General features: G+C 58.2%; 51 protein-coding genes (2 of these 51 only partly in view). 31 read left to right on the top strand and 20 right to left on the bottom strand.

What is annotated here, in order from left to right:
• The 9 genes from ACCC84_RS04935 to ACCC84_RS04895 form a co-directional block, all read right to left on the bottom strand.
• Nucleotides 1-1820, bottom strand: partial view of a glucose/quinate/shikimate family membrane-bound PQQ-dependent dehydrogenase gene (locus ACCC84_RS04935; protein WP_198773082.1) — the 5' portion only. 616 nt of this gene lie to the left of the window's left edge; only the first 1820 of its 2436 coding nucleotides appear in the window; the start codon lies at nt 1818-1820; its stop codon lies off the left edge, out of view.
• Between the two features lie 188 nt (nt 1821-2008).
• The gene (gene pqqF / locus ACCC84_RS04930; protein ID WP_371901608.1) at nt 2009-4336 is read right to left on the bottom strand and encodes a pyrroloquinoline quinone biosynthesis protein PqqF; all 2328 of its coding nucleotides are present in this window, start codon (nt 4334-4336) and stop codon (nt 2009-2011) included.
• Between the two features lies 1 nt (nt 4337).
• A complete protein-coding gene (pqqE, locus tag ACCC84_RS04925) occupies nt 4338-5477 on the bottom strand; it encodes a pyrroloquinoline quinone biosynthesis protein PqqE (protein WP_371901607.1) in 1140 nt (379 codons plus the stop codon).
• Entirely contained in the window at nt 5470-5748 is a 279-nt protein-coding gene (gene pqqD, locus ACCC84_RS04920) for a pyrroloquinoline quinone biosynthesis peptide chaperone PqqD (RefSeq protein ID WP_004962951.1), read from the bottom strand. The genes pqqE and pqqD overlap by 8 nt, the downstream gene beginning before the upstream one ends.
• On the bottom strand, nt 5748-6503 hold the full coding sequence (gene pqqC, locus ACCC84_RS04915) for a pyrroloquinoline-quinone synthase PqqC (RefSeq protein WP_004962955.1): 756 nt from the start codon (nt 6501-6503) through the stop codon (nt 5748-5750). The genes pqqD and pqqC overlap by 1 nt, the downstream gene beginning before the upstream one ends.
• Nucleotides 6504-6512: 9 nt before the next feature.
• The gene (gene pqqB, locus ACCC84_RS04910; RefSeq protein ID WP_004962958.1) at nt 6513-7424 is read right to left on the bottom strand and encodes a pyrroloquinoline quinone biosynthesis protein PqqB; all 912 of its coding nucleotides are present in this window, start codon (nt 7422-7424) and stop codon (nt 6513-6515) included.
• Nucleotides 7425-7563: 139 nt separating this feature from the next.
• Nucleotides 7564-7641 carry a pyrroloquinoline quinone precursor peptide PqqA gene (gene pqqA, locus ACCC84_RS04905; protein ID WP_004937827.1) on the bottom strand — a complete coding sequence of 26 codons (78 nt, stop codon included), beginning with the start codon at nt 7639-7641 and terminating at the stop codon, nt 7564-7566.
• Between the two features lie 115 nt (nt 7642-7756).
• Nucleotides 7757-8806: a dipeptidase gene (locus ACCC84_RS04900; protein ID WP_273868232.1), complete on the bottom strand. Its 1050-nt coding sequence runs from the start codon at nt 8804-8806 to the stop codon at nt 7757-7759.
• Nucleotides 8807-8876: 70 nt separating this feature from the next.
• On the bottom strand, nt 8877-11264 hold the full coding sequence (locus ACCC84_RS04895) for a glucose/quinate/shikimate family membrane-bound PQQ-dependent dehydrogenase (RefSeq protein WP_039992106.1): 2388 nt from the start codon (nt 11262-11264) through the stop codon (nt 8877-8879).
• 539 nt (nt 11265-11803) lie between these two features.
• On the opposite strand from ACCC84_RS04895, the gene ACCC84_RS04890 reads away from it, so the two are divergent.
• From ACCC84_RS04890 to ACCC84_RS04855, 8 genes are all read left to right on the top strand, one after another.
• Nucleotides 11804-12244: a DUF2231 domain-containing protein gene (locus tag ACCC84_RS04890; RefSeq protein ID WP_039992107.1), complete on the top strand. Its 441-nt coding sequence runs from the start codon at nt 11804-11806 to the stop codon at nt 12242-12244.
• Nucleotides 12241-13542 carry a PQQ-dependent sugar dehydrogenase gene (locus ACCC84_RS04885; RefSeq protein WP_371901606.1) on the top strand — a complete coding sequence of 434 codons (1302 nt, stop codon included), beginning with the start codon at nt 12241-12243 and terminating at the stop codon, nt 13540-13542. Before ACCC84_RS04890 ends, ACCC84_RS04885 begins: the two co-directional genes overlap by 4 nt.
• 368 nt (nt 13543-13910) lie before the next feature.
• On the top strand, nt 13911-15065 hold the full coding sequence (locus ACCC84_RS04880; RefSeq protein WP_039992728.1) for a mandelate racemase family protein: 1155 nt from the start codon (nt 13911-13913) through the stop codon (nt 15063-15065).
• Nucleotides 15066-15098: 33 nt separating this feature from the next.
• A complete protein-coding gene (locus tag ACCC84_RS04875; RefSeq protein ID WP_004962976.1) occupies nt 15099-16730 on the top strand; it encodes an ABC transporter substrate-binding protein in 1632 nt (543 codons plus the stop codon).
• Nucleotides 16727-17764, top strand: coding sequence for an ABC transporter permease (locus tag ACCC84_RS04870; RefSeq protein ID WP_004962979.1), 1038 nt, complete (start codon nt 16727-16729; stop codon nt 17762-17764). Before ACCC84_RS04875 ends, ACCC84_RS04870 begins: the two co-directional genes overlap by 4 nt.
• Entirely contained in the window at nt 17761-18666 is a 906-nt protein-coding gene (locus ACCC84_RS04865; protein ID WP_004962981.1) for an ABC transporter permease, read from the top strand. The genes ACCC84_RS04870 and ACCC84_RS04865 overlap by 4 nt, the downstream gene beginning before the upstream one ends.
• The gene (locus ACCC84_RS04860) at nt 18638-19501 is read left to right on the top strand and encodes an ABC transporter ATP-binding protein (protein ID WP_004962984.1); all 864 of its coding nucleotides are present in this window, start codon (nt 18638-18640) and stop codon (nt 19499-19501) included. The genes ACCC84_RS04865 and ACCC84_RS04860 overlap by 29 nt, the downstream gene beginning before the upstream one ends.
• An 18-nt stretch (nt 19502-19519) precedes the next feature.
• The gene (locus ACCC84_RS04855) at nt 19520-20293 is read left to right on the top strand and encodes an ABC transporter ATP-binding protein (protein WP_371901664.1); all 774 of its coding nucleotides are present in this window, start codon (nt 19520-19522) and stop codon (nt 20291-20293) included.
• A gap of 34 nt (nt 20294-20327) precedes the next feature.
• Here ACCC84_RS04855 and ACCC84_RS04850 read toward each other — a convergent pair whose 3' ends face one another.
• From ACCC84_RS04850 to ACCC84_RS04830, 5 genes are all read right to left on the bottom strand, one after another.
• Nucleotides 20328-22061 carry an ABC-F family ATP-binding cassette domain-containing protein gene (locus ACCC84_RS04850; protein WP_198773088.1) on the bottom strand — a complete coding sequence of 578 codons (1734 nt, stop codon included), beginning with the start codon at nt 22059-22061 and terminating at the stop codon, nt 20328-20330.
• 547 nt (nt 22062-22608) lie between these two features.
• Nucleotides 22609-22938 carry a hypothetical protein gene (locus ACCC84_RS04845; protein WP_371901605.1) on the bottom strand — a complete coding sequence of 110 codons (330 nt, stop codon included), beginning with the start codon at nt 22936-22938 and terminating at the stop codon, nt 22609-22611.
• Nucleotides 22939-23092: 154 nt separating this feature from the next.
• On the bottom strand, nt 23093-23455 hold the full coding sequence (locus tag ACCC84_RS04840; RefSeq protein WP_127913621.1) for a hypothetical protein: 363 nt from the start codon (nt 23453-23455) through the stop codon (nt 23093-23095).
• Nucleotides 23418-23711, bottom strand: a complete 294-nt coding sequence (locus ACCC84_RS04835) for a hypothetical protein (RefSeq protein WP_127913620.1) — start codon at nt 23709-23711, stop codon at nt 23418-23420. The genes ACCC84_RS04840 and ACCC84_RS04835 overlap by 38 nt, the downstream gene beginning before the upstream one ends.
• Before the next feature lie 205 nt (nt 23712-23916).
• Nucleotides 23917-24804, bottom strand: a complete 888-nt coding sequence (locus tag ACCC84_RS04830; protein WP_371901604.1) for a LysR substrate-binding domain-containing protein — start codon at nt 24802-24804, stop codon at nt 23917-23919.
• A 104-nt stretch (nt 24805-24908) separates the two neighbouring features.
• Here ACCC84_RS04830 and ACCC84_RS04825 point away from each other — a divergent pair, with 104 nt between their 5' ends.
• Entirely contained in the window at nt 24909-25505 is a 597-nt protein-coding gene (locus tag ACCC84_RS04825) for a short chain dehydrogenase (protein ID WP_004963005.1), read from the top strand.
• Nucleotides 25506-25606: 101 nt separating this feature from the next.
• Entirely contained in the window at nt 25607-26728 is a 1122-nt protein-coding gene (locus ACCC84_RS04820; protein WP_004963007.1) for an ABC transporter substrate-binding protein, read from the top strand.
• 56 nt (nt 26729-26784) lie between these two features.
• On the opposite strand, the gene ACCC84_RS04815 is transcribed toward ACCC84_RS04820, so the two are convergent.
• Nucleotides 26785-27264, bottom strand: a complete 480-nt coding sequence (locus tag ACCC84_RS04815; protein ID WP_004963009.1) for an Hsp20 family protein — start codon at nt 27262-27264, stop codon at nt 26785-26787.
• A 146-nt stretch (nt 27265-27410) separates the two neighbouring features.
• Here ACCC84_RS04815 and ACCC84_RS04810 point away from each other — a divergent pair, with 146 nt between their 5' ends.
• Complete coding sequence (locus ACCC84_RS04810; RefSeq protein ID WP_371901602.1) at nt 27411-28235, top strand: aminoglycoside adenylyltransferase family protein; 825 nt, start codon at nt 27411-27413, stop codon at nt 28233-28235.
• On the opposite strand, the gene ACCC84_RS04805 is transcribed toward ACCC84_RS04810, so the two are convergent.
• Together ACCC84_RS04805 and ACCC84_RS04800 are read right to left on the bottom strand one after the other, a co-directional pair.
• Nucleotides 28232-28519 carry a DUF1330 domain-containing protein gene (locus ACCC84_RS04805; RefSeq protein WP_004963017.1) on the bottom strand — a complete coding sequence of 96 codons (288 nt, stop codon included), beginning with the start codon at nt 28517-28519 and terminating at the stop codon, nt 28232-28234. The genes ACCC84_RS04810 and ACCC84_RS04805 overlap by 4 nt on opposite strands.
• Nucleotide 28520: 1 nt before the next feature.
• On the bottom strand, nt 28521-29198 hold the full coding sequence (locus ACCC84_RS04800) for a GntR family transcriptional regulator (RefSeq protein ID WP_004963020.1): 678 nt from the start codon (nt 29196-29198) through the stop codon (nt 28521-28523).
• A 482-nt stretch (nt 29199-29680) separates the two neighbouring features.
• Here ACCC84_RS04800 and ACCC84_RS04795 point away from each other — a divergent pair, with 482 nt between their 5' ends.
• The 7 genes from ACCC84_RS04795 (at nt 29681) to ACCC84_RS04765 (ending at nt 37614) form a co-directional block, all read left to right on the top strand.
• On the top strand, nt 29681-30283 hold the full coding sequence (locus ACCC84_RS04795) for an amino acid synthesis family protein (RefSeq protein ID WP_198773094.1): 603 nt from the start codon (nt 29681-29683) through the stop codon (nt 30281-30283).
• Nucleotides 30255-31097, top strand: a complete 843-nt coding sequence (locus ACCC84_RS04790; RefSeq protein ID WP_004963030.1) for an alpha/beta fold hydrolase — start codon at nt 30255-30257, stop codon at nt 31095-31097. Before ACCC84_RS04795 ends, ACCC84_RS04790 begins: the two co-directional genes overlap by 29 nt.
• On the top strand, nt 31084-32013 hold the full coding sequence (locus tag ACCC84_RS04785) for a flavin reductase (RefSeq protein ID WP_088499692.1): 930 nt from the start codon (nt 31084-31086) through the stop codon (nt 32011-32013). The genes ACCC84_RS04790 and ACCC84_RS04785 overlap by 14 nt, the downstream gene beginning before the upstream one ends.
• 19 nt (nt 32014-32032) lie before the next feature.
• A complete protein-coding gene (locus ACCC84_RS04780; protein ID WP_004963040.1) occupies nt 32033-33070 on the top strand; it encodes an LLM class flavin-dependent oxidoreductase in 1038 nt (345 codons plus the stop codon).
• A 9-nt stretch (nt 33071-33079) separates the two neighbouring features.
• Nucleotides 33080-34546 (top strand): aldehyde dehydrogenase, encoded by a 1467-nt coding sequence (locus ACCC84_RS04775; protein ID WP_371901601.1) that lies wholly within the window; start codon nt 33080-33082, stop codon nt 34544-34546.
• Between the two features lie 201 nt (nt 34547-34747).
• The gene (locus ACCC84_RS04770) at nt 34748-36163 is read left to right on the top strand and encodes a purine-cytosine permease family protein (protein WP_004963046.1); all 1416 of its coding nucleotides are present in this window, start codon (nt 34748-34750) and stop codon (nt 36161-36163) included.
• A 359-nt stretch (nt 36164-36522) separates the two neighbouring features.
• Nucleotides 36523-37614 carry a phytoene/squalene synthase family protein gene (locus ACCC84_RS04765; RefSeq protein WP_371901600.1) on the top strand — a complete coding sequence of 364 codons (1092 nt, stop codon included), beginning with the start codon at nt 36523-36525 and terminating at the stop codon, nt 37612-37614.
• Nucleotides 37615-37683: 69 nt separating this feature from the next.
• Here ACCC84_RS04765 and ACCC84_RS04760 read toward each other — a convergent pair whose 3' ends face one another.
• Nucleotides 37684-39129 (bottom strand): MFS transporter, encoded by a 1446-nt coding sequence (locus tag ACCC84_RS04760; protein WP_371901599.1) that lies wholly within the window; start codon nt 39127-39129, stop codon nt 37684-37686.
• Nucleotides 39130-39262: 133 nt separating this feature from the next.
• Between ACCC84_RS04760 and ACCC84_RS04755 the strand changes: the two genes are divergently transcribed.
• On the top strand, nt 39263-40171 hold the full coding sequence (locus tag ACCC84_RS04755) for a LysR family transcriptional regulator (protein WP_371901598.1): 909 nt from the start codon (nt 39263-39265) through the stop codon (nt 40169-40171).
• 179 nt (nt 40172-40350) lie between these two features.
• Here ACCC84_RS04755 and ACCC84_RS04750 read toward each other — a convergent pair whose 3' ends face one another.
• On the bottom strand, nt 40351-41823 hold the full coding sequence (locus ACCC84_RS04750) for a pyridoxal phosphate-dependent decarboxylase family protein (protein WP_371901597.1): 1473 nt from the start codon (nt 41821-41823) through the stop codon (nt 40351-40353).
• Between the two features lie 16 nt (nt 41824-41839).
• On the bottom strand, nt 41840-43222 hold the full coding sequence (locus ACCC84_RS04745) for a diaminobutyrate--2-oxoglutarate transaminase (RefSeq protein ID WP_039992110.1): 1383 nt from the start codon (nt 43220-43222) through the stop codon (nt 41840-41842).
• Between the two features lie 528 nt (nt 43223-43750).
• On the opposite strand from ACCC84_RS04745, the gene ACCC84_RS04740 reads away from it, so the two are divergent.
• The 12 genes from ACCC84_RS04740 to ACCC84_RS04685 all read left to right on the top strand — a co-directional run.
• Nucleotides 43751-45211 carry an NAD-dependent succinate-semialdehyde dehydrogenase gene (locus tag ACCC84_RS04740; RefSeq protein ID WP_004963067.1) on the top strand — a complete coding sequence of 487 codons (1461 nt, stop codon included), beginning with the start codon at nt 43751-43753 and terminating at the stop codon, nt 45209-45211.
• A 369-nt stretch (nt 45212-45580) separates the two neighbouring features.
• Nucleotides 45581-47050: an aldehyde dehydrogenase family protein gene (locus tag ACCC84_RS04735; protein WP_198773097.1), complete on the top strand. Its 1470-nt coding sequence runs from the start codon at nt 45581-45583 to the stop codon at nt 47048-47050.
• 21 nt (nt 47051-47071) lie between these two features.
• Nucleotides 47072-47740, top strand: coding sequence for a haloacid dehalogenase type II (locus ACCC84_RS04730; RefSeq protein ID WP_004963073.1), 669 nt, complete (start codon nt 47072-47074; stop codon nt 47738-47740).
• A 19-nt stretch (nt 47741-47759) separates the two neighbouring features.
• Entirely contained in the window at nt 47760-49037 is a 1278-nt protein-coding gene (locus ACCC84_RS04725) for an NAD(P)/FAD-dependent oxidoreductase (protein ID WP_371901596.1), read from the top strand.
• A gap of 31 nt (nt 49038-49068) precedes the next feature.
• Complete coding sequence (locus ACCC84_RS04720) at nt 49069-50673, top strand: ABC transporter substrate-binding protein (protein ID WP_004963081.1); 1605 nt, start codon at nt 49069-49071, stop codon at nt 50671-50673.
• 21 nt (nt 50674-50694) lie between these two features.
• Nucleotides 50695-51648: an ABC transporter permease gene (locus tag ACCC84_RS04715; RefSeq protein WP_088499691.1), complete on the top strand. Its 954-nt coding sequence runs from the start codon at nt 50695-50697 to the stop codon at nt 51646-51648.
• Nucleotides 51648-52499 carry an ABC transporter permease gene (locus ACCC84_RS04710; RefSeq protein ID WP_004963089.1) on the top strand — a complete coding sequence of 284 codons (852 nt, stop codon included), beginning with the start codon at nt 51648-51650 and terminating at the stop codon, nt 52497-52499. Before ACCC84_RS04715 ends, ACCC84_RS04710 begins: the two co-directional genes overlap by 1 nt.
• Nucleotides 52496-54160 carry an ABC transporter ATP-binding protein gene (locus ACCC84_RS04705; protein WP_088499690.1) on the top strand — a complete coding sequence of 555 codons (1665 nt, stop codon included), beginning with the start codon at nt 52496-52498 and terminating at the stop codon, nt 54158-54160. The genes ACCC84_RS04710 and ACCC84_RS04705 overlap by 4 nt, the downstream gene beginning before the upstream one ends.
• Before the next feature lie 66 nt (nt 54161-54226).
• Entirely contained in the window at nt 54227-55558 is a 1332-nt protein-coding gene (locus ACCC84_RS04700) for an NAD(P)/FAD-dependent oxidoreductase (RefSeq protein ID WP_198773099.1), read from the top strand.
• Nucleotides 55559-55569: 11 nt separating this feature from the next.
• A complete protein-coding gene (locus ACCC84_RS04695) occupies nt 55570-56412 on the top strand; it encodes a GNAT family N-acetyltransferase (RefSeq protein ID WP_004963097.1) in 843 nt (280 codons plus the stop codon).
• Nucleotides 56412-57338 (top strand): 2-hydroxyacid dehydrogenase, encoded by a 927-nt coding sequence (locus tag ACCC84_RS04690; RefSeq protein WP_004963099.1) that lies wholly within the window; start codon nt 56412-56414, stop codon nt 57336-57338. Before ACCC84_RS04695 ends, ACCC84_RS04690 begins: the two co-directional genes overlap by 1 nt.
• On the top strand, nt 57339-57671 hold the 5' end (the start) of the coding sequence (locus ACCC84_RS04685; protein WP_004963102.1) for a M20 aminoacylase family protein. Its footprint extends 801 nt past the window's final position; only the first 333 of its 1134 coding nucleotides appear in the window; its start codon is at nt 57339-57341; its stop codon lies off the right edge, out of view.

Below are 57671 nucleotides of genomic sequence, written 5' to 3'. Positions count from 1 at the left end.
ATGCCGCCCAGCGAACCCGGGAAGCTAAGGGAAACGTCGGTGTCCGGTGCGGTGAACAGACCGTCGTAGCGCATTGATTTGAAACTGATACGACACATTAACTGGTCGAACGGCGTCGCGCCCCACATATCCGATTCACTCAGTTTTTCTGCGCCGATCTGCGGCATGCCAACCGAAAACGGCTGGGTTGCCGAATACTGTTCACCCGGGATGGTACGGGTTTTCACCGGCAGTTCTTTCACTTCGGTCAACGGTTTGCCGGTATGGCGATCCAGCACAAAGATCTGGCCGGTTTTACCGCCAAATACCACCGCCGGTTTGCTACTGCCGTCCTTCATTGGGAAATCGACCAGGCTAGGCTGCATCGGCACATCAAAGTCCCACAGATCGTTATGCACGGTCTGATAGACCCATTTCTCCTTGCCGGTGGTGGCATCCAGCGCCAGAATCGACGCGCCATACTTGTGATCGAGCGCAGTACGGTTGGCGCCCCACAGATCGACCGATGAACTGCCCATTGGCAAGAATACGGTGTTCATCGCCGGATCGTAGGACATTGGCGCCCACGAGTTAGGGGTGCTGCGTACAAAGGTCTGGCCAGGTTTCAGCGTCGAGTTCGGGTTTTCATTGCCCGGATCGAATGCCCAGCGCATTTCACCGGTAATGACGTTAAAGCCGCGCAGTACGCCGCCTGGCATGTCGGTCTGCACGTTGTCGGCAACCCGGCCGCCCACCACCACGGTGCTGCCAGCCAGGGTCGGCGCCGAGGTCAGCTGGTATTTTGGATCGGCGGCATCACCCATGCCGGCTTTCAGATCGACCACGCCATGATGACCGAAGTTGGCACAGAATTCGCCGTTATCGGCGTTAATCGCTACCAGACGTGCGTCGATGGTATTCATCAGAATACGACGCTGGCAGCTGTCGCCGGCGGCCAGTTCGACGGGCGCCGCCGGCGTTGAACCGGGCACCGTAGGCTGCGGCAGTGGTTTAGTGGCGTCAAAGTAGGCCAGTCCACGGCAGCGGTTCCACACCTGGGACTTGGCGTTGATTTCACGCTTCCAGATTTCCTTGCCGCTGTCGGCATCCACCGCAATCACATTGTTGTGCGGCGTACAGAGGAATACGCGGTTGCCGACCTGCAATGGGGTTTGCTGGTCTTCCGCGCCGTTGCCGTCCGGGCTCAGTGGCGTATCGCCAGTGTGGAACGTCCAGGCAACTTTCAGTTCCTTGACGTTATCGCGGGTGATCTGATCGAGCGCCACGAAGCGGCTGCCGCCCGGCGTATTGCCGTAGTTGTCCCAATCTTTCTGTTGTTTGGCCTTATCCACCGGGATCAGCGGCAACTGTGCGCCGCTGAAGGGAACGGTCGGGTGCGGCTGGAACATCTGGATAAAAGTCCCCACCATGCCGACGGCCAATACCGCCGACAGCAGGTATGACGCTTTTGCCAATGGGGTTTTGCCTTCCGCCTTGCGCAGCGACGGCCAGCTAAGCAGCGCCAGCAGCGTCAGGCCGGTTGGCACCATCAGTCGCGAAACCAACGGCCAGAAATCGAGGCCCGCATCGAACAACGACCAGATCAAGGTGCCGACAAACACCAGCAGGAACAGCACAACCGCCGAGGATTTGCCACGGAAGAACTGGATCGCCGCGAGCAGGGTAACCACGCCGGCGATGATAAAGTACCAACTGCCGCCAAGCGCGGCCAATTTACCGCCGGCAATGGTGAAGAACAGGCCGGTAACCGCCAGGATTATCCCCAGCAGATAGCAGCATAATTTACGTTTTATGCCCGTGTGGGCATGCGTTTCAGACATCAGACAGTCTCCGAAGAAATAATATTCATCCTTTTATGCACAACGCCATGCCGGCCTGTTGATGCCGAAACCAACGGCAACAGGCGAGACATTGAACAATGTGATGTGCGGATTGTACCATCTGATACATTTTGTGGTTAACAAAATGTATCTTTTGACCCTAAGGTTGTGAATATTTAGATCGGATGTTACGGCGCGGTGGGCAATAGCCGCCGCTGCCAGTCGAGTAGCGTGGCGCCATCTACCAGCGTCAGTTCGCTGGCCGCTGGGGGATCTTCCAGTAGCATGGCACGCGCACGTTGCAACGGTTGTTCACTGCGGTGCTGCAGAGTCGGCATCAATGCGGCTTTTGCCTGTGCCAGCTGGCTCGGGCTCAACTGCGCCAGCTCTGTTTGCATCTGCAGCAAAAACTGGTCGGTCAATTGCGCCAGTTCGTCAACGCTAAAACGCGGGGATTGCAAGGCAAACAGCAGACCTTCGCGATCGGCGCAACGGTGAAACGCGCATTGCACCACATAGCCAATATTGCGATCGACGCGCAACTGCTGAAAATAACGCGGCGCATAAAACTGTGCCAACAGACGCAGCGCCAACCGTGGCGTTGCGCCGACCGCTGACAGCGGGTAAAACAGCAGCAGGGCGTTCTCATCGCCGCTTTCCGTCAGCATCACGCGACCCTGCTGGTTTGTCTGATAAGGTGCTGCGGCAACAATCGGCGCCGGGAAATCGCTCAGTAAATGCGCCAGCGCATGATGCAATGCCTGGTTACCGCCACTGAGCGTCGCCTGCCAGCAGCGCGGTTGTTCAGCGCTGACAGCATTGGCCAGCGCCGCCGGCAGTTGCGCCAGCAGGCGTCGTATTGCCAGTTCGCCATGCAGGTGCTGCGCTCGCTGCCAACGGCGCAGCGCATCGCGTTCGCTGGCGGCGCTGATGGCATGTAACGCCTGATTCAATGCCTGTACCCCATGGCAGATCAAGGGGGGATCGCCGGCAAGTTGCAACAACCAAACGCCATCGATTCGCTCCAGCGCCAAATGCCCCTGGCGATGCGCCAGCTCGGCAGCCAGCGGACGTAATGCCGACTGTAGCCGGTAGGCGGTCAGATCGTCGAGCGGCGTTTGCGGCGCCGGGCGCAGCAGCAGCACCGGTTCGACATCGCCAGGCTGAATGTGTCGTAACGCAACGCGGCGTGACGGCAACGTTGGGCTGGGTATCGCGAGGTCACCGTTAAAAAAGCCAAAGCGCTCGGTCGACGTAGGGGGCTGCTGTGCCGCCACCGTTGCCAGACGCAACGTAAATCCCTGTACCGAGCAGGTCGGCGCCTCACCGTCTGCAGCAACCGTCAGGCGGCTGAATGGGGCGGCTAACAGTGCGGCGATGCAGTGCGGCCAGTCGTCAACGTCGCTTATCAACGGCAAACCACAGGCGGCGGCACGCAGCTGTTCGAGCGGCGGCTGTTGCAACAACGCCTGATTGGCCAGTTGGCAGTAGTGTTCACGCTGTGCCCGGCGCAACGTCGGCAGCTGTTGCAACCAGGCAAACAGCGCCGCTTCCAGCCGCTCTGCACCCGCTGCGTTATCGGGGTTGATGACAAATGCCAGCGTCAGCAACAGGCAGTCGCTGCCACAGCGTTGATGCAGTAATTGCACATCGTCGCAGTATTCTTGCGCGCGTAACCAGGCCAGCAAACTGCCCGGCGCTTCGTCGGTCAATAGGCATTCCAACAGCCGTAACCACGCACGTCGACTTGCCTGCGGGTGAGTGAGGGCGAAGCTAAAACGCAGCTGTGGCGTTCCCGGCAGGATAAGTCGCCGGTCGCCATCGGCGGTTAATGCCATGCTGGGCAGCGGCGGTGGGACGGTCTGGCCAACCGGGTTGGCACTCAGCCGTTCGGCGATGGCGCGCAACGCTGCCAACGGCTGTGGCCCCTGTAGCCACAACGTCATATTGCCGGCCTGATAATAACGCGTATGGAACTGGCGCAATGCGCGGCGCAGCGCCGCCATATCGTCGCCAAATGCCTCACGATGGCCAACGTGAAAACGGTGCATCGCCTCGATGCCGCTGAACGCGTGCTGCTGCGCCGCCAGGCACAGACTGGCGGCATCCGAGCACAGTAAGCGATACTCGGCGTCGATCACCCCGATCTCCTGCGCCAACGCGTCGATCGCCAGCAGCGGGGCAGACAGCATATCCATCAGTCGCTCGAGCCCGTCCGCCAGGCGGGGGGCATCAATTTCAAAAAAGTAGGCGGTTTGCGTGGCGAGCGTGGTGGCGTTCAGCCGGCCGCCCTGCGCCGGTATCCAGCTCATCAGCCGTTGTCGATCGGGGAAGCGCGCGCTACCGCGAAACAGCATGTGTTCCAGCAGGTGAGCCAGACCGGGCCAGTCCTCCGCGGCGTGGTAACTGCCCGCGTCGATGCGCATCAGCGCTGCGGCACGGCTGTCGCCCGGATCGCTGACCAGGTTGACACGCAGCCCGTTGGCAAGCCGTAGCGAGGCGGTCTGGCGCTGCATGTCAGCCTTTGAAAATCAACTGGGAGTTGGCACGGTTGCGAAAGCGCAGCCCATCGATGCCGATCTGACTGCGGTTGGCTTCTTCGCGCGCAGCCAGGATGGTGCCATGGTGCGCTGACTTGGAACAAACCGGATCGGCGTTGTCGGCGTCGCCGGTCAGCATAAACGCCTGACAGCGGCAGCCACCGTAATCTTGCTCTTTTTCGGGACAGGAGCGGCACGGCTCAGGCATCCAGTCATAGCCGCGATAGCGGTTAAAACCGAAAGAGTGATACCAGATATGCGCCAGATCCTGTTCCAGCACCGACGGGAACTTGACCGGTAACTGCCGGGCGCTGTGACAGGGTAACGCCATGCCTTCCGGGGTAACGCTGAGGAAAATCGCCCCCCAGCCACCCATGCAGCCCTTGGGGCGCTCTTCGTAATAGTCGGGGGTGACGAACAACAGGTTGGCCAGATTGCCGCTGTCGGCCATTTTTTCGCGGTAGTGCTGCACCACCTGTTCCGCCCGGGCGATTTGCTCGCGGGTTGGCAGCAGTCCCTCACGGTTGAGATGCGCCCAGCCATAAAACTGGCAGGTGGCCAGCTCGACGTCGTCAGCCTCCAACTGAATAGCCAGTTCGATAATCCGGTCGATCTGATCGATATTGTGCCGATGCAGCACAAAGTTGAGCACCATCGGATAGCCCAGCGCCTTGACCGCCTTGGCCATCGCCAGTTTCTGCTGGAAGGCCTTGGCTGAGCCTGCCAGCGCGGCGTTCAGCGTTTCATCGCTGGCCTGGAAACTGATTTGGATATGATCCAGGCCGGCGTCGGCAAAGGTTTGCAGCTTCTTCTCGGTCAAACCAATGCCTGAGGTGATCAGGTTGGTGTAAAAACCAAGATCGCGAGCGGCAGCGATCAGCTCAGGCAGATCCTTGCGCACCAGCGGCTCGCCGCCGGAAAAACCGAGCTGAACGCTGCCCATCGCCCGCGCCTGACGAAAAACGTTGATCCACTGTTCGGTGGTCAGCTCTTTTTCCTGCGCGGCGAAGTCGAGCGGGTTGGAGCAATAGGGGCATTGCAGCGGACAGCGGTACGTCAGCTCCGCCAGCAGCCAGAGCGGCGGATTGACCGCCGGTGTGGTGGTGGTATCAGTCACGGAACATCACCCATTTTTGTTCATAGGCGCGTTGGAAGAATTCCAGCACATCGTCCGCCAGTCCCGGTACGCCCGGGAAACGCGCATTCAATTGGTCGATAATCTGATTCAACGTCGATGTACCGTTGACCAGTTGCAGGATCATGGCGGCACTCTCGTTCAGTTTGGCCATACCTTCAGGATAGAGAATAACGTGGCTGTTTTGCACCTCTTCCCATTGCAGGCGGTACCCGCGACGGAAAATCGGCGTTTGCTCTCGGCGTAGACTCATCACACCAGCCTCTGGTTATGCCACACCCGCGCGGCGGTCACGCTATGATAAGGCGGGCGGTGCAGGGTATAGGCCATGCTCATGGCATCGAGCAGGCTCCACAGAATGTCCAGTTTGAACTGCAGGATCTCCAACATGCGCTGCTGCTTTTCGACCGTATCGCAATATTCCAGCGCCAGCGCCAGCCCGTGCTCCACGTCGCGGTTGGCCTGGCCGAGACGGCTGCGGAAGTAGTCATAACCTTCGGCATCGATCCACGGATAATGCTGTGGCCAGCTGTCGAGACGCGATTGGTGGATTTGCGGCGCGAACAGTTCGGTCAGCGAGCTGCATGCCGCCTCCTGCCAGCAGGCGCGACGGGCAAAGTTGACGTAAGCGTCAACCGCGAAGCGCACGCCTGGCAACACCAGCTCTTCGGAAAGCACGGTTTCTCGCGGCAGGCCTACGGCTTCGCCAAGACGCAGCCAGGCTTCGATACCGCCCTCGCTGCCGTTGTAACCGTCATGGTCAAGAATGCGCTGCACCCATTTGCGCCGGGTTTCCGGCTGTGGGCAGTTGGCCATGATCGCCGCGTCCTTGATCGGGATGCTGGTCTGGTAATAGAAACGGTTGGCGACCCAGCCCTGGATCTGTTCGCGCGTCGCCTCGCCGTTATGCATGGCAATGTGATACGGATGATGGATATGGTAATACGCGCCTTTGGCACGCAGCGCCGCTTCAAACTCCTGCGGGGACAGCGGGTGTTGTATTGTCATGGTGTTCGCCTACAGTTCGATGTTCATCCCATCCCAGCTCACTTCAATGCCGGCTTGCGTCAGGCTGTGACGCTCCGCAGAGTCTTCGTCCAGGATAGGATTGGTATTATTGATGTGAATCAGTATCTTGCGCTTTGCCGGCAAGGTGGTGAGCAGCGCGGCCAATCCCTGATCCTCGCCCAGTGCCAGATGCCCCATGTCTTTACCGGTATTGCGGCCGACGCCGGTATTCGCCAGCTCGTTATCGCGCCACAGCGTACCGTCAATCAGCAGGCAGTCCGCCCGTTTCAGCCAGGGCAGTAGCTGCTCGTCCGGCTCGCCGAGACCTGGCGCATACAGCAGGCTGCTGCCGCGTGCGATGTCTTCGATGAACAGCGCCACGTTGTGCCCCGGCAGCGGGCGATGGCGGTAGAGAGAATAGGGTGGCGCATTGCTCAACAGCGGGATGGCGGTAAAGCGCAGCGTCGCGCACACCGCAACCTGAAAGGCCTCCAACGGCTCAATCGGCCGGTGGATCAGGCCGCCGTTCCAATGGGACAGCATCGGGAACACCGGGAAGCCGGTACTCAGATCGTCATGGACTTCGCGGGTGCACCACACCTGATGCGGACACCCTTCACGCAAATTGAGTAAACCCGCGCTGTGGTCGATCTGGCTATCGGTGAGAATGATCGCGCCGATGCCGGTACCACGCAGTACTTCGGGGTTATTCAATTCAGGCGAGGCGCGCAGCTGATGGCAAATGTCCGGCGATGCGTTGCACAGCACCCAATTTTTTCCGTCATCGCTGATGGCAATCGACGATTGGGTACGCGCGGAGGTTTTGATGGTGTTGTTACGCACGCCCTGACAGTTTTTGCAGTTGCAATTCCATTGAGGAAAACCGCCGCCAGCCGCAGAGCCGAGAACTTTTATCTGCATGTGTGAACCAGAAAAGAGAAAACAACAGAGAAAAAGGTTGCTGGCAACGCCGTCCGTGACAGCGAGATAACCGTGGGGCGCTCTCGCTGCCTGGCGTTGTCAGCAAGCCAGGATGCCCGCGGCAAGCGGGCATGAGCGATTAGCGGTTGGAAATGTACAGCGTCACTTCCAGGCCCAGACGCAGATCGACGAACTCGGGTTTAGTCCAGGTAGTCATAGGTAGTTCTCCTCTAGTTATTAAGTGCCAAATAAAAAATCATTCACATTCGGCGGCGACGATGTTGAAGAAATGTGACGGAGATCGCAACCTCAAAAGGGTAAAAGTTTTTTAGCTATGCGCCCCAGGTGGTGGATAACACCGCCAGCCAATTGCGCCATGCCAGCTTTTCCACCTGCGCCGGGGTAAAGCCGGCCTGCGCCAATGCCTGTAGCAATGAAGGCAGTCCGCTCACATCCCCCAGCGACTGTGGGACATTAACGCCGTCAAAATCGGAGCCGAATCCCACGTGATCTTCTCCAAGTTTAGCGACTAAAAATTCAATATGTTTAACAATTTCTGTTAAATCGGTAGTGGCGCTGTCGCGTTTACCGTCGGCACGCAGGAACGCGGTGCCAAAATTCACCCCGACAAAACCGCCGCTGGCGGCGATGGCCGACAGCTGCGCATTGGTCAGGTTGCGCGGCTGCGGGCACAGCGCGTGCGCGTTGGAATGCGTTGCTACCAACGGTGCGCTACTCAACGCCGCAGTTTCCCAGAACGCTTTTTCGTTCATGTGCGAAACGTCAATCATCATGCGGCGACGGTTACAGGCCGCGATCAGCGCCTTGCCGGCCGGCGTCATGCCGGGTCCGCTGTCTGGTGAACCCGGGAAGGCGCCGCGGATGCCTTCACCAAACACGTTTGGCCGATTCCAGAACGGCCCGATACTACGCACACCCAGCGCATAATAGCGATCCAGCTGCGTCAGTTCGGCGTCCAGCGCGCCGGCGCCTTCAATATGCAATACCGCCGCGATCTGCTGATTGCGTCGGCATTGTTCAATGTCCGCCACGCTGCGGCAGATCTTCAGCTGGCCGTTGGACGCCTGCTCCAACTGAAACAGGATGGCGATTTGCGCTTCGGTAATTGCCTGCGGATCGTAACTGGCCAGCACCTCGGCTTCACTCTGGTTACGCATCTGGGCAACATGGCTTACCGGCGGGATGAACACCGCAAACAGCCCGCCGCAGAAACCGCCGCGCTTCATGCGTGCAAAGTCCAGATGACCCTGTTCCACCGAGGAAAAGAACGCCGCGGCGGGGTCATCGGCATGCTTGAGCCACAGCGTGAGCAGCAGGTCGTTGTGGCCGTCAAAAACAGCTAGGGGAGCTAAATCTGTCATACGCTTTCACGATTAAAAATGGCCGCCCTGAGGCGGCCATCGAGTTGAGTGCGACGGTTGATCGCGCGGGTTATTTGGTCGCTTCGTCCGGCAGCGCATAGGCGACGATATAGTCACCCAGCTTGGTACCAAACGAACCGTGGCCACCTGCGGAAATCACCACATACTGTTTGCCGTTGACCTCATAGGTCATTGGCGTTGCCTGGCCACCGGCCGGCAGACGGGCTTCCCACAGTTTGTCACCGTTGCTGACGTTGAACGCGCGCAGGTAGTTGTCGGCGGTAGCACCGATGAAGAAGATGTTACCTGCGGTGGTCACCGGACCGCCGAGCATTGGCATGCCCATTTTGAACGGCAGTGGAATCGGTGAGCTGTCACGTACGGTACCGATGCGTTTTTTCCACACGATCTGATTGGTTTTCAAGTCGACCGCAGAGATGTAGCCCCATGCCGGCTGTTTGCACGGGAAGCCCAACGGTGACAGGAACGGGTTCAACGTCACGCCGTAAGGAATACCGTACTGCGGTTGAATGCCCACTTCCGAACCGCTGCCCTTGGCATTTTCGTCCGGCTCGATCGGGTTGCCCGGACCGCGAGGGATCAGCTTGGAAACGAACGGCAGCGCCATCGGGTTGGCAATTGCCACCTGACGATCGGTATCTACCGCCAGACCGCCCCATTCGAACATCCCCAGGTTACCCGGGAACACCAGCGTGCCCTGCTCGGAAGGCGGGGTAAAGGTGCCTTCATAGCGCAGGCTGTGGAACATCACGCGGCAAACCAGCTGATCGTAGATGGTTGCGCCCCAGGTATCCGCACCGGTCAGTTTCTTTTCTGGACGGAAGGTCAGCTCGGAGAACGGCTGGGTAGGTGACAGGAAATCGCCTTTTGCCGGGCCTTGTGGCACCGGGCGTTCCGGCGCAGGCACCACCAGTTCACCGTTGGTACGGTTCAGTACAAAGATGTTGCCGGTTTTGGTCGGAACGTAAATGACCGGCACTTTTTTGCCATCTTTGTCGGTGATGTCCGCCAGCGTTGGCTGAGCCGGAATGTCCATATCCCACAGGTCATGGTGCACGGTCTGGTAGAACCAGGCCAGCTTACCGGTGCTGGCGTGCAGCGCCAACAGGCCGCTGGCATAACGCTCCATTTCCGGCGTACGGTTGCCGCCCCAGATGTCCGGCGTCGCCACGCCCATTGGCAGATATACCATGTCCAGCTTGGCGTCATACGCTGCCGGTGCCCATGAGTTTGGTGAGTTCGGCACGAAATGGTGTTCGTCGGCCGGGATCTTGTTCGGCTCGGCGCTGCCTGGATCGAACGCCCACAGCAGTTTGCCGCTATTGATGTCAAAACCGCGGATAACGCCAGAAGGCTCACGGTTGGAGTAGTTATCCATTACCGCCCCGGCAATCACGATCACGCTGTCGGTAATCACTGGCGGCGAAGTCGGCTCGTAGTGGCCCGGAGTAGGGTAAGGCATGTTGCTTTGCAGATTCAGTTCGCCGTTGTTGGCAAAGTCTGCACAGCGCTTGCCGGTTTCCGCATCCACCGCGAACAGGCGACCATCGTTCACCGGCAGGATAATGCGACGTGCGCACTGGGCCGGTGGGGTACCTGCGGCATCGGCTTGCGCCGCTGCTGGGGTTTCATGGTAAGACACGCCACGGCAGGTGATGTGCTGGAACGACGAGTCGGACTTCAGCTCGGGATCAAACTGCCACTTCTCTTTGCCGGTCGCGGCATCCAGTGCAAACAGTTTCTGGTGCGCGGTGCACAGATACAGCGTATCGCGGATTTTGATCGGCGTGACTTCGTTAGTGATTTCCGCCGGATCGTTGGCGGTTTTCACGTCGCCGGTGCGGAAGGTCCAGGCTTCTTTCAACTGCGAAACGTTCTTGTCGTTGATCTGCTTCAACGGCGAATAACGGGTGCCTTCCTGTGTACGACCGTAGGCCGGCCAGTCTGCGCCATCAGCCGCCTGATCGACCACCGCCTGGGTTTGCGCGGCGTCGAGCGTGCCGTGGATTTCCTGCGGATCGTTAAACACCGAATACGCCAGTACCGCTACGGTAAACACCAGCACTGCACTGAGTGCGCCATACGCCAGCTTGCCGTTGGCAACCAGCTTGCGGTAAATGAACGGCAGCACCAGCCATAGGCCGAAGAAGAAAGTGACGTCGAGACGCGGCGTCAGTGCCCAGAAGTCGGTGCCGACTTCCCACAGCGCCCAGATGACGGTCGCCAACAGGAATACGGCATACAGCAATAAGGCGGTTGCACGACGACGATAAAGCAACCACGCGGTAATCAGCATCACCAGACCGGCTACGATGTAGTAAATCGAACCGCCCAGTTTTGCCAACCAAATCCCCCCCACTAACAGATATAAGCCGCTCACTACGGCAAATAGCGCTGTTATAAGGATGAGGAACGATGAAGTTCTGTTTTTCTGCATAGAATCAATCCACCCTGAATAAAAAACCTTCAATTTTGAGAATAAGCCAAATCCCAAAAAGCACTCTGTTTTTACCAAACTTTTTTCAACCACGGGCTCAGATTGCCGCCCGTGCATCGGCTTTATGAGCCTTGTCGCCCACAAAGGTGCGCAAGTATGAGACTTATTTCACAGTTATGGTAGTGGCTTTAGTGGTATAGGCACCGGCGTTGAAGCGTTGGTGAGGCCGCTTATCTGCCGGCGAGGCCAGTAATACAGGCGTATTTACGCAAATAACCGACCATGAACTTTTAATGCTATTTTTTTTAACAGACGTATCACATGGCTTATTTATCGCCAATTAACGCGCCTGCCATAGGGCTATTCCACCGCCATAACCATGCCGTTATTGCTTATATTCCGTTGGATCGGAAAAACCCAGCTTGCTAATTACTTTCAGCATATTTCTTCATATTTACTAATCTATTACAGGCAGGGCAAACGGCGGGTGCGCAGCATGCCGGCCGCAACCTACTTTTGGATGACTTATGGAGACGGACATGAATACGCACAATACCTCAGGACACTCGACGCTGGCCGTCGGGTTGTATGAGCTGTTGAACCCCATTCCGCTTGGCTTTTTTGTCGCGGCCTGGGTGTTTGACATTATCTATCTCAACAGCTTTGTGCTGATGTGGACCCACGCCGCCAGTTGGCTTATCGCCATCGGTTTGGTGATCGCCATCATCCCACGACTGATAAATTTGGTTCAGGTATGGGTTGGACGCCGCGATCCGCAGGGGGCGCCGGTGAAATTGCATTTCTGGCTGAACCTGTTGGCCATTCTGCTGGCCATCTTTAACGCCTTTATTCATAGCCGTGATGCCTATGCCGTGGTGCCGATGGGCGCGATCCTCTCTACCCTGGTGGTGGTTTTGCTGCTGCTGGCCAACCTGCAACTTGCGCTACGCCAGCGCACCGCCAAGGAGCAGCCACTATGAAATACCGTAACCACACCTTGATTGCCGTTTCGCTCGCCGTGCTGTTGACGGGTTGTGATGATGGCGCCACGCTCGATCCGCAAAAGCAGATTGGCCCAAATCCTGAACTGCCGCAGGCGAAGAACTTTTTGATGCCGCCGATGCAGGTTCCCGAAGGGGTGCCGTGGAAAACAGGGGAAATGCCGAAGGTCGCCGAGGGGCTGAAGATTGAAAAAATCGCCGACGGATTAATGCATCCACGCCAGGTTTATGTGTTGCCGAATAATGATGTTCTGGTGGCGGAAGCCAACGGGCCGGCTAAACCGACCACCCGACCGAAGCAGTTGATCATGGGCATGGTGCAGCAATCTTCCGGCAAGGGAGGACCGGGCGGCAACCGCATCACGCTGCTGCGCAACGTCAACGGCAGCTGGGAAAAGCACCTGTTCATCGAGCATCTGCATTCGCCGTTTGGCATGCAGCTGATCGGCAACACCCTGTGGGTCGCCAATGCCGATAGCCTGGTGAAGTTCCCTTATCAGGAAGGGCAAACCGAAATCCGCACTGCCGGCGAGGTGGTCACCGAACTGCCGGGCGGGCCGCTCAATCACCATTGGACCAAAGCGCTGCTGGCCAGCCCTGATGGCAGCAAACTGTACGTCGGCGTCGGCTCGAACAGCAACATCACCGAAAACGGCATCGGCGCGGAATACCGCCGCGCGGCGGTACTGGAGGTCGACGCCGCCAACGGCGCCAGCCGCATCTACGCCAGCGGCCTGCGCAATCCAACCGGGCTGCAGTGGGAACCGCAAAGCGGCAAGTTATGGGCAATCGTCAACGAACGTGACGAAATCGGCTCCGATCTGGTGCCGGATTACATGACATCGGTGCAGGAAAACGGCTTTTACGGCTGGCCGTACAGCTATTTTGGCCAACACGTGGATGAGCGCGCCAAACCGCCGCGGCCCGATCTGGTGGCAAAGGCCATCAAGCCGGACTATGCGCTCAGTTCGCACGTCGCACCGCTTGGTCTGCTGTTCTACGGCGGCGATAATATGCCGCAGTATCGCGGCGGGGCGTTTGTCAGCGAACACGGCAGTTGGAACCGCAAGCCGCTGAACGGCTATCAGGTGATGTGGGTCAAGTTCGAAAATGGCCAACCGGTCGGTACGCCAAAACCGGTGGTTACCGGCTTCCTGACTGATGACCAGAAACAGGTACGCGGTCTGCCAGTTGGGCTGGCGATGGATAAGCAGGGCGGCGTACTGATTGCCGACGACGCCGGCAACACCATCTGGCGCATCAGCGCGGCGCAATAATCACGCAGTAACCCGGCTCCCTGTTGGTGCGGGGAGCCGATTTCACTGTTGCTGTCATTCGCCATCCTTGATATACCGTGACCGTGAGTTGCCCGCTCACCTTCGTTGTTCCTTTCCTGTCATACCCGCCAAGGTTGCACCCGGTTTGTGAAAACAGTCACAGGCCAATGGGCAGATGCACTAAAAATCACCGACGTTTCGCAGAGTTTGTCTAAGGCCGGAGTGGGTAATTACGCCTACATTAATAAATGAAACGCATTTTTAAAAAAAAGAAAATCGCATTTACCTGTCATGGCGACAGACGCAGCAACGCAGCGATGCAGAGCGCCTCTCAGCGCGCCATGAATTATCCGTTCAAAGGGCCTTTGATGAAAATTGAATCTGTAAACGTCACCGTTTTCCACTATCCCACCCGCCGCGTGGCTGACAGCGCAGGGCATTCGCACCCCGGCGACGAAAGCCTGGCAAAAATGGCGATGCTCACCATCACCGCCGATGACGGCAGCGTCGGCCACGCCTTTGCCCCGCCAGAAGTGGTGCGGCCTTACGTCGTGAACAGCTTTTTCCGTAAGGTGATGGTCGGTCAGGATCCGTTCCATCGGGAACGTATCTGGCAGGCGCTGGCGCAGTGGCAACGCGGCAGCGCCCATCAGTTGACCGAACGCGCGCTGTCGTTTGTCGAACAGGCGTTGTGGGATCTGATCGGCAATGCCTTGCACACCCCGGTCTGGCAACTGCTGGGGGGATATCGCGACAAAGTGCCGGCGTATGGCAGCACCATGTGCGGCGATGAGCTGGCCGGCGGGCTATCGACCCCTGACGAATATGCGCAATTTGCCGAAAAGCTGGTGGCGCGCGGCTATCAGGCCATCAAATTGCACACCTGGATGCCGCCGGTGGCGTTCGCGCCGGATCCGAAGATGGACATCAAAGCCTGTGCCGCGGTGCGTGAAGCGGTGGGGCCAGACATCGCGCTGATGCTGGACGGCTACCATTGGTACAGCCGCAGCGAGGCGCTACTGATCGGCAAGGCATTGGAAAAACTCGATTTTGCCTGGTTTGAAGAACCGATGCAGGAAGAGAGCATGTCTTCCTACGCCTGGTTGGCGCAAAACCTGTCGATCGACGTTATCGGCCCGGAAAGCCTCGGCGGCAAACATCACAGCCGCGCCGACTGGGTAAAGGCCGGCGCCTGCGATATTTTACGCGCCGGTGCCAATGGCGTCGGCGGCATCGCCCCGTGCCTGAAAGTGGCCAATCTGGCGGAGGCCTTCGGCATGGATTGCGAAGTGCATGGCAACGGCGCCGCCAGCCTGGCGGTGGTCGGCGCGATCCGCAACTGCCGCTGGTATGAGCGCGGCCTGTTGCACCCGTTCCTCGACTATGACCAACCGGCGGCCTATCTGAATAGGCTGATCGATCCGATGGACTCGCAGGGCTTTGTGCATTTGCCAAATCGCCCGGGGTTGGGCGAAGACATTAATTTTGCGTATATCGAAGCCAATACCGTCAGCCACGACTGACGCATAATAACGTACCCTACAGGCGATATAGCGATGCAAAGAGTCTCTCTGGCGGGAGCGTACCTGCTTGCGCTCTCTCTCATGCTGGGCAGCGTCACGGCGTGGGCGAAAACCCCCGACGATCAGCTGATCGTCGGCATGAACATGAATAACCTGCTGACGCTCGATCCGGCGGCAATGACCGGTAATGAAGCGCCGGGCATCCTGGTCAATCTTTACGATTCGCTGGTCGAGCTGGATCCACAGCAACTGACCCAGGTGCGGCCGGCACTGGCCAGTTCGTGGGATATCAGCGCCGACGGCCAGGCACTGACGTTTCATCTGCGTGACGGCGTCACTTTTCATTCGGGTAACCCCTTGACCGCGCACGACGTGGTGTGGTCGATGCGCCGCCTGCTGCACCTCAATCTGGCGCAGGCTTCGGTGTGGAAATCCTACGGCTTTAGCCGGCAGAACATCGACCGCCTGGTCAGCGCACCCGACGATCGTACCGTGCATATCAGGTTGCCCAAGGCCAACGATCCTCTGCTGGTGATCTATTCGTTGGCGGCATTGGGCAATCTGGGGGTGCTGGACAGCAAGCTGGTGCAGCAGCATGCACGGCAGGGTGACTGGGGCAATCGCTGGTTGACCACCAACGAAGCCGGCTCGGGCCCGTTTATCCTGGAAACCTGGCAAGCCAAAGATGTACTGCGCATGAAGCGCAACCCGCATTACTGGCGCCCCGAGGCAAAGCTGACGCGCGTGGTGCTGCGGCATTTCCAGGAATCGCAGACCTTGCGCCTGATGCTGGCCAAGGGCGATCTGGATATCGCCAATAATATGGCGGTGGCCGACATCAACGCGCTGCGCAAGGATCCGGCGGTAACCGTCGACTCGGTACAGCGCGGCACCATGTACTACGTGGCGATGAGCATGAAAGAAGGGCATTTCGCTAATGCCAAGGTGCGCGAAGCGGTGCGTTATCTGATTGATTACCAGGGGATCAATAAGGCGCTGATGCCAGGCTACGGTGTACTGCACCAACGGCCGATCAAGGCGGGTATGCCGGCCACGCTACCCGATCCCGGCTATCGCCTGGACGTGGCGCGCGCCAAAAAACTGTTGGCGGAAGCAGGCTATCCAGACGGGTTTTCCACCACGCTACGGGTACTGGCCGATCAACCGTTCCTCAACATCGCCATCGCCGTTCAGTCCACGCTGATGCAAGCGGGCATCAACGCGCGCATCATCACCGGCACCGGCAATCAGATTTACGGCGCAATGCGCGAACGCCGTTTCGACATGCTGGTTGGTCGCGGCGGCAGCGGCATGGAGCCGCATCCACACTCTAGCCTGCGGGCGCTGGTCTATAACCCCGATAATCGCGATGCGGCAAAACTGACCAATTTTCAGGGCTGGCGCACCGGTTTCTATGACCCGCAGTTAAACCAGATGATCGACCAGGCGCTGCTGGAACGCGACGCCCAGCGGCAACAGGCAGCCTACCAGGCCATCCAGCTGCGCTACGACCAGTTGATGCCGGCGCTGATCCCGCTGTCGCAAATGGTGGACTCGGTGGTGGTGCGTAACGAGGTACACGGCTATCAGCCGCATCCTTCCGCCACCACCTTACTGCGTGAAGTTTACAAAACGCCGGCATCCGCCGGAGGAGGCAACGGATGATGCTCACTTTGCTGGCACCGGGTTCGCGCACGCGGCGTTTTTCAAAACGGCTGCTGCAAGTATTGATCACCCTGTTCGGACTGTTGGTGCTGACCTTTTTTATCGGCCGCGTCATGCCGGTCGATCCGGTGCTGGCGATCGTCGGCCCGGACGCCGACCAAGGCACCTATGAGCAGGTCTATCGGCAATTAGGGTTCGATCGCTCGCTGTTGACCCAGTTTGGCGTCTACCTCGGCAATCTGCTGCACGGCGATCTGGGCAATGCGCTGCTGACCGGTAAACCGGTCGCCGACGATATTTTGCGGGTGTTCCCGGCGACGCTGGAATTGGCCACGGTGGCGATCGTCATCGGCGCCGGACTGGGCATTCCACTTGGCGTATTGGCGGCGGCACGCCGCAATCGCCCAGCGGATTACATTGTGCGCGTTATCAGTCTGGCGGGCTATTCCACGCCGATTTTCTGGGTCGGCATGATGGGGCTGCTGCTGTTCTATGCTGCGCTCGGCTGGGTTGGCGGCGCAGGGCGGCTCGATCTGGGGCTGGAAGGCCAGGTGCCGCATCGCACCGGCATGATCACCGTCGATGCACTGCTGGCGGGTAACGGCACGGTGCTGTTCAACGCACTCAACCATCTGGTGCTGCCAGCCAGCCTGCTGGGGTTCCATTCTCTGGCCTACATTAGCCGCATGACCCGCAGCTTTATGCTGGCGCAGCTGTCACAGGAGTTTGTCATCACCGCTCGCGTCAAGGGGTTAAGCGAATGGCAGGTGATTTGGAACCACGCGTTTCGCAATATCCTGGTGCAGTTGCTGACCGTGGTGGCACTGGCCTACGGCTCGCTATTGGAAGGGGCGGTGCTGATTGAAACGGTATTTTCCTGGCCCGGTTTCGGCTCGTATCTCACCGGCAGTTTGCTGTTGGGGGATATGAATGCGGTGATGGGCTGCGTGTTGCTGGTCGGGGTGATTTTTGTCCTGATCAATCTATTGTCCGACATGCTGTATCAACTGTTCGATCCGAGGACCAAATCATGACGATTTCACTGGAATCGCCGCTCGGCGGCGAAGGCCGCGAATCACGCCAACGCCTGAAGCGCCGTCTGCTGCGCTGCGGCGGGTTTATCAGCCAGATGGCGCGCAACCCGCTGACCGCCATCGGCGGCGGTATTGTACTGCTGCTGCTGATCGTCGCACTGTTTGCGCCGTGGATTGCACCGTACCATCCGCTGATACAAAACCTCGACCAGGCCCTCAGTCCCCCCAGCGCCCGTCACTGGTTCGGTACCGACGAGTTCGGCCGCGACATCTTCAGTCGTTTGGTCTACGGATCGAGGATTACGATTTACATTGTGCTGCTGGTGTCGTTAACCGTAGGTCCGCTGGGCCTGCTGCTGGGCGTCAGCGCCGGCTACTTTGGCGGCAAGGTTGACACCGTGTTGATGCGGGTAACCGATATTTTCATCTCCTTTCCCAGTCTGGTGCTGGCGTTGGCCTTCGTCGCCGCGCTAGGGCCAGGGCTGGAACATGTGGTGATCGCCATTACGCTCACCGCCTGGCCGCCGATAGCACGACTGGCGCGAGCGGAAACGCTCTCGCTGCGACAGGCCGATTTTGTCTCCGCGGTACGCCTGCAAGGGGCGTCGCCGCTGCGGGTGCTGTGGCGCCACATCGTACCGCTGTGCCTGCCGTCGGTGATCATCCGCATTACCATGAATATGGCCGGCATCATTCTCACCGCTGCCGGGCTGGGGTTTCTCGGTCTTGGTGCGCAGCCACCGGAACCGGAATGGGGGGCGATGATTTCCAGCGGTCGCAGCTACATGATGGAGTGCTGGTGGGTGGTGACCATTCCGGGGTTGGCGATCCTGATCAACAGCCTGGCATTCAACTTTTTGGGAGACGGCTTACGTGACATCCTCGACCCTCGCAGCGAATAATCTGCCGCTGCTGGACGTGCGCAATCTGCACGTCGATTTTATCAACGGCAGCCTGGTCACCCAGGCGGTACGCGGCGTTTCCTTCCAGCTTGGCCGGGAAAAGCTGGCGATCGTCGGTGAGTCCGGTTCCGGCAAGTCCACCGTGGGCCGCGCGCTGTTACGCCTGCATCCCAGCAAGGCGCGCGTCAGCGCCGACCGAATGCAGTTCGGCGACCTGGATTTACGCCATCTTTCCGAGGCTGGCATGCGCCAGATCCGCGGCAAACGCATGTCGATGATCATGCAGGATCCAAAGTATTCGCTTAACCCGGTTACCTGCGTCGGCGAACAGATTGCCGAAGCCTGGCTGACGCACCACCCTGGCCAACGCGCACAGGCCAGAACCAAGGTGCTGGAAATGCTGGATGTGGTGCGTATTCGCGAGCCGGAGCGGGTCTACCGGCTGTATCCGCATGAAATTTCAGGTGGGCAAGGGCAGCGAATCATGATCGCCATGATGCTGATCACCGAACCCGAACTGGTGATTGCCGACGAACCCACTTCGGCGCTGGACGTATCGGTGCGTTTGCAGGTGCTGGGATTACTCGACGACCTGGTACAGTCTCGCGGGCTGGGGCTGATTTTTATCAGCCATGACATCAATCTGGTACGCAGTTTCTGTGACCGGGTGCTGGTGATGTATGCCGGGCGCATCGTCGAGTCGCTTGCCGCCGCAGAGCTGCACCGTGCACAACACCCCTATACCCAAGGGTTGATCGACGCATTGCCGGACATGCAACGCCGCCGCGCACGGTTGCCGGTATTGCAGCGTCAGGCCGGTTGGCTGGCTGAATAGGAGAGGCCGATGAAACATATGATAGATGTCAGCCAGTTGAACCTGCTGTTTGGCTCCGGCGACCAACAAACCCAGGTCTTGCATGACGTCAGCTTCGGCGTCAGGGCCGGTGAGATATACGGCCTGGTGGGGGAATCCGGTTCGGGGAAAACCACGGTACTCAAATGCCTGGCCGGGCTGTTCACCCACTGGGACGGCGAATTGACCATCGACGGACAACCGCTGACGCGGCGTATCGAAGCGCAACGCTGCCGCCGGGTGCAGATGGTGTTTCAGGATCCTTACGGTTCCCTGCATCCGCGACATACCATCGGCGATATCCTGGAGGAACCGCTACAGATTCACCGCATCGGTCATCGCGATGCCCGCATCAACACGTTGCTGGATAAGGTCGGCTTGAATCGCGCGTTTCGCCATCGTTATCCACACCAGCTGTCCGGCGGACAGCGCCAGCGGGTGGCGATTGCCCGCGCATTGATTCTGCAACCTCAGGTGCTGTTGCTGGATGAGCCTACCTCGGCGCTGGATGTGTCGGTGCAGGCGGAAATCCTCAACCTGCTGGCGGATTTGCAGCGCGAGTCCAACCTGACCTATTTGATGGTAACCCATGACTTGGCGGTGATCGCCCATCTGTGCCATCGGGTGGCGGTGATGCAGCACGGCAAAATCGTTGAAACGCTCACCACCGACGCGCTGGTAGGCGGCGCGGCAACCACCGCCTATGCGCAAATGCTGATCAACGCCAGCCAGAGGTACACGCGCGATATGGCGCGCCAGGTGGCGACCTATTAATCGATGATACGGCCGCCTCCCTGCGGCCGGTCAATCATGCCAATCCCAGCAGCGCAGACAGCCGGGCAATCTGCTGCCGCCATTGGCGTTGCAATGCCGGTTTCTGGTGTTTTGGCCGCCTGGCCAAGTCATCTGCCAGTTTGCTTTCCAGCGCGACAAGTTCGGCCAGTAACCGATCCTGCTGGTCTGGTTCATCCTGCGCTTGCTGTACGTTGAGCGCCGCATGCGCTGGCTGGCAGGGCGGCGGTGTCTCCGCCAAGCGGGCATAGATCGCCGGCAAATCATGCCACTGCTCCAACCGTTGCCGGTCAATCAACCAAAAGCGATTGCAGCTCTGTTCGATCAGGTCGCGATCATGCGACACCATAATCACCGCACCACAGAAGTTCTGCAACGTTTGCGCCAATTGCTCCTTGCCCTCGATATCCAGATGGTTAGTGGGTTCATCCAATAACAGCAGCGAGTAGTTGGCCAGGGTTAAACCGATGAACAGCAGACGCGAACGTTCACCGCCGCTCAGGGTGCCCACCGTCTGCCGATGGCGTAGGTAAGGGAACCCAGCGTCGATCAGCGCTTTTTTACGCTGTTCGTCGCTTAATGGCGCAAACGGTGCCAGCGCGTCGATTAAACTGTCATCATCACGCAACTGTTGCAGGCGCTGGTCATAGTAACCCACCCGCACGCGAGGGTGGAAAATCACCCCCTCAGTGGCCGCTTCTGGCCGCTGATAGATCTGCCAGAGCAGTTGTAACAGCGACGATTTACCCCCGCCGTTGCGGCCAACCAGTGCAATACGATCGCCACTTTTTACCCATAGCCGATCGAGTGAGAACAACACCGGCGCCTGCGCGGCTGGTCGTACCTGCAACGCTGACAGCGCCAGCAGCCTGTCAGCAGGCAACGCTTCGCCGCGCAGCTCAAGCCGCCATTGACTGCCGACGGTCAGCTGTGTTTGGTCTTCCTTTAGCCGCGTAACCTGTTTTTCCATTTGCTTGGCCTTGCGCGCCAGCTTTTCGTTGTCATATACGCTACCCCACAGCGCCAGCCGTTTGGCGCTGCCAGCCAGTCGGTCGATCTCCTTTTGTTCGCTTTGGCGCCGATTGGCATCCGCGCTGTCCCGTTCTGCCAGCGCCTGTCGCGCCAGGCTGCAGGGCAGGCGGATAAAGCTCAGCGTTTTATCGCGCAGCACCCAGGTGCAGTTGGTGACGTTATCCAACAGCCGGCGATCGTGCGATACCAGCACGAAGCTGCCCGGCCAGCGCTGTAAAAAGCGCTCCAGCCATAACAGGGTCGGCAAATCCAGGTGGTTACTGGGTTCATCCAGCAGCAGTAAATCCGGTTCAGCGATCAAGGCGCGCGCCAGCAACAGACGGGTATGCTGGCCGCCGCTCAGCGTACCGGCAGCAAGCGGCCACTGGCGCTCCTCGAACCCGACACTGGCCAGTAACGTTTCCGCTTGCCAGCGCCGAGTTTGCCGTTCGCCAGACGGCAACTGTTCAAGCAGCGCCTCCAACAGCGTGCTGTCGTTCAACTGCGGCGGTAAATGCTGTTCAACCCGCGCCATCAGGCATTGGTTAGCGCGAATGACGCTGCCGCGCGAGGCGGGCAGAACGCCGCCAAGGATGCGCAGCAGGGTGCTTTTGCCACAGCCGTTGTGACCTATCAGGCCAATGCGGTCGCCTTTTTTCAGGCTGAAGGTAATCTCGGTCAGCAGAGGACCGAAGGCGTTATCGTAGCCGACAGATTGGGCGGAAAGTAGTGTGCTCATTGCTTACTCAAGTTTTACGGGCATAAAAATGCCGCTCGTCAAAAAAATCGCTGACGATAACCGGTAAGCCGGAGGGAAGGGCTCAGAGTGTCAGTTAGCTTCGCTCAAGCAGGTTATCGCAGCACGATGCCGCTAACGCTTGAGCAAGAACGATCGCTAAGGACGAGTGAAAGTAAAAACAATTCACAGGTCAGCATAGAAATCCTCCTTAAATAATGTTGGTGAATCAATAGCCGCAGTATAAACAGCCGCTGGCGATTATGCCAGCGGCAGCTCACGTTCCGATGTGATGTTCAGCCGACGTTCCGCTTACGCGACAGTTGCCGCTCTCAACCACCGCTCTAAATGATGTTACTGGTGTTAGCGCGTAAGAGCAGTTGGTTGCAATAGGTGATGCAAATAAAACGTATTTTGATGTCTGCCAGTAGAATCAATCTATTACCGACAAAAACGCACTCTGCCATTCAAAAAATCATGATTTGCATTTCATATACATTAGGGCTTCTCACCACGCTAACTTAGTTATTTTAATTTATAAAGATGTTTTTTACCCGCCAAAATAAACAGTTCCAAATAAACCATGGATCATGAATACAATAATCAATATTAAGGCCAGGCTTATATACAATGAATCGATATTTATCTCTTCCCATCTGTCTAGAAAATGAAAACCGTGCAACGTGATAAAAACAGAAGTAATCATAACAATCCAAGCAGAGGTATACATCTGTTGGTGACTGCATACGCCAGCAACCAGTAATATCAACGCCACAAATAAAATCGTATTTTTACTTAATGATGGGAATATTGCACGACCAATATAGAAGTAATAGCACACCGAAGTAAAAAGCACGGAAAACTCCAATAACCACATCATTTCTTATCTCTTTTATGGCAAGTATCACATGACCCTCTAGATCCACCATTACTGATACTAGTGCTAGCTTTATAGTCACTTGAAAACTTATCACTCGATATGCCATCAAGAAAACCTAATGAAAAGCTTAGAACAACAGGATCATAAATCCAATTTAAAACCCCCTCCTAAAACATAACCATTTACCCCACCATTTTTTTATATTCATTCCGCCAAACAAAATCGTAAAGTCAGACATCCCGTACATCTGATAACTGGCACCGACGCCTACACCGTTAAAATCAAACTTATTATTTGATAAGCTTGTCCTGTCCTCTATCGAAAGCTTGGTGTTTAGCCACTGTCCGTTTAATGTTGTTGAAAAAGAAAGAGCATCCGTTATCCCATACATGACTGATAAATTCGCAGAAACACCATTCGTTTCCCTCCGTGCCGATAAATAAGTACGATCTATAACATATTGACCCGGCCCAACCTCATTAATGTAATAGCCTGTAGCCTGAGCGTCCATTTTCATTAGATTTATTCAATATATTAATACCAGAGCTTAGCGTCCATCTCTCCTTGGCGGGGAGAAAGTCTTCAATTTTCAGAATGGCTTTTGGTGTTTCTATCGATTTTTTTATAGGTTCCGCGTACCCTGGAGCCATCGTCCCTATAAAAATCAATAAAAGGGTAATCTGGTTCATATTAGTCCCTTTTTGGGTAGTTATCTCCATATGCTGCACTTGATAGTGATAATCAGTATCATTTAAAATGGCAACTTGTTCCATATAAAACATCACAAAAAGGAGATGTGGGTCGCAACTTCCCTACCAATAGACGCCTACAACTAGTAATTTACCGTTTTTTTAAAGTCAATAAGTAATAAATAATTATATTTAAATAACTATATTTTTACTCGGACACATACCATCACCACAAATAAACGTCGGGAGGATCGTGTGGTTGTATCCCGCCAGTTCGCGACGCTGGCGATTATGCCAGCGCGGCCGGTGCCTGCTCACGCATCCAGTCGATAAAGCTGCGGTGTTTGGCACTGGCGCGCACGTCTTGTCGCCACAGCAGATGAATCGGCCGTGGCGCAGGCAGGGCGTGCTCCAGCAGGCTGATCAACCGCCCTTGGCGAATGTCGTCGGCCAGCAACAGTTGCGGTTGCAGAATCAGTCCGGCGCCGGCCAATGCGGCACGCCGCAACGCGTGGCCGTCATTACAGCTAAAAACGGTGTTTTCCGGCCACAGCGGCAGAGAGCCACTACGCCAGGCGTTACGCTTGTTCCACAACGTATTGCGCAAACAGCGGTGTGCCGGCAGATCGGCCATACTCTGCGGCGCCGGATGGCTGGACAGGTAGTCCGCCGAGGCGGCAATCACCATTTTATAGTCGCCAAGGCGCTGGGCGACAAACGGGCTATCGTCCGGCAACTGACCGACACGAATGGCAAAGTCGAACCCTTCGGCGATCGGGTCGACAAAACGATCGCTCAATTCCAGTTCGATATATACCTCAGGATAGCGGAGCTGAAACTCGCTGCACAACGATGCCACCACGCAACTGCCCAGCGTGGTAGGGGCGGAAATGCGCAGACTGCCAGCAGGAAATTGCCGCAGGCTTTCGATGCGTCCTTCGGCGCTGCGCAGGGCGGCCATGACGCCAAGGCTGTCCTGATACCACGCTTTGCCGGCTTCCGTCAGATGCTGTCGCCGCGTATTACGCTGCAGCAAACGGGTATCCAGCAATGTTTCAAGCTGGGCGATCATTTTTCCGACCATTACCGACGAGATGTCCAGCCGCTTGGCCGCTTCGCTGAAGTTGCCGCTCTCGACCACCGCGATAAACACTTCCATACAACGTAATTTATTCATTATTGCTAACTTTTAGTTTGGAATGAGTAAATTTTTTAGCCATTTTTCCACCAATTCAACTGTATCACTATGTAATCCTGTTTAACGCTAGTGGAGAATAAAAAATGAAGATATTGGTGATTGGTGCCAGCGGCACGCTCGGCAGTGGCATTGTCAGCGCTTTGCAGCACGAGCATGAAATTATTCGCGTCGGCAAGACGCAGGGGGAGTTGCAGGTTGATTTAACGCAGGAAGAGAGCATCAGAGCAATGTTTGCCCGCAGCGGCAAGGTCGATGCGATCGTGGCGGCGACCGGCAGCGTACATTTTGCACCGCTGGCGGAGATGACCAGCACGCAGTTTGTCTCCGGCCTGCAGGACAAATTGATGGGGCAGGTACAGCTGGTATTGATCGGCAAAGACTATCTTAATCCAGGCGGATCGTTCACGCTGACCAGCGGCATTCTGGCGCAACAGCCGATCCGCACCGGTGTCAATGCTAGCGCGGTCAACGCGGCGCTGGAAGGGTTTGTTCTGGCGGCAGCCTGTGAACTCCCGGGGCTGCGGATCAACGTGGTCAGCCCAACGGTATTGAGCGAATCATTGGAAAAATACGGCGCTTTCTTCCCCGGCTTTGACAGCGTGCCGGTAAGCAGGGTGGCCATGGCGTATCGACGCAGCATCGAAGGCATCGACAGCGGAAAAGTCTATCGCGTCTGGTGACGATCGCATTAATTTTTGTGTCTTTTCAAACGCTGCGAGTTAGGCCATATTATCTGCGCTTTTTGAGAAAAAAAATCATTATCATTTAACGGGTGCAAATAATGAAAAGATGGCAACTATTTCTGGGGATGATTGGTATCAGCCTGCTGTTTTCGGCAACTGCTGCACCAATCGTGGTCACTGACGTCAGCGGCCGGCAGGTGACGCTGCCCGGCGAGGCGCAGCGCATCATTTTAGGCGAAGGGCGGCAGATGTATCTGCTCGCAGCGTTTGACACAGAGGAGCCGTTTAAACGGGTGGTCGGTTGGCGCGACGACTTCCATAAGGCGGATTATGACGGCTATAAAGCCTACGAAGACAAATACCCACAGATCAAGAAATTGCCGACTTTTGGCGGGGCCAAAGACGGTACTTTCAACGTTGAACAGGCGCTGACGCTGAAGCCGGATCTGCTGCTGATGAATCTGGAGTCGAAAGCGGCAACCGACGAAGGCGGTTTGATCGCCAAGCTGGAAAAACTCAATATTCCGGTGGTGTTCATCGATTTTCGTGAAAAACCGTTCGAAAACGCCGAGAAAAGCATTCATATCATGGGACAGGTGCTGGGCAAGCCGCAGCGCGCCGAGGAGATTATTCGCTTCCGCCAGCAGCAGATTGACATCGTTACCTCGCGACTGGCGAACTTCACCGGCCACCGCCCACGGGTGATGATCGACCGCGCCGGGGGCTATGACGACGAATGCTGCATGTCGTTCGGCGATGAGAATTTTGGTCGCATGGTGGAAGTGACCGGCGGGCAGAACATCGCCAAGGGGCTGATCCCCGGCACCTTTGGCACGCTCAATCCCGAACAGATCATTGCCAGCAACCCCGAAGTCGTGATCGTCACCGGCGCGAACTGGAAGAACTACAATACCGTGGGCAAATGGGTCGGCGTGGGGCCGGGGGCCGACGTGGACGAGGCAGAGAAACGCCTGCAGGCGCTGATGATGCGGCCGGCATTTAAAACGCTGCCGGTGGCGCACAACGGTAACGTCCATGCCATCTGGCATCAGTTTTATGACAGCCCATACCAGTTTGTCGCCATCCAGGCGATTGCCAAGTGGCTGCACCCGGAACTGTTCAAGGATCTGGATCCGGACGCCACTTTCCGCGAGTTCCATCAAAAGTTCCTGCCGCTGCCGTATAAACCGGGCTACTGGGTTTCATTGCCGGCACAGTGATCGCCAACCGCACCTCAGCCAATATGCACGGGTCCCAAACGGGGCCCGACAGTGACTTATTGTTGCTTATGCTCCAGGACATTTCCCTCGCTGCCGCTGCTACTGATGGCGATACGCTGCGGTTTTTCCTCTTCGGGAATTTCATACTCCAGATTCAACCGTAGCAAGCCGTTGGACAGATTGGCACTGCCAACCTTAATACGGTTGCTCAGGCTGAAGCTCAGGGTAAAGGCCGATTGCGCAATCCCGCGATGCAACCATTTGATCTGCGCGTCGTCGTCGGATGTCTCACGTTTGCCAGAAATCGTTAACTGGGTATTCTGTACCGCAATATCCAGTTCGCTTTCCTTGAATCCAGGCACGCTGACCGTCAGTTCGTAATGCGTGTCGTCACGTTGAATCAGATTGTAACTTGGCGTATCAGATAACGGGGCATCGCCGGTCAAGCGGCTGAATAAGCGATCCATACGATCAAAGCGATCGGAGAACAGATTGTCAGTGATAGTTGGTATCAGAGAGAAGGGACGATAGGCCATAATATTACCTCCTATATGTCAGGTTTCACTCGATAAAAATGGCGAGTATCATTGCTCACGACGATACTCACTGCTATCAACCCACGATCAATCTGGGGATGTTCGGGAAAATTTCAAGCCCTGTTTCCCCAGCAGAGGAACATCCAATGGATCGGCAGATCCCCATAACGATAACGCGCCAGTTGACGCTCGCCGAGGCGGTGCTGCAACGCCATCTGGGCGACACGCTGTGCGCGATTCATCTTTTTGGCTCGGCGCTCGAAGGCGGGCTGCAAGCGCACAGCGATATTGATCTGCTGGTCACCGTTCACACGCCACCGTCGCCACAGCTGCGTCAGGGGTTGCAGCGCGCGCTGCTGGCGGTTTCGGCTCCGCCGGCGGCAGACAGCGCGCTACGTGCGCTGGAGGTCACGGTCGTCAATCTTGCAGATATCGTGCCATGGCGTTATCCGGCGAAACGCGAACTGCAGTTCGGCGAATGGTTACGGCAGGACATTTTGCACCAGCGATTCGAGCTGCCGATGCAGGATCACGATCTGGCGATTCTGCTGAGCAAAGTCCGACAATGCAGTGTGCCACTGAACGGGCCGGTAGCGCAGGAGCTGTTCGACCCGGTCCCGCAACGGGATTTTTACCAGGCCCTCAGTGACACTGTCACGCAATGGGTTACGCCAGAGGACTGGCAGGGGGACGAGCGCAATATCGTTCTCGCATTAGCTCGCATCTGGTATAGCGCAGCAACCGGGCAGATTGCCCCCAAACAGCAGGCCGCCGCCTGGTTGCTGGAACGCATTGATGCCCGCTATGCGCCGGTATTACGCACCGCGCAGCAGGCCTATCTGGGATTGGGGCCCGACACGCTGGCGGCTCAGGTTGGCGCGACGGCCGAATTCATCAACTTTGCCAAACGCCATATCTGCCGACTGTTGCCGCCAGTGACCCAGGCGAAGCGCACAGATGCAGAGGATTAGGCTACCCCATCGACGATGGTAATCATCGCCTCCGCCACGCCGTCGCGCTGCTGCTTCGCCCGCTGATAGGCGTCGGAGTGGTAGCAGGCCAGCGCGGTGGCATAATCGTCAAATTCAATGACGACATGTTTGACATACGCCGGGCCCTCCAACGAGGTTGCCTGCTCGCCGCGCGCCAGAAAACGTGCGTTATACTGCTGAAAAGCCTGCGGGGCGAGGTGCATGTAATGTTGATAGCGTTGCGGATCTTTTACCGTAACGTGAGCAATCCAATACGCGGGCATCTCAGGACTCCTGTTGCAAGATACGTTTTGCCAGGGCAGAGGCTTCGGTCAAATGTTCCAGCACTTCCTGTCTGGCCAATTGCCCATCACCTTGTTCAATGGCGTGATAAATACGCGTCATCCGTTCAAAACCGGCCAGTTGCCGTTCCGGGCTTTTCAGCGTCAGCGCACGCAGTCGGCTGATGCGGCTGTTCAAACGCTGGACGATTTCCCAAGCGATGGCATGATTGGCAACCTGGAAAATAGTTTCATAAAAGGCCTGCGACGCGGCAACGCGCTTAATATCATCCTGTTCAGCTGACGCCTGATTAATCGCCATTAATTTATCGTGCAGTATTTTCTTATCCTGTTTGCTGGCATTCAGTGCACAGTCGTGAGCGGCACTTTGTTCCAGTAACAAACGAATATTATAAATTTGCTCCGCAACCTCCCAGGTCAAAATAGCCACAATAGGGCCTTTCTTGGGCAAAATTTCAATTAGCCCTTCGGCTTCAAGGTAACGAATCACTTCGCGCACTACGCTGCGGCTGACGCCCAGGCTGTCGCATAAACTGCGTTCCACCAGGCGATCTCCCGCCTGGAAATATCCCGCAATAATCGCCTGCCTGACTTTTTCCAGCGCCAGTTCACGCAACGTTACCGGGGTATTTTCTATTTTCAACGATGCCTGTTGAACCATGATTGTCTCTATTTTTTAGGATTATCAGTTATCTTTATAACAACAATTAATTGCGCCCATTCAGTTTAGTATTAACATCCTTTCCTCCGCCAAATCAACGACGGTTTTCCCTGCGACAAACGTTGTTCCCTGTCCGACAGGGGTAAATTTGCGATGGCTCACAGAATCGTAATCTAGCGAATAAAAAATCATTTGCCTGCCGCAACGCCTTGCCAATCGGCGTTTTTTCACGCTTTGTCACGCCATCTTTCGGCGTTAAAGCAACGCTGACAGCCGGTAACCAATGGCGACTATTCTTACCGCCAATATCCGCTAACTGATTAAAATTCATCATTAAAATCCACTATCACAGGGTGGGCGTGCCAACAAAAACAAGAATACCGTATTATGGTATACCAAACTTTGACATACCAATCGATCGAATGATATACCCTCAACTCGAGACAACTCATTAACATTTGATTTACTTTCGAGGCGTTTGTATGCATCCAGATATTCGTAAGACCTTCGTTATCACCGAAACGACCTACAGCGATGGCGGCAAGGCCGCTGGCACGCCGTTGGTGATGATTGCCGCGGTGGCCGTCGTCAAAAACCCGTGGGCCGGCCAGGGCTACGTACAGGATTTGGCGCCAAAAATCCGTGAAATGGCGCCGGTGTTAGGGGAATTGCTCACCGGGCTTATCATCAATGAAGCCGGTTCAGGCGATCGTATCGAAGCCTTTGGCAAAAGCGCCGTCGTTGGCCTGGATGGCGAATTGGAACATGCGTCTGCGCTGATCCATACCTTGCATTTTGGCAATCATTATCGCTCGGCGGTGAACGGCAAAAGCTACCTGGCATTCAACAATACGCGCGGTCCGGCCAACGCGCCGATTCTGATCCCGATGATGGGTAAAAACGACGAAGGGAGCCGCGAGCATTACCTGACGTTCCAGTTCAACATCAACGACGCGCCTTTCAGCGACGAAATCGTGATTGCTTTGGGCGCGGCGCTGGGGGGCAGACCTCATCATCGTATCGGCAACCGTTATATGGACTTGAAAGAGTTAGGACATGATCAGGAAAACCCAGCAGCTGTTTAACAACATGAAGGTCAGCTACCTGGAGGCGGGCGAAGGCGCGCCACTGGTACTGATCCATGGCGTCGGCATGAACGCCGAGTGCTGGTATCCGCAGCTCGAAGCGTTCAGCCGCGATTACCGGGTCATCGCCGTCGATATGCCGGGCCATGGCCAGAGCGACGGCTTTCGACAGGCGGCAACGCTTGAAGATTACGTCCACTGGCTGGCGGACTTTCTTGCCACCCAGCCCGAGGCTGATTTTGCCGTCGCTGGGCATTCGATGGGGGCGTTGATTACCGCCGGGTTCGCCATTGAATACCCCGAGCGCACCAACCATGCGGTGGTGATCAGCGGCGTGTTCCAGCGTTCACCGCAGGCCAGCCAGGCGGTCTTAGATCGTGCCGAACAACTGTCGCGCGGCCAGGCCCAGTTGGATTCGCCGCTGACGCGCTGGTTCAGCGCCACCCCCGGCGAGCAACGGCTGCGCGAACAGGTGGGCGATTGGCTGCAACAGGTAGATCTGCAGGGCTATGCACGTGCCTATCAGGCGTTCGCCGCCGGCGATCGCGTCTATGCCTCACGCTGGTCATCGCTGCGCTGTCCGGTGCTGGTGATCACCGGCGAATTCGACGCCAACTCCAGTCCGGAGATGGCCAGACAAATGGCACTGGCCGCGCCCAACGGGCGGGCGGTGATTATCGACAACGCTAAACATATGGTCAGTTTGACAGATGCGCAGCGGGTGAATGCCGAAATCCTCGGTTTTTTATCACCCACGGCGCAGCGGCAGACCAGCCAAAACGATATTGAAGGAGTGATCAATGGACGCGGATAAACGCAGACAGCTGCGCGACGCCTTTGGCGCGTTTATGACCGGAGTCACCGTCGTAACCTCGGTGGATAAGCACAATAAGCCGATTGGTTTTACCGCCAACTCGTTTTCATCGGTATCGCTGGATCCGGCGTTGCTGCTGGTGAGCATCGACAAGCGTTCGGCCAATCTGGACAACTTCACGCAATGCAGCCACTTCGCCATCAATATTCTGTCGGAGCAGCAGAAAGAGACCTCCAATATTTTTGCCCAGAGAATTGACGATCGCTTTGCGCTGATTGACTGGCGCTGGAGCGACGCGGGGGTGCCGCTGATTGACCACAGTTCGGCGTGGTTTGACTGCGCGCTGCACCAGGTGGTGGACGCCGGCGATCACGCCATTTTGATCGGCAGGGTCGAACAGTTCGAATCCAATGCCACCGCCGGATTGGGCTATTACCGCGGCGCCTACTTCACGCCATATCAGAATACCGAATCGCTGATCACCAGCCCAACGGTCGTAGTCAGTGCGTTGATTGAGTTTGATGGCCAGGCGGTGATGGTCAAGCAGGCCGACGGCGGCTACGCCTTGCCGAGTTGCGAGGTGGGGGAGCGCAGCGTCAGCGAAACGCTGGATCTGCTGATGAACCAGTTGGAGATCGGTGCCAACCCCGGCTTTGTCTATTCCATCTATGACGATCGTCTACGGCACAAACAGCATATCGTGTTCCTGTGTGCCTTGCCGACCGAGTCCGGCAGCATGACGCTCGCTATGCGCCACGCCGAATGGTTCAAGCTCGACCGCCTGGCGGCAATGCCGATTAAAGACACCGCGTTGCAATCGATGATGAACCGTTTTGTGCGTGAAAACGCAGTGGGTAATTACAGCATTTATTACGGCGATGAGAACCAAGGCGCCATCAAACAATTTGCCAGCTAACCGTAATCGGGAGTGAGTGATGAAACTGTCTTTATTCGTTCATATGGAAAGGACGTTACCCGAAGAATCCCAGCAAAAACTTTATGAGGAGATGCTGCAACTGTGTGAAATTGCCGACCGCGGAGGCATGCATGCCATCTGGACCGGTGAGCACCACGGCATGAATTTTACCATTGCGCCCAATCCTTTCATCAACCTGGTGGATATCGCCCACCGAACCTCGCGAGTGCGGCTGGGCACCGGCACCATCATCGCGCCGTTCAATCACCCGATCCGTCTGGCCGGCGAAGCGGCGATGACCGACATCATCACCGACGGTCGTTTGGAGCTGGGTATTGCCCGCGGAGCCTATTCCTACGAGTATGAGCGCCTGATGCCGGGGCTGACCGCCTGGGATGCCGGCCAGCGCATGCGCGAACTGATCCCGGCGGTCAAGCAACTGTGGCAGGGCGATTATGCCCATCAGGGCGAGTACTGGTCGTTCCCGTCAACCACCTCGTCGCCATTGCCAAAACAGCAGCCGCACCCGCCAATCTGGGTGGCGGCGCGTGACCCAAACAGCCACGAATTTGCGGTTAAAAACGGCTGTAACGTCCAGGTGACGCCGCTGCATCAGGGAGAAGAAGAGATCGTGCGGCTGGTCACCTGTTTCAAAGAAACCTGCCAACGTATCAAACCGGAGCAGCCGCTGAAAATCATGCTGTTGCAGCACGGTTATGTTGCCGAGGACGAGGCCGACGCCCAGCAGGCCGCTGTGGAGTTCAACCGCTTCTACAATTATTTCGGCGCCTGGTTCAAGAATGAGCGCCCGGTTTCGCAGGGCATGCTGCAACCGCTGAGTGATGAAGAGATAGCCGCCAATAGCTACTATTCGCCACAGGCGATGCGCCAGAACCTGGCGATCGGCACCGCCAATGAAGTGATCGCCCGACTGAAGAAATACCAGGATCTGGGCTACGAAGAGTTTGCCCTGTGGATTGACAGCGGCATGAGCTTCGAGCGCAAGAAAGCCTCGCTTGAGCGCTTCATCAACGGCGTGATGCCTGAGTTTCACTAGGGGGACGGCATGGAATTTTTCAAACTCTACATCAACGGTCAGTTTGACGCCGGGGCGGCACGCTTTCCCTCGCTCAACCCGGCGACCAACACGCCGTGGGCCGAGGTTGCGGAAGCGCGCAGCGCCGAGGTAAACCGCGCGGTGGAGGCTGCTCATCAGGCTTTCCACAGTGAGCGCTGGCGCAACATGACCGCCAGCGCACGTGGCAAACTCTTGCTGCGGCTGGCGGATCTGCTGGAACAGCATGCGCCGGAGCTGGCGCGGCTTGAAACCCTGGACACCGGCAAGATCATCCGCGAAACGCAGGCGCAGATTGCCTACGTCGCCGAGTATTACCGCTATTACGCCGGCATTGCCGATAAAATGTCCGGTAGCGTGTTGGCCATCGACAAAGCGGATATGGAAACCTGGGTGCGTCGCGAGCCGATTGGCGTCGTTGCCGCCATCATTCCCTGGAATAGCCAGCTGTTTCTGTCGGCGGTAAAAATTGGTCCGGCGATTGCGGCGGGCTGTACGCTGGTGGTTAAAGCCTCTGAATCCGCGCCGGCGCCGATGCTGGCCTTTGCGCAACTGATCGACCAGGCCGGTTTTCCACCCGGCGTGTGCAATATCATCACCGGCTTTGCCGAACAATGCGGCTCGGTGCTGACCGCGCACCCGTTGGTCGATCATATCGCCTTTACCGGCGGCGCCGACACCGCCAGGCACATTGTTCGTAGCAGCGCCGACAACCTGGCCAGCACCTCGCTGGAACTGGGAGGAAAATCGCCGTTTATGGTATTTGAAGATGCCGATCTGGACAGCGCAGCCAATGCGCAGGTGGCGGCGATCTTCTCCGCCTCCGGGCAGAGCTGCGTCGCCGGATCGCGCTTGCTGGTAGCGGAAAGCATTAAATCGGCGTTCTTGGCCAAGCTGACCGAAAAGGCACGCAGTATCGTTATTGGCGCGCCGCAGCAGCCGGAAACGCAGTTTGGCCCCTTGTGTACGCTACAGCAAAAAACGCGCATTCATGCCATCGTCAGCCGTTCGCTAACGCAGGGGGCAGAATTGGTGACCGGGCATCATGAAATTGACCTGCCGGGGTTTTACTACCCGCCAACCATCATCGATTGCAGCCGAAATCCGCAAGCAGACTGCGTGACACAAGAGTTGTTCGGCCCGGTGTTGTCGGTACTCAGCTTTAAGGATGAGGCCGATGCGCTGCGCCTGGCCAATGCAACGGCGTACGGGCTGGCCGCAGGCATATTTACCCGCAACCTGACGCGCGCCCACCGCGTCACACGCCGATTGCGTGCCGGCGTGGTGTGGCTCAACACCTACCGCGCGGTATCACCGCTGGCGCCGTTCGGCGGTTACGGCCAATCCGGCTTTGGTCGGGAAGGCGGATTCGATGCGGCGTTGGAGTACACCACCAGCAAAACGGTGTGGCTGCGCACCAGTGATGATCCTATCGACGATCCTTTCATCATGCGCTAACCGTTGGCCGTGACGGGCAGTCAAATGCCCGCCATGGCGGGCAATAATCCGCTGTGACACCTGCTCGCGCCGGCGTCAGGAGATACACATTCGGCTAATCAGGCTCTGATAACACGCGCTGTTGTCCGGTTAACTGCGCATTTTTTCCAGCCACAACCCTACAACCGTTAAAAATAATAATTCACTCCACGCGGAGGATATATGCATTCTCAGCCAGACCAGACAACGCTTATTGAAGATAAATCAATTGACTATGTGCCCGCCAACGAACGCCACGGCCACGCCCGCAGTCTGTTTACCCTGTGGTTTTGCACCAACATCGCGCCGCTGGCGGTGGTGACCGGCGCGATTGCCACTCACACTTTCCATCTGAACGTGCTTTCAGCACTGACGGCCATTATTGCCGGCCATCTGTTTGGGGGGATTTTTCTAGCGCTCACCTCTGCCCAGGGACCACAGGTCGGCATCCCGCAGATGGTACAAAGCCGCGCACAGTTCGGCCGCTACGGTTCGCTGCTGGTCATTGTTTTCACCACGGTGATTTATCTCGGCTTTTTCATTTCGAACATCACGCTGTCGGGCAAGGTGATCAACAACGTGATCCCGGCGCTGGAGATCCGTAGCGCAACCATTATCGGCGCGATAGTCGCGACGCTGATTGGCGTGATCGGCTATAACTTCATTCACAAGATCAACAAGGTTGGCGCCTGGATCATGGGCAGTGCCTTGCTGCTCGGACTGTGGCTGATGCTGACGCAACCGTTGCCGGCCGACTTCTGGCAGCGGGGCAGTTTTAGCCTCACCGGCTGGTTCGCCACCTTTTGCATTTGCGCCGTGTGGCAGGTGAGCTTCTCGCCGTATACCTCGGACTACTCGCGTTATCTGCCCAAAAGCGTGGGTATTTTTCAACCCTTTATCTACACCTATCTGGGGGCTTGCTGCGGCACCATTCTGGCATTCGTCTTCGGCATGGTGGCCGTCAATCTGGTGGGGGGGACTGACGATGCCATGGTGGCGGTACGCCAGGCCACCGGCTGGTTAGGGCCGATTTTGATGGTATTGTTTCTGGTCAATATCATCTGTCACAACTCGATGAATCTGTATGGCGCGGTGCTGTCATTGATCACCTCGGTACAGACCTTTATGCCGCAATGGTTGCCCAATGCGCGCATCCGCATTCTGTTTTCACTGCTGGTGCTGGTGAGCTCGGTACTGGTAGCGCTGGTGGCCTCGGCCAATTTTGTCCAGGTGTTCCTCAACCTGATTTTTGCCCTGATTTCGGTGCTGATTCCCTGGTGCATGATCAACCTGATCGACTTCTACCTGATTAACCGGCAACGCTATGATACCGAATCGATTTTTAGCGCCGACGGCGGTCGTTACGGCCTGATCAACCGCCGGGCTCTGCTGGTTTACTTTGGCGGCATCGTGGTGCAATTGCCGTTTGTCGATAACGCCTTTTTTGCCGGTCCGTATGCCAATCTGCTGCCGGGCACCGATATCTCCTGGGTAATCAGCCTGGTAGTTACCGCTATCGCCTATCCGCTACTGTATCGCAAACCGCCTGCATGGACGGCAAAGGGCATGCGAGTAAACGCCAACGGCATCGATCGCTAAACGGCAGGCCAGCCCGCATCGTCGGGCTGGTGGTTAAATCAAGGGGGTGCCTCTGCACGGCAGATCCGATAATAGCTGCGCCATAAAACCTTAACCCATTGAAATAAAAGCGCTACAAAGCTGGCGTTAGTCGGGGTTTTATTCTAGATTTAAATCCCCTTGGCATTAACAGCTGGTTGAGCCTTGAGGTTAAGGGTCGCACATCCGCACTTGCTATCATCAATTGGCAACGGCTCTCTATTCCTGACGTTCACCTTTGGCTGCACGGTACAGACTCTTTTGCTTATGCCGGGGTTAACGCATCAATTTATCTTGAAAGGAGCAGTCGTGTTAAGCAAGTTGGGCCTGGAGACGCTGTTATGAAACGTGCTTTGTTAGCAAGATACGCCACACTTTTCGCGTCCCCCTCATCCGAACCGATGGCATTTCAGAATGGCATGTTACCGCTAGTGTCGCGAACCTTTGCGCTGACCATTCCTCAACTGCCGTCCGAATTACAACCTGTTGTCATCAATGCCTATTTATTATGCCGAATGGCCGATACCATCGAAGATGAACCCACCATTTCTGCTGAAGATAACCACAACATCGGGCTGGCGTTTTTAGATGTAGTGCAAGGGAAAACGCCAATACAGCCTTTCGCAGACAACACCTTTCAGCGGCTATCTGACGCCACGCCAGACGCCGAGAGAAAATTGTTCCTTCATTTTCCAAAAATTCTGCATATCACTGGCAAGTTCAACCAACCTCAACAGGATGCCGTTTTTCGCTGCATCAAGATTATGCTGGCTGGCATGGCACAGTATCACGCCATTGCCCGGGCGGACGGTTTGCCGTCACTGGTATCACTACAGCACTATTGCTACTGCGCGGCAGGCGTCGTCGGCGAAATGCTCACCGATTTATTCCTTGAATATGAGCCAGCTATAGCCTGCGATCGTCACACCCTGTACGCCCAGTCACGTTCGTTTGGTCAAGGGCTACAATTGACCAATATTCTTAAAGATCTGTGGGAAGACCATAACCGCGGGATTTGTTGGCTGCCAAAAGACGTTCTTGCTCGACATGGCGTTGATCGCAGCTCACTGAGTCGAGATCAAAATGATCCTGTATTGGCAGCCGTTATTAATGAGTTGATAGACTTGGCACACGCTTCTTTACTCGACGGGCTTGACTACGCACTCTCATTCACTGGCCCTAAACTGCGAGGCATCCGCCGTTTTTGCCTGTGGACCATTGGCCTTGCGCTACTGACATTGCGCAATATACGTTCTAGTCCCGGTTTTTCCAGCGCCAGCGAGATAAAAACATCGCACACGGCGGTGGCTGGGTTAATCACTTTAGAATGTATGGTGGGCGGGAATGACGCTCTTGTTCGACGCCTGTTTTCTTCATTTCCGGCTGCGCCAGCCGCAAGCGCTGTCGCCAAGCGCCGCAATCACGGCGGATGACGGCGACGTCTGGCGGGACACACTGCTGCGCCGCATACCCAGGCCACGCTATCCCTCTGGGGCCGTGTACTACGCCCGGTTTTGCCGTTGGGCGCCGATTCTGCGCAAACGGCTGACGCTGAACGCGCCCGCCAACAGCGTAGTGGCCACCGCCAGCCACAGGCTCAAACGTACCGCCTGGGCTTCAACCGTGACGATTCCCATGCCCGTGGCGCCTGAATGCGCGGCAACCGACAGCATCACCCCCACCAACGCCGCACCAAGGCACTGGCCGAAAGTGCGCACAATCGCCAGCACGCCGGAAGCATAACCGCTGTTTTCCCGCGACGCGTTTGACAACATTTCGCGATTATTGGGGCTTTGAAAACAGCCAAAACCGATGCCGCACACCAGGCTGCGCATGCCGATATCCCACGCAGAGGCCGCTTCGGGCAACCACGCCAACAGACTCAGACCGACGGCAAACACGCCCAAACCCAGAGTGGAAATCATCGCTGGCGAATGGCGGTCGGCCAGGCGACCGGCGTGAGGCGCGGCCAGCATGATACCCAACGGCCAGGGGGTGAACAGCAGTGCCGAAAACAGCGCGCTATAGCCGTAAACCTGCTGAAATAAAAACGGCAGGGCCACGAAGGTAATACCCTGGCTGACAAACGATGCCAACGAGGTTAATGCGGCTAATGAAAAGCGTGTCGAGGCGAATATCGCCAGTGGCAACAGCGGCTTGGGCGCCCGGCGCTGACGGCGGATAAAGGCCACCCCGGCTATCGACGCAACCAATGCGTAAGCCAGCGCGGAAAGCAGCGAATTGGCGCTAAACGCTGCTGCATCAGAAAAGCTGTTGGCCAACATGATCAACGCCCCCAGGCTCGCGGCGGACAGCAGCGCGCCGGCCACGTCAAACGGCTCTCGCGAGGTCGCGGTACCGGGGATGGCGCGCCAGGCCAGCGTCAGAGCCGCCATCCCCAGTGGAAGATTGAGGGCGAACAGCCACTGCCAGCTCAGGGCCGACAGCAGGGTACCACCGACAATCGGTGCAATGGCGGTAATGCTGGCGATCAGCAGCGCGTTGATGCCCAATATGCGCCCCAGCAGGCGGTTGGGGAAAATCGAGCGCAGGATCGCCGGCGCAATGCTCAAGGTGGCGGCACCGCCAACGCCTTGCAACAGACGCATCGCAATCAGCATCTCCAACGAACTCGACAGGGCGCAGCCCAAAGACGCGAGGGTGAACACGCCAAGACCAAACAGAAACAGGCTGCGAAAACCGATCCGGCTGGCGAGCGCGGCAAAGATTGCCAGCGTCATGGCAGCCGACAGCAAATAACCGTTGGCCACCCACACCGTAGCGGCGGCAGAAACGCCCAGCGCCTGGGCCATTTGCGGCAACGCGATATTAACCATGGTGCCGTCAAAAACCACCATGGTGGTGGTGGTCATGACCGCTAGCATTGCCAGGCCACGTTCGCGCCCCGGCAGTCCTTCATCGTTTGGCTGGTTGGAGAAGAGTTCCATCAGCAGCACTCCGTGGTAGTGATAGTTGGTAGTGCCAAGATAACCCTGTAGGATAAGAGGCGGAAGGCGCAGCATTTGCAGTTATAACCTGCACCAAACGCCTTATCTTGCCACCCACCACGAGCGTCCACCGATGGCTGAACCCGATCTTAATTTGCTGATTGCGCTAAATGCGTTGCTGGCTGAAGGCAGCGTAGCCAGAGCGGCGCAGCGTCTTGGCCTGAGCGCTTCGGCGATGAGTCGAACCTTGGCTCGCCTGCGCAGCGTTACCGGCGATCCGTTACTGGTACGGGCTGGGCGCAATATGGTGCTGACGCCGCACGCCGAACAGATCCGCGACCGTACGCAACATGCCGCCGGCGAGGCGTTGGCACTGCTGCGACCGGCCAGCTCGGCGCTGGATCTGGCGCAACTGGATCGCACCTTCGTCATTCGCGCCAATGACGGCTTTGTCGAGACGCTTGGCCCTGCGTTGATTGCCGCAGCGGCCAAGGCGGCGCCGCGGGTGCGGCTGCGCTTTGCGCCTAAACCGCAAAAAACCGCGCGCTACCTGCGCGAGGGGCTGGTGGACCTGGAAATTGGCGTGCTGGGGAATATGGGGCCGGAAATCCGCATCCAGCGGCTGTTCGACGATCGTTTTGTTGCCGTGGTCAGAAGCGGGCACCCGTTGACGGTGGCTGCAACCCTCAGCGCCAGAGACTACGCCGCATGCGACCATGTGGTCGCCTCGCGACGAGGCCAGCCTTATGGGCCGGTCGACGAGGCATTGGCTGAACAGGGGCTGACGCGCAACATTGCCGCCGTAGTGCCGAGCTTCCCGGCGGCGCTGGCGGTGGCACAGGCCTCCGATCTGGTGGCGCTGGTGCCGGCGTCCTATTTGCGCAACGCAGAGCCAGGCATGGCGCTGCTACAGGCGTTTGAACTGCCGGTAAAAACTCACGGCATAACCGTGTCGCAAATGTGGCACCCGCGTATGGAGATGGAACCTGCCCACCACTGGCTGCGACAGTTGGTATTACACACCTGCAGCCGCCGATGTTGACGGTGACGCCACGGTCGACTTTGCGGTTCATGTGGAAGTGGTCGACGCGAGCCCGTTCGATATCAATGCCAATCATTTCCCCCTGTAACCACGCTGATACCCGTCTAGCTACGCTGAAAACAAAAAGCCACCCGTCAGTTGAACGGGTGGCTTTTTCGTGATGCGGAACAACGGGCAGATTACGCCGCCAGGATTTCCTGAGCGGTGCGTTCAACCAGCGCCAACAGCACTTTGATGTCTTCCAGCGTCACCGTCGGGTTCAACAGCGTCAGCTTCAGGCAGGTTACGCCGGCAAACTCGGTAACGCCGACGTTGGCACGCCCTGACTCCAGCAGCACATCACCAATTTTCTGGTTGTGCAACGCCACCGCCGCATCGCCGGCCGCCGCCAGCTGGGCAGGGCGATAACGGAACAGCACGCTGGCCAACTGCGGCTGCATCACCAGTTCCAGCGCCGGCTGCTCGCTGACATACTGTGCAACCTGTTGTGCCAGGGTCACGCCGTGATCGATGATCGCCGCGTATTGCTTCTGCCCCAGCGCTTCCAGTCCCATCCACAGCTTCAAGGCATCAAAGCGGCGGGTGGTTTGCAACGACTTGGATACCAGATTAGGTACGCCCTGAGCCTCGTCAAACTCGGAGTTCAGATAGGCCGCCTGATAGCGCATCAGTTCATAATGGCGCGCCTCTTTTAACAGGAAGGCGCCACAGCTGATGGTCTGGAAGAACTGCTTGTGGAAATCCAGGGTAATGGAATCCACCAGTTCAATACCGTCCAGATAGTCGCGATACTTTTCCGACAGCAACAGCGCGCCGCCCCAGGCCGCATCAACGTGCAGCCAGATCTGATGCTCGGCCGCCAAGCCGGCAATCGCCCGCAGCGGATCGATGGCGCCAGCGTCGGTGGTACCGGCGGTGGCAACAATCGCCAGCACCTGCTCACCGTTGGCCTGCGCCTGCGCCAGTTTGTCGGCCAGATCGTTGACGTCCATACGGGCAAAGCGATCGGTTTTAACCAGCGTAACGGATTGATAGCCCAGTCCGAGCAACGCCATGTTCTTCTGCACCGAGAAATGGGCGTTTTCGGAGCAGAATACCTTAATCTTGCGCAGGTCGCCGATCAGGCCATCTTGCTGGACAGAATGTCCCTGACGCGCAAAGAACGCGTCACGCGCCAGCATCAACCCCATCAGATTGCTCTGGGTACCGCCGCTGGTGAACACCCCGGCATCGCCAGCCTGATAACCTACCTGGGTGCGCAGCCATTCGATCAGCTTCATCTCGATGATGGTGGCCGACGGGCTTTGATCCCAGGAGTCCATGCTCTGGTTGGTGGCGTTGATCAGCACTTCGGCGGCCTGGCTGACCACCAGGCTCGGGCAGTGCAGGTGCGCAACGCACTGCGGGTGATGCACCGACAGACTGTCTTTTAGAAAGTACTCAATCGCACGCTCAATCGCGGCCTGGTTACCCAGGCCTTGAGGGTTAAAATCAAGCCGGATACGCTCGCGCAGTTCGGCAACGGTTTTGCCCTGATACATCTCGGGCTGTTGCAGCCATTGCACTACCGCCTGGCAGGTCTGCGCGATCGCTTGCTGGTAGGCTTCGGTGCTGTGCGCAGACGCCGCCAGAATCGGGTTTGACTCGGACATTACCAATTTACTCCACTCAAACCGGTCGGACGCCAGCGGACAGCAGGGCGTTCTCGAACTTGTCCAGGAAAATGTTCAGTTCATCGTTAGTGATCAACAGCGAAGGCAGCAGACGCAGCACGCAACCGTTGCGACCGCCGCGCTCCAGGATCAGACCGGCTTCGAAGCATTTTTTCTGCAACAGGGCAGACAGCTCGCCATCGGCAGGGTAGCACCCCATATGATCCTGCGGCTGCTCCGGCTTGACGATCTCGATACCGATCATCAGGCCCAGGCCGCGTACGTGGCCAATCACCGGATAACGTTTTTGCAGCTCGGCCAGTTGGCCTTTCAGCCACTCGCCTTGCTCGGCCACTTTGGCCGCCACCTGGTTTTCCTTCAGGAACTTCAGGGTAGTCAGACCGGTCGCCATCGCCAACTGGTTGCCGCGGAAGGTACCGGTGTGATGGCCAGGCTCCCAGGCGTCGAACTGCTTTTTGATACCCAGCACGGCCAACGGCAGACCGCCGCCAACCGCTTTCGACATGACGATGATGTCTGGCTCGATGCCAGCATGCTCAAAGGCAAACAGCTTGCCGGTACGGGCGAAACCAGCCTGAACTTCATCGATGATCAGCAGAATGCCGTGCTCCTGCGTCACCTTGCGAATGCGTTGCAACCATTCGACCGGCGCCGGGTTAACGCCGCCTTCGCCTTGCACCGCTTCCAGGATCACCGCTGCCGGTTTGCGCACGCCGCTTTCAACGTCGTTGATCAGGTTTTCGAAGTAATAGGTCAGCGCTTTCTCACCGGCTTCACCGCCGATACCCAGCGGGCAGCGGTACTGGTGCGGGTAAGGCATAAACTGGACTTCCGGCATCATGCCGTTGATCGCCGCCTTCGGCGACAGGTTGCCGGTTACCGCCAGCGCGCCATGGGTCATGCCGTGATAGCCGCCGGAGAAGCTGATCACGCCGCTACGGCCGGTATGCTTCTTGGCCAGCTTCAGTGCGGCTTCAACGGCGTCAGCGCCGGAAGGGCCGCAGAATTGCAGGCAATACTCTTCGCCAGCGCCCGGCAATAAAGACAACAGATAATCTGAGAACTGGTCTTTCAACGGCGTAGTCAGATCGAGGGTATGTAACGGCAAGCCGCTAGTAATGACATTTTGGATGCTTTGCAGAACATCAGGGTGGTTATGACCCAGCGCCAGCGTACCGGCACCTGCCAGACAATCAAGATATTGGTTGTTTTCAACATCAGTAATCCAAACGCCTTGTGCTTTGGCAATCGCCAACGGCAACTTACGTGGATAACTCCTAACGTTCGACTCAAATTCAGCTTGTCGCGCCAAATAGGTTTCGTTGTTTCCGTTTAATGTATTCGCACCTAAAGTATCAATACGGACTTTATCCGTCATCATATCTCTCCTACAACCGGGGTTATCAGCACGCCGCAGTTGAATAAACAGGTTAAAAAGTAAATGGGCCATGCATAAAGCGCGGCCAATATATGGCTTTTTAAGGTTGTACTCAATAATTAATTGTATTTAGATTTATTAATTGTTTTCCCCATGTTAATCAACGGGTTATTTGGTTTGAAAATTGCCCTTTTCGCGGAGGTTTTAACCGCTGGCCATGCGTCTGGTGGGGGTGACGGCGTCACCATGAAACATAAATGTAATAAATGACATTCAACTGGACATAATGATGATGCCGCTGCAATAAATCTGGCGGATCATGCCACGCCACCGCCAACAGATTTTACGTAGCGCGATCAAAATGACCCGAGCCTGGCACCGGCCTGACCGGCATTGCGGTGGCCCTCGGCATAAAATGTTGTTCCTTACTGAAAAACCGCTGCACGATTTCACCGCGAGCCGGCATTACGCAGTCATCGTTACCCGTACTTCGCTAGAGTAAAAACTACGCTGAAAAAGGGGGACACTATGCTTGCTCAACGCTTGAACGATCGACAACTGCTGCGCCAACAGGCTTTCTTTGCCGGTAGCTGGTCCAGCGCCGACGGTGGGGAAACGCTGTCGGTAACCAATCCTGCCAACGGCGAGATACTGGCCACGGTGCCGGCACTCGGCGCCGCCGAAACCACCCGCGCCATTGCCTTTGCCGAAGCCGCCCGCCATCACTGGGGGCAAACCAGCAATGCCCAGCGCGCGCAGCTGTTGGAGAACTGGCATCAACTGATCCTCGCCAACGCCGACGATCTGGCCACGCTGATGACCGCTGAGCAGGGCAAACCACTGGCCGAGGCCAAGGGTGAAGTGCTGTACGGCGCCGGCTTCGTTAAATGGTTTGCGGAAGAGGCACGCCGCATCTATGGCGAAACCATCCCCGCCCCGAGTGGCGATCGGCGCATTATGGTGCTGAAACAGCCGGTAGGAGTGGCTGCGGCGATTACGCCGTGGAATTTCCCCATTGCGATGATCACCCGTAAAGTAGCACCGGCGCTAGCGGCCGGCTGCCCAATCGTGGTGAAACCGTCGGAGCTGACGCCGCTCTGCGCGCTGGCACTGATGGAACTGGCCACCCGCGCCGGTTTCCCGCCCGGGGTACTGCAAATCCTCACCGGTCTGCCGCAGGAGATTGGCGCCACCCTGACCGCCAGTCGCACGGTACGCAAAATCTCCTTTACCGGCTCCACCCGCGTGGGGCAACTGCTGATGCAGCAAAGTGCCGACAGCATCAAACGCCTCAGCCTGGAATTGGGCGGCAATGCGCCGCTGATTGTCTTTGACGATGCCGATCTGGAGATCGCCGTTGCCGGCGTGATGACCAGCAAATTCCGCAATGCCGGTCAAACCTGCGTGTGTGCCAACCGCATTCTGGTTCAGCGCGGCATCTATCCGCGTTTTGTCGAGCGGCTGCTGGCTGACGTAGCGAAACTGACCGTTGGCGATGGTTTCAGTGCAGACAGCACCCTCGGCCCGCTGATCAACGCGGCGGCAGTGGCCAAGGTCAATGGGCATATTGATGATGCGCTCAGCCACGGGGCGACGCTGTTGGCCGGCGGTATCATGCAGGGAGAGGGCAATTTTGTGGCGCCCACGGTGTTGGGTGAAGTTACCGCCGCGATGCGCATTGCCCACGAGGAGACGTTCGGCCCGGTAGCGCCGTTATTCGTGTTTGACAACGAACAGCAGGCGATCGCCATGGCCAATGATACGCCTTATGGTCTGGGCGCCTATTTCTTTACCGAAGACCTGCGCCGCGCGTGGCGGGTTGGCGAAGCGCTGGAGTTTGGCATGGTGGGTTACAACACCGGCGCCATCTCGTTGGAAGTCGCGCCCTTTGGTGGCATAAAAATGTCTGGCGTCGGGCGAGAAGGCTCCCATTACGGCATTGATGAATATCTTGAAATTAAAGCGTTTCATTTTGGCAGTCTGTGCTGAAATTAATCGCAGTCATTCATTTAACACGCCCGTGCGGATTAATTCCCACGGGCGTGATGCTATTTACTACCGCCGGCGGTTGGCAGCCGCGCTGACTTATTTGGTGCAGCATTATAACAACTCTGCCCTGCGATGGTGCGCTTATATTGTGATGTAAATCATCTATTTACCATTGCGGTTTATCGATGAAATTTCACCCTGGATTACGGCATAAAATTTTTTTCAGCCCCTTTTTACGCATTTTTATTTTTTCACTGGCTGGCATACTTTCTGCATTAAGTGAATAAGCGCGTGAAAATGTCAGGGCGGATATTTACCCCAGTGCCGTACACGATTATTCCACCAGCCGATAAATTTAAGGATTTAACGATGTTAAGTTTCGATCCCGATAGCGTTGATCTTCCCGCTGGCCACTACATTAACGGCCGGCAACTGAGCGGCAAAGGAAGCGGCTTGGCGGTAAAGCGTCCTTCCGACGGACGCCTGGCCGGTGAACTGGCGCAGGCGGATGCCGCACTGGTCGATGAAGCGGTCAACGTCGCCGATCGGGCGGTAACGGAGAGCGGCTGGTCGCATTGCTCACCGCGCCAGCGCGCGGCGGTACTGATGCGCTGGGCCGAACTGATCCAGCGTGACCAACGCTTGGCGCAGTTGGAAGCCTTGGGTTCGACCCGACCGATCCACGACGTGGTCAACCACGAAATTCCGTTTACCGCCGACGCCATCCGCTTTTATGCCGAGTGCGCGGACAAATACAGCGGTGACGTGTTCCCCACGCAAGATGCCAGTCTTGGCATGCTGGTTCCCGAGCCCTATGGCGTGATTGGTGCCATTACGCCGTGGAACTTCCCACTGTCGATGGCCTCTTGGAAATGCGGCCCGGCGCTGGCTGCCGGCAATGCGGTGGTGCTCAAGCCGTCCGAACTGACGCCTTATTCCACCGTTCGGCTGGCAGAACTGGCGGTGCAGGCTGGGTTGCCCGCGGGAGTGCTCAACATTGTACAAGGCAGCGGCGCGCTGACCGGCAGCGCCCTGGTGGCACATCCGCTGGTGCGCAAAGTGTCGTTTACCGGCTCGACGCAAACCGGCGCGCGCATCATGAGCGACGCGGCGTTCAACGGCATGAAACCGGTGACGCTGGAGCTGGGCGGTAAAAGCCCGCAATTGGTGTTTGACGATGCCGGAGAGGTGAACCGCGTCGCCGAACGCATAGTGCGTGGATTTACCGCCAATGGCGGCCAGGCCTGTGTCGCCGGCACCCGGCTGATTGTGCAGCGTGGCATCGCCGACGCGCTGATTGCCCGCCTGGTAGCGCTGTGTCAGGGTTTCCGCCCCGGCGTGACCTGGGATCAAAACAGCCGTTATGCGCCGATGATCGACGCCCGTCAGGCTGACAAGGTACAGCAGATCGTCAATGCCGCACGTCAGCAAGGTGGGGAGATCCTGGTCGGTGGTCAACGCTTTGATGCTACCGGCGACGGTTATTTTTGGCAGCCGACGCTGATCGCCAACGTCACCACCGACAGCCCGGCGCTACAGGAAGAGATTTTCGGACCGGTGCTGACCGTACAGATTTTCGATGACGAAGCCGAAGGACTGGCGCTGGCCGCTCATCCTACCTACGGGCTGTGCGCCGGCGTGCACACCCTGAGTCTGGAGCGCGCGTTACGCGCCATGCGCGGCATCGCGGCGGGCACGGTGTGGATCAACCGCTACGGCCGTTCCGGCGACTTTATCATTCCTACCGGCGGCTTCCACGGCTCCGGCATTGGCAAGGATCTGGGCCGCCAGGCGTTCGAGGCCTGCCGGCGTTACAAGAGTGTCCTGATCGATTTTTAACTCATCCGAAGAGGAAACGTCATGGCTGTGTTTAAACCGAAATTTATCACCTTTGACTGTTACGGCACCCTGATCAACTTCGATATGGCCGGTGCGGCGGCCAGCGTGTTTGCCGATCGCATCAGCGCGGAAAACCTGCGCGCGTTTACCACCGACTTTGCCCGCTACCGCCTGGATGAAGTGCTGGGAGCCTTCAAGCTTTACCCGCAGGTGGTGAGCAATGCATTGCAGCGCACCTGTGACAAATGGCGCGTGACCTGTACCGCTGAAGATAGCGCGGCCATCATGACCGCCTGCGCCAGTTGGGGACCACATCCGGACGTGCCGGCGGGCCTGGCCAGGGTGGCCGGCGAGTTCCCGCTGGTACTGCTGACCAATTCCACCGACCGGTTGATCGCCCATCACGTGCCACGGCTCGGCGCGCCAATCCATATGACCATCACCGCCGAAGAGGTCGGCGCCTATAAACCGCAGATGAAGGGCTTCGAATACATGCTGGACAAGCTCAACTGCGGCCCGGACGAGATCCTGCACGTCTCATCCAGCCTGCGCTACGACCTGATGACCGCGCACGATCTGGGCATCGTCCACAAGGTATTCGTCAACCGTGGTCACGAACCGGGCACGCCGTACTACGGCTATAGCGAAATCCGCGACATTGGCGGTCTTGCGGCCGTGGTGGGTCTGTAACCCGCACAGGAGCAGGGTGATGAAACTGGAATCTTTCTGGCAGGCAACGGCACCGGCGTTTACCGGTGCGGCGCAAGGTGAGCTGCCCGCTACCGCCGACGTGGTGGTGATCGGCGCTGGGTTTACCGGCATCTCGGCGGCGCTGAATCTGGCTCGCAGCGGGCTGAAGGTGGTGGTGCTGGAAGCCGCCAAGGTGATGAGTCAGGCTTCGGCGCGCAACGGCGGGCACTGCAATACCGGCGTAGCGCAGGATTTTGCCTCGCTGGTCGCCAGCCGTGGAATGGAGCAGGCCAGTCGCTACTACCGGGCGTTCGCCGATGCGGTGGACTATGTGGAACAACTGGTGCAACAGGAAAACATTGATTGTGACTTCCTGCGCACCGGCAAGATCAAGCTGGCCAGCAAGGCGTCTCACTTTCCGGCACTGCAAGCGACGTATCAGGCGCTGCGCAGTAGCGTCGATCGCGAGGTAGAACTGGTGGGCGCCGATCGGATCCGCCACGAAGTTGACTCCGCCGCCTTTCACGGTGGGCTGATCCAGCATCGCGGCGGTCAGATGCACATGGGCAAGTTTGGCGTCGGTCTGGCGCAGGCGGCAGCCAGCAGTGGGGCGGCGATTTACCAAGACACCCCGGTGACCGGCCTGACGCGCCTTACGGGCTATCGCCACCGCGTAGCGACGCCGCAGGGCGAGATTGTCGCCGAAAAGGTGCTGATGGCTACCGGCTGCTCCAATCGGGGGCCATTTCGCTGGTTCCAGCGACGCATCGTACCGGTAGGCAGTTTTATCGTCGTTACCGCACCGCTGCCGGCGGAACGACTGGCGTCGCTGCTACCCAACAACCGTACCTGCGTGACCTCGTTGAACGTTGGCAACTATTTCCGTACTACCGCCGACCACCGCCTGGTGTTTGGCGGGCGGGCACGCTTTGCCATCAGCAACCCGACCTCGGACGCCCGCAGCGGCAGCGTGTTGCAGGCGGGAATGAGCAGGCTGTTCCCGCAACTGGCCACGGCGAAGATCGATTACTGCTGGGGCGGTCTGGTGGATATGACCGCCGATCGCCTGCCGCACGCCGGCGAACAGGACGGGGTGTTCTACTCGCTGGGCTACAGCGGACACGGTACGCAGATGTCGGTGTGGATGGGACGCGTGATGGCCGACCTGCTGGCGGAAAAACCGGCTGATAACCCGTGGCTGCGTGACGGCTGGCCGGCGCTGCCCGGCTATTTTGGCAAACCGTGGTTTTTGCCCGTTGCGGGCTGGTATTACAAGGCTAAGGACCGGCTCTCCTGACTATCTAACGTTTCATTTTGAGGGTGTACAGATGAGTAAATTTCGTAAAGAATTTAGCCGTGTTCCCCCATCGTTAACCCAGGCGATCGCCGACGTGGCGATATCACGCCGCAGCATGATGAAGCTGCTGTCGGCCGGCGCGCTGATGAGCACCGGTCTGGTGGGTTTCCCGTCGCTTGGCATGGCGGCAGAAACGCCGGTCAAAGGCGGCAAGCTGCGCGCTGCCGTGGCCAATGCCTCAGCCACCGATACGCTGGATCCGGCCAAGGGCAATAACAGCGGCGACTATACGCGCCAGTTTATGTTTTACAACGGCCTGACCGAACTGGACGGCAAACTGCTGCCACATCCGGCGTTGGCGGAATCACTCGACAGCAGCGACGGCATCACCTGGCACATCAAACTGCGTCCGGGAGTGGTTTTCCACGACGGCAAATCATTGACCGCACAGGACGTGGTGTTCTCACTCAGCCGTCATCAGGATCCGGCCGTCGCCTCGACCGCCATTTCACAGGCGAAGCAGTTCGCCAGCATCACCGCCGCCAGCCCGACGCAAGTCACGCTGGTGCTGACCCAACCCAACTTCGACATTCCCACCGTGCTGGCGACCAGCCCATTCCTGATCCTGCAGGACGGCACCAAAGACTTCAGTAAAGCCGTCGGCACCGGCCCGTACGTCTGCACGTCGTTTACTCCCGGCGTCAGCACCGTCGGCGTAAAGAACCCCAACTACTGGAAACCGGGTCTGCCGCATCTGGATCGGGTCGAGCTGATGGGGGTCACCGATCAGGCCGCCCGCGTCAATGCGTTGATGTCCGGCGACCTGCATATGGTGGCCACGCTGACCTCCAACGACGTCAAGCGCCTGCGTCAATCCGGGCAGTTTGGCGTGCTGGAAAGCAAATCCGGCATGTACACCAACCTGATCCTGCGCACCGACATGAAACCCGGCAGCAACGAGGATTTCGTGTTGGGCATGAAGTATCTGCAACCCCGCGAGATCATGGTGAAAACGGTGATGCAGGGCTTTGGCCAGGTGGCCAACGATACCCCGGTACCGCCGTGGCATCCGATGTTCAATCAGGACATTCCGCAGCGGCCGCTGGACGTGGAAAAAGCCGGATACCACTTTAAAAAAGCCGGTATGGCGGGCGCCAGCGTGGAGATCATCACGACCCAGAATATTGAGGGCTCGGTGGAAGGTGGCCAGTTGATCCAGCAGTTCGGTCGTGCGGCGGGTATCAAATTCCAGGTGCGGCGCGTGCCGTATGACGGCTACTGGTCAACCCATTGGACCAAGGATCCACTGGGCTACGGTTCGATCAACCCACGGCCGACCCTCGATCTGCTGTTTTCGCAGTTCTATCTGTCCGACGCGCCCAACAACGAGTCCGGCTGGAAAAATCCCCAGTTCGACCAACTGGTGGCTGCGGCACGCGGGGAGCGCGATCAGGCCAGACGCAAGCAGATGTATGGCGATATGCAGCAGCTGATCCATGACCACTGCGGCACCATAATCCCCACCTTTATCAGCTCGCTGGACGGGCACAGCAACAAGGTGAAAGGGGTGGAGGCCTGGCCGTCCGGCATGATGATGGGCTACCGCTTTCATGAATTTGCCTGGTTGGCATCCTGATATTTGATAAGGAGAACGGCGATGAACCGCTACATGCTCCTCCTGATTGCCCGGCGCTGCGGTGCCGGCATCCTGACTCTGCTGATTGTCTCGGCGGTGGTGTTTTTTGTTACCAGCATGCTGCCGGGTGATGCGGCGCAGATGATGCTTGGCCAGAGTGCCACGCCGGAAACGGTGGCGGCGCTGCGCCAGCAGCTCGGGCTTGATCAGCCGCTGATGATTCGCTATCTGGACTGGCTGAGCGGCATGCTGCGCGGCGACTTCGGCACCTCGTTTGCCAGTCATCTGCCAGTATCCCAGCTGGTTGCCCAGCGTATTCCGGCCACCTTCGAACTGGCGGGGATCACCACCCTGGTGTCGGTACCGCTGGCGCTGGTGATTGGGCTGGCGGCGGCGATGAAACGCGGTTCGCTGTTCGATCGCGGACTGATGATGACCACCATGGCGGTGGTTGCCGTGCCGGAGTTTCTGGTGGCTACCGTGGCGGTGATCGTCTTTGCGGTGAAGCTGCACTGGGTGCCGGCCATGTCGCTGGGCGCGCCGGCGCCAGATCTGGTCAGTTATCTGAAAGCCTACGCCTTGCCGGTGCTGACGCTGTGTTGCGTATTGGTGGCGCAGATGGCGCGCATGACCCGCTCGGCGCTGATCAATCAGATGGACAGTCCGTATCTTGAAATGACCCGCCTCAAGGGGGTATCACCGCTGCGCGCCATGCTGCGTCACGCGTTGCCCAACGCGGTCGGGCCGATCGCCAACGCCATCTCGCTGAGCCTGTCCTATCTGTTTGGCGGGGTGATCATCATCGAAAGCATCTTCAGCTATCCAGGGCTGGCCAGCCAGTTGGTGGATGCGGTCAGCAACCGCGATCTGCCGCTGGTACAGCTGTGTGTGATGCTGTTTGCCGTCTGCTATCTGGTGCTGCTGCTGTTGGCGGACATCCTGACCATTGCCTTCAATCCAAAAGGGAGAGGCTAATGAATGTGCTAACGCTACCCTGGCGCTTTTTTCTCTCGCTGACCACCAGCGGGCGAGTCGGCCTGCTGATTACCCTGGTGTGGATCCTGCTGGCTCTGTTTGGCGCATCGCTGGCGCCGCATAGCCTGGACGATATCGGCGTCGGCCCGATGCTCGGCGGCCTGAGCAAAGACTTCTGGCTGGGCACCGATTACCTTGGCCGCGATATGTTCAGCCGCATTCTGTACGGCGCGCGTTATTCTATCGGACTGGCGCTGAGCGCCGCACTGTTGGCCAGTCTGGCCGGCACGCTGCTGGCCCTGCTGGCGGCGGTGGCGGGCCGCTGGCTTGAGGAGATCCTTGGGCGCATCAACGATGCAATGCTGGTACTGCCCGGCAAGATCCTGGCGCTGATGATCGTGGCGGTGTTTGGCTCCTCGCTGCCGATGCTGATCGTCACCGCGGTATTCACCTACTGGCCGGGCGCTTACCGCATCGCCTATGCCATGGCGGCCAACCTGCGCTCGATGGACTATGTTCAGGCGTCGCGGCTGCGCGGCGAGAGCCGTTTTTATATCGCCATCCACGATATTTTGCCCAACATGCTGCATCCGATGCTCACCGATTTCGGTCTGCGCTTCGTGTATATCGTGCTGCTGCTCAGCGGCCTGAGTTTCCTGGGGCTGGGCGTCCAGCCGCCGTACGCCGACTGGGGCACGCTGGTGCGCGAAAATCTGCAGGGGCTGTTTGACGGCTCCCCGGCGGTGCTGATGCCTGCTCTGGCGATTGCCAGTCTGACCATCGGCGCCAATCTGTTTATCGATAGCCTACAGGCGATGCGCCCGCTGAGCCCGGCCAAGGGGGTTGCATGAATATTACCGCACACGGCGCCCGCCCTATGGTGGCGGTGGACAATCTGCGCGTTATTGCCCATGCGGATGACGGCAGCGAAATTCCGCTGGTGTCCGACATCCGTTTTAGCGTCCAGCAGGGCGAAGTGCTGGCGTTGATCGGCGAGTCTGGCTCCGGCAAGACCACCATCGCACTGGCGCTGATGGGCTATGCGCGTCACGGCTGTCGTATTGCCGGCGGCAACATCCACGTTGCCGGTACCGACGTTACCGCGCTGTCGGCCAGGCAACTGTGTCAGTTTCGCGGCAACAAAGTGGCCTATATCGCGCAAAGCGCCGCCGCGTCGTTTAATCCGGCAATGAAAATTATCGATCAGGTGGTAGAGCCGGTGGTGATTCATCATGTGATGAGCCGTGCCGCGGCAGAAAAAAAAGCCGTGGCGCTGTTTCGTGAACTGGCGCTGCCCAATCCGGACACCATCGGCCAGCGTTATCCGCACCAGGTCTCCGGCGGTCAGCTACAGCGTCTGATGACTGCCATGGCGTTAATCAGCGATCCCGAGGTAGTGATCCTGGATGAACCGACCACTGCGCTCGACGTCACCACCCAGGTCGAAGTATTGAAGGCGTTTCGGCGCGTGGTGCGTCAGCGCGGCATGACGGCGATTTACGTCAGTCACGATCTGGCGGTAGTGGCGCAGATGGCCGACCGCATCCTGGTGCTGCTGAAAGGGACGATGGCGGAATATGGCTCCACCGAAGATCTGCTGCGCGCGCCGCAGGCACAATACAGCCACCAGCTGTTGGACGCCGCGCGGCAGAAGGTACGTCCAAGCCCTTGGCACGCCGAGGAAGACAACGCCCAGCCGTTGCTGGAAGTGCGCGATCTGTCGGCCGGCTACGGGCCGCTGGACGCCAGTGGACAGCCGAAGATCCCGATCCTGCATGACATCAATTTTCGGCTGTATCGTGGACAGGCGATCGGTATTATCGGCGAATCCGGGTCGGGGAAAACCACGCTGGCACACGCCATTGCCGGCATCAATACGCCGTCGAAAGGGCATATCCTGTTCAACGGGCATTACATTGCCAACACGATGCAGCAGCGGCCGGAGAACGAACTGCGCCGCATCCAGTATGTGTTCCAGATGGCCGATACCGCGCTGAACCCGGCGCACAGCATAGAAAAAATCCTTACCCGGCCGCTGAGGCTGTTTCACGGCCTGCGTGGTTCGGCGCTGCAACGACGGCTATTCGACCTGCTGGAGCTGGTCAGGCTGCCGCGCAGCGTACTGGATCGCCAGCCGTGGACGCTGTCCGGCGGTCAGAAACAGCGCGTCAACCTGGCGCGGGCGCTGGCCGCAGAACCCGATCTGATACTGTGCGATGAAGTGACCTCCGCCCTGGATACCGTGGTGGCGGCGGCGATCCTCGATCTGATTACCGATCTGCGCCGTGAGCTGGGACTGTCGGTACTGTTTATCAGCCATGATTTGCACGCGGTACGCTCGGTGTGCGATGAAATCATCGTGGTGAAAAATGGCCATAGGGTGACGCAGGTGGCGCGGGCAGACTACGATAAACCGTCCAGCGACCTGTATTATGAGCGTCTCAAGCGTGCCGTGCCGGAATTGCGCCAGGGCTGGCTGGACGAACACGAGGCCAACAACATTGCGCTTTAACGCCGATTGATCGCAGGTTAATCGCCGCTATCCAACAACAATGCCAATAACGAGGTTGAGGACAACATGCCCGCACCGATTCGATACGTACAGGACAGCCGATTCTTCCCCGAGTCGGCGGATGTGGTGGTGATTGGCGCCGGCATTGCCGGAGCCGCCGCCGCCTATGAGCTGGCAAGACAGGGCGTCAGCGTGGTGCTGGTTGAAAAGGGCCTGGTGGGCGGCGAACAGTCAAGCCGCAACTGGGGCTGGTGTCGCCAGCAGAATCGCGACGAGCGGGAACTGCCGCTGATCATCCATGCGCTGCGGCGCTGGGAGGAGCTCGGCAAAGAAACCGGCGAAGAACTCGGCTTTCGTCGTAGCGGCCTGGTATATGCCACCGGCAATCAGGAGGATATCAACGCCTGGGACAACTGGGGAAAAATGGCCCGTGCCTATGGCGTGCGCAGCGACATTCTGACCGCCGAACAGGCCAAGGCGATGACGCCGGGCAGCACCAGTCGATGGCTGGGCGGGGTGTCTTCCCCCACCGACGGGCACGCCGAGCCGAGGCTGGCCGCCGCCGGACTGGCAATTGCGGCACAGCGGCTGGGAGCCGAGGTATTCCAGCAATGCGCGGTGCGCGGATTGGATATTTCCGCTGGCCGGATCAGCGGGGTGGTCACCGAGCGTGGACTGATCAAGACCAGCCGCGTCATCTGCGCCGGCGGTGCCTGGACGTCGATGTTCTGCCGCCGTCACGGTATCGATCTGCCGCTGGGCAATGTGATTGGTACCGCATTTCGCACCGCCCCCATCGAGCAGGCGATTGCCGTACCGCTGTATACGCCGTCGTTCGCCTGCCGCCCACAGCTGGACGGCAGCTACACCGTGTCGGTGTCCGGCCGTGGCCGCCTGTCACCGGGGGTGCAGGGGCTGCGTTACGCCCGCCAGTTCTATCCGACGTTCAAGGCACGCCGCAAGAATCTGACCATTCGACTGGGGTTGGACGCCTTTATCAACGGCCCCGAGTCGCCAGCTCGCTGGCAGTTTGACCGCAGGTCGCCGTTTGAAAAGATGCGCATTCTCGATCCCGCCGCCGACATGGCGATGGTGCAGGAGGGCATTGCGGCAATGAGCCGAGAGTTCCCGGCACTGGAGAATATTCGCGTAGAGCAGGCCTGGGGTGGCATGATCGACAGCACGCCGGATGCGATCCCGGTGATCTCGCCGGTGGCTAAACTGCCGGGACTGATCGTGTCGGCCGGTTACAGCGGGCACGGTTTTGGCATCGGCCCCGGCGCCGGTCGGCTGGCGGCCGATCTGGCCACCGACGCTACCCCGATTGTCGACCCGACGCCGTTCCGCTATGCGCGGCTGGTAGACGGTTCTGGCCTGGCTGCGCCGGGCATGATGTAAAGGAGAAGAGCATGACCATTGAGATAAACGTCCTGAACCCAAGCCATCTGGAAGCCGCGCTGGCGCTGACTCAGCGTTTGCAGTGGCCACACCGCCGAGCAGACTGGCAACAGGCGTTGCAGTTGGGCGAAGGGCTGGTTGCCGAACAGCACGGTACGCTGCTGGGCACCCTTCTTTATTGGCGCTGGGGCCATGACTATGCCTCGCTGGGGTTGGTGATCGTCGCAGACCACGCGCAGGGCAACGGCATTGGCAAACGCCTGATGCAGAGCGCGCTGACGCGGCTGGAAGGACACAGCGTGCGGCTGCACGCCACCGAAGCGGGCAAGGGGCTGTATGAAAAGCTCGGCTTTGTCGCCACCGGCACCATCGAGCAGCACCAGTGCCGCAGTCTGGGCGAGGTCAGTCCGCTGCCGCCGCCGGCCGGGCAGAGGTTACGCCCGGCACGCCATGACGATGCCGCCGCGCTGACCGCGCTGGATGGCCAGGCGCACGGTTATCATCGTCCACGGCTGACGGCGGTGCTGCTGGAACAGGCCGAACGGGTGCTGGTGCTGGAAGAGCATGGCGCAGTGAGCGGCTTTGCCTGTCTGCGGCGCTTTGGTCACGGTTACGTGGTCGGGCCGATTGTCTGCAGCGATCTGCCGCGCGCCCAGTTGCTGGTCAGCACTTTGCTGAGCGGGCTGTCGGGCCAGTTCGTGCGCATTGATACCGATGCCGAATCCGGCCTTGGCACATGGCTGAACGCCCTTGGCGTGCCGCAGGTCGACGCGCCAACCACCATGATCCGCGGGCGGCAATACCAGCCCGAGCGCATACTGGCGTTCGGGCTGACAACCCAGGCAATGGTCTGATGAATATCGTCTACAAATCCGAGCCGGCACGCGGCCGCCAGTGGGCCCAATTGCTGGCCCAGTTGGCACCGGAAGCGACCTTTCGCCAATGGCCCGAGGTCGGCGACCCGCAGCAGGTTGATTATCTGATCGCCTGGCAACCGCCGCAAAATATCATGCAAACCTTTCCCAACCTTAAGGTGCTGTTTTCGGTCGGTGCCGGCGTCGACCAGTTTGACTATGCCAGCCTGCCGCCTGAACTGCCGGTGGTGCGCATGATCGAACCCGGACTGACCCAGGGCATGGTGGAATACGTCACCTTTGCCGTACTGGCGCTGCATCGCGGCATGCCGCGTTATCTACAGCAACAGCGTCAACAGCGCTGGCAGGAGCAGCCGACGCCGGTCGCCGGCGCCTGCCGGATTGGCGTGATGGGCGCCGGTACGCTGGGTGAAGCGGTGCTGCGGCCGCTGGTGGCGTTCGGCTATCCCTGCGCCAGTTGGAGCCGCTCGGCCAAAACCATCGACGGCGTACGCTGCTACGCTGGCGATGCGCAGTTGGGGGCATTCCTCGCCAGCAGCGATATTCTGGTCTGCCTGCTGCCGCTGACTGCCAGCACCGAGGGCATCCTCAATGCCGCGCTGTTCAACCAATTGCCGCCGGGGGCGGCGCTGGTTCAGGTCGGTCGCGGCCGGCAGCTCAATCATCAACATCTGCTGGATGCGCTGGACAGCGGCCAACTGTCTGCCGCGGTGATTGACGTGACATCGCCGGAACCGTTGCCGCCAGGGCATGCGTTTTGGCAGCATCCCGCCATCTGGCTTACGCCACACATCGCCAGCCAGACGCGTCCAGAGAGTGCGGTACAGGCGTTGCTGGACAATATTCGCCGCTTTGAGCGCGGTGAGGCGATGATCGGCACGATCGAACGCACAAGAGGCTATTGAATGGATCACCAGCACTTGATCGCGCTGCGGCGCGATCTGCACGCCCACCCCGAATTGGGGTTCGAAGAGCAGCGTACCGCGGCCATGGTGGCGGACTTCCTGCGTCAACTGGATATCGAGGTGCACTGCGGGGTTGGCAAAACCGGCGTGGTCGGCGTTCTGCGGCGTGGCAGCAGCCCACGCACCGTCGGCCTGCGTGCCGATATGGACGCGCTGCCAATGGACGATGCCGGGCAACAGGCGTGGCACAGCCGCTATCCGGGGCGCTGCCACGCCTGCGGTCACGATGGTCACACCGCGATACTGCTGGGCGCTGCGGCGCAGTTGGCCGGT

Origin of the sequence: Serratia odorifera, assembly GCF_041448735.1 — a bacterium.
GTDB classification, from domain to species: domain Bacteria; phylum Pseudomonadota; class Gammaproteobacteria; order Enterobacterales; family Enterobacteriaceae; genus Serratia_F; species Serratia_F odorifera.
Note: the sequence above shows the minus strand (reverse complement) of the source record. Positions and strands in the feature narration are given on the sequence as shown.

Bases quoted from the DNA above. Each gene is read 5' to 3' on its own strand.
- pqqF (WP_371901608.1), bottom strand. From the start codon at position 4,336: ATGCAGCGCCAGACCGCCTCGCTACGGCTTGCCAACGGGCTGCGTGTC.
- pqqD (WP_004962951.1), bottom strand. From the start codon at position 5,748: ATGAGTCTACGCCGAGAGCAAACGCCGATTTTCCGTCGCGGGTACCGC.
- pqqC (WP_004962955.1), bottom strand. From the start codon at position 6,503: ATGACAATACAACACCCGCTGTCCCCGCAGGAGTTTGAAGCGGCGCTG.
- pqqB (WP_004962958.1), bottom strand. From the start codon at position 7,424: ATGCAGATAAAAGTTCTCGGCTCTGCGGCTGGCGGCGGTTTTCCTCAA.
- pqqA (WP_004937827.1), bottom strand. From the start codon at position 7,641: ATGACTACCTGGACTAAACCCGAGTTCGTCGATCTGCGTCTGGGCCTG.
- ACCC84_RS04900 (WP_273868232.1), bottom strand. From the start codon at position 8,806: ATGACAGATTTAGCTCCCCTAGCTGTTTTTGACGGCCACAACGACCTG.
- ACCC84_RS04895 (WP_039992106.1), bottom strand. From the start codon at position 11,264: ATGCAGAAAAACAGAACTTCATCGTTCCTCATCCTTATAACAGCGCTA.
- ACCC84_RS04890 (WP_039992107.1), top strand. From the start codon at position 11,804: ATGAATACGCACAATACCTCAGGACACTCGACGCTGGCCGTCGGGTTG.
- ACCC84_RS04885 (WP_371901606.1), top strand. From the start codon at position 12,241: ATGAAATACCGTAACCACACCTTGATTGCCGTTTCGCTCGCCGTGCTG.
- ACCC84_RS04880 (WP_039992728.1), top strand. From the start codon at position 13,911: ATGAAAATTGAATCTGTAAACGTCACCGTTTTCCACTATCCCACCCGC.
- ACCC84_RS04875 (WP_004962976.1), top strand. From the start codon at position 15,099: ATGCAAAGAGTCTCTCTGGCGGGAGCGTACCTGCTTGCGCTCTCTCTC.
- ACCC84_RS04870 (WP_004962979.1), top strand. From the start codon at position 16,727: ATGATGCTCACTTTGCTGGCACCGGGTTCGCGCACGCGGCGTTTTTCA.
- ACCC84_RS04865 (WP_004962981.1), top strand. From the start codon at position 17,761: ATGACGATTTCACTGGAATCGCCGCTCGGCGGCGAAGGCCGCGAATCA.
- ACCC84_RS04855 (WP_371901664.1), top strand. From the start codon at position 19,520: ATGATAGATGTCAGCCAGTTGAACCTGCTGTTTGGCTCCGGCGACCAA.
- ACCC84_RS04850 (WP_198773088.1), bottom strand. From the start codon at position 22,061: ATGAGCACACTACTTTCCGCCCAATCTGTCGGCTACGATAACGCCTTC.
- ACCC84_RS04845 (WP_371901605.1), bottom strand. From the start codon at position 22,938: ATGATGTGGTTATTGGAGTTTTCCGTGCTTTTTACTTCGGTGTGCTAT.
- ACCC84_RS04840 (WP_127913621.1), bottom strand. From the start codon at position 23,455: ATGAAAATGGACGCTCAGGCTACAGGCTATTACATTAATGAGGTTGGG.
- ACCC84_RS04835 (WP_127913620.1), bottom strand. From the start codon at position 23,711: ATGGAACAAGTTGCCATTTTAAATGATACTGATTATCACTATCAAGTG.
- ACCC84_RS04830 (WP_371901604.1), bottom strand. From the start codon at position 24,804: ATGAATAAATTACGTTGTATGGAAGTGTTTATCGCGGTGGTCGAGAGC.
- ACCC84_RS04825 (WP_004963005.1), top strand. From the start codon at position 24,909: ATGAAGATATTGGTGATTGGTGCCAGCGGCACGCTCGGCAGTGGCATT.
- ACCC84_RS04820 (WP_004963007.1), top strand. From the start codon at position 25,607: ATGAAAAGATGGCAACTATTTCTGGGGATGATTGGTATCAGCCTGCTG.
- ACCC84_RS04815 (WP_004963009.1), bottom strand. From the start codon at position 27,264: ATGGCCTATCGTCCCTTCTCTCTGATACCAACTATCACTGACAATCTG.
- ACCC84_RS04810 (WP_371901602.1), top strand. From the start codon at position 27,411: ATGGATCGGCAGATCCCCATAACGATAACGCGCCAGTTGACGCTCGCC.
- ACCC84_RS04805 (WP_004963017.1), bottom strand. From the start codon at position 28,519: ATGCCCGCGTATTGGATTGCTCACGTTACGGTAAAAGATCCGCAACGC.
- ACCC84_RS04800 (WP_004963020.1), bottom strand. From the start codon at position 29,198: ATGGTTCAACAGGCATCGTTGAAAATAGAAAATACCCCGGTAACGTTG.
- ACCC84_RS04795 (WP_198773094.1), top strand. From the start codon at position 29,681: ATGCATCCAGATATTCGTAAGACCTTCGTTATCACCGAAACGACCTAC.
- ACCC84_RS04790 (WP_004963030.1), top strand. From the start codon at position 30,255: ATGATCAGGAAAACCCAGCAGCTGTTTAACAACATGAAGGTCAGCTAC.
- ACCC84_RS04785 (WP_088499692.1), top strand. From the start codon at position 31,084: ATGGACGCGGATAAACGCAGACAGCTGCGCGACGCCTTTGGCGCGTTT.
- ACCC84_RS04780 (WP_004963040.1), top strand. From the start codon at position 32,033: ATGAAACTGTCTTTATTCGTTCATATGGAAAGGACGTTACCCGAAGAA.
- ACCC84_RS04775 (WP_371901601.1), top strand. From the start codon at position 33,080: ATGGAATTTTTCAAACTCTACATCAACGGTCAGTTTGACGCCGGGGCG.
- ACCC84_RS04770 (WP_004963046.1), top strand. From the start codon at position 34,748: ATGCATTCTCAGCCAGACCAGACAACGCTTATTGAAGATAAATCAATT.
- ACCC84_RS04765 (WP_371901600.1), top strand. From the start codon at position 36,523: ATGAAACGTGCTTTGTTAGCAAGATACGCCACACTTTTCGCGTCCCCC.
- ACCC84_RS04760 (WP_371901599.1), bottom strand. From the start codon at position 39,129: ATGGAACTCTTCTCCAACCAGCCAAACGATGAAGGACTGCCGGGGCGC.
- ACCC84_RS04755 (WP_371901598.1), top strand. From the start codon at position 39,263: ATGGCTGAACCCGATCTTAATTTGCTGATTGCGCTAAATGCGTTGCTG.
- ACCC84_RS04750 (WP_371901597.1), bottom strand. From the start codon at position 41,823: ATGTCCGAGTCAAACCCGATTCTGGCGGCGTCTGCGCACAGCACCGAA.
- ACCC84_RS04745 (WP_039992110.1), bottom strand. From the start codon at position 43,222: ATGACGGATAAAGTCCGTATTGATACTTTAGGTGCGAATACATTAAAC.
- ACCC84_RS04740 (WP_004963067.1), top strand. From the start codon at position 43,751: ATGCTTGCTCAACGCTTGAACGATCGACAACTGCTGCGCCAACAGGCT.
- ACCC84_RS04735 (WP_198773097.1), top strand. From the start codon at position 45,581: ATGTTAAGTTTCGATCCCGATAGCGTTGATCTTCCCGCTGGCCACTAC.
- ACCC84_RS04730 (WP_004963073.1), top strand. From the start codon at position 47,072: ATGGCTGTGTTTAAACCGAAATTTATCACCTTTGACTGTTACGGCACC.
- ACCC84_RS04725 (WP_371901596.1), top strand. From the start codon at position 47,760: ATGAAACTGGAATCTTTCTGGCAGGCAACGGCACCGGCGTTTACCGGT.
- ACCC84_RS04720 (WP_004963081.1), top strand. From the start codon at position 49,069: ATGAGTAAATTTCGTAAAGAATTTAGCCGTGTTCCCCCATCGTTAACC.
- ACCC84_RS04715 (WP_088499691.1), top strand. From the start codon at position 50,695: ATGAACCGCTACATGCTCCTCCTGATTGCCCGGCGCTGCGGTGCCGGC.
- ACCC84_RS04710 (WP_004963089.1), top strand. From the start codon at position 51,648: ATGAATGTGCTAACGCTACCCTGGCGCTTTTTTCTCTCGCTGACCACC.
- ACCC84_RS04705 (WP_088499690.1), top strand. From the start codon at position 52,496: ATGAATATTACCGCACACGGCGCCCGCCCTATGGTGGCGGTGGACAAT.
- ACCC84_RS04700 (WP_198773099.1), top strand. From the start codon at position 54,227: ATGCCCGCACCGATTCGATACGTACAGGACAGCCGATTCTTCCCCGAG.
- ACCC84_RS04695 (WP_004963097.1), top strand. From the start codon at position 55,570: ATGACCATTGAGATAAACGTCCTGAACCCAAGCCATCTGGAAGCCGCG.
- ACCC84_RS04690 (WP_004963099.1), top strand. From the start codon at position 56,412: ATGAATATCGTCTACAAATCCGAGCCGGCACGCGGCCGCCAGTGGGCC.